Origin of the sequence: Aeoliella sp. (assembly GCF_965227375.1) — a bacterium.
GTDB lineage: Bacteria > Planctomycetota > Planctomycetia > Pirellulales > Lacipirellulaceae > Aeoliella.
Map to the genome: position 1 here is coordinate 1610218 of NZ_CBDDFX010000002.1, position 57671 is coordinate 1667888.

At 59.2% G+C, this 57671-nt stretch carries 29 protein-coding genes (2 of these 29 only partly in view); 8 read left to right on the forward strand and 21 right to left on the reverse strand.

Annotated features, from left to right (window positions below):
* Window positions 1-2108, reverse strand: the 5' portion of a protein-coding gene (locus ACQK2L_RS19520) for a PQQ-binding-like beta-propeller repeat protein (RefSeq protein ID WP_425398717.1). Its footprint begins 1879 nt before the window's first position; 2108 of the gene's 3987 nt are visible here — the first part of the coding sequence; its start codon is at window positions 2106-2108; the stop codon falls past the left edge of the window.
* Window positions 2109-2438: 330 nt separating this feature from the next.
* Here ACQK2L_RS19520 and ACQK2L_RS19525 point away from each other — a divergent pair, with 330 nt between their 5' ends.
* The 3 genes from ACQK2L_RS19525 to ACQK2L_RS19535 are packed head-to-tail and all read left to right on the forward strand — an operon-like array spanning window position 2439 to window position 5394.
* Entirely contained in the window at window positions 2439-3587 is a 1149-nt protein-coding gene (locus ACQK2L_RS19525) for a hypothetical protein (RefSeq protein WP_425398718.1), read from the forward strand.
* Window positions 3584-4729, forward strand: coding sequence for an ABC transporter permease (locus ACQK2L_RS19530; RefSeq protein ID WP_425398719.1), 1146 nt, complete (start codon window positions 3584-3586; stop codon window positions 4727-4729). The genes ACQK2L_RS19525 and ACQK2L_RS19530 overlap by 4 nt, the downstream gene beginning before the upstream one ends.
* A gap of 2 nt (window positions 4730-4731) precedes the next feature.
* A complete protein-coding gene (locus ACQK2L_RS19535) occupies window positions 4732-5394 on the forward strand; it encodes an ABC transporter ATP-binding protein (protein WP_425398720.1) in 663 nt (220 codons plus the stop codon).
* On the opposite strand, the gene ACQK2L_RS19540 is transcribed toward ACQK2L_RS19535, so the two are convergent.
* Window positions 5391-6149: a HesA/MoeB/ThiF family protein gene (locus ACQK2L_RS19540; RefSeq protein WP_425398721.1), complete on the reverse strand. Its 759-nt coding sequence runs from the start codon at window positions 6147-6149 to the stop codon at window positions 5391-5393. The genes ACQK2L_RS19535 and ACQK2L_RS19540 overlap by 4 nt on opposite strands.
* Before the next feature lie 8 nt (window positions 6150-6157).
* Window positions 6158-6550 (reverse strand): MoaD/ThiS family protein, encoded by a 393-nt coding sequence (locus ACQK2L_RS19545; protein ID WP_425398722.1) that lies wholly within the window; start codon window positions 6548-6550, stop codon window positions 6158-6160.
* Window positions 6551-6681: 131 nt separating this feature from the next.
* Between ACQK2L_RS19545 and modA the strand changes: the two genes are divergently transcribed.
* Complete coding sequence (gene modA / locus ACQK2L_RS19550; protein ID WP_425398723.1) at window positions 6682-8163, forward strand: molybdate ABC transporter substrate-binding protein; 1482 nt, start codon at window positions 6682-6684, stop codon at window positions 8161-8163.
* A 13-nt stretch (window positions 8164-8176) separates the two neighbouring features.
* Here the strand turns inward: modA and ACQK2L_RS19555 are convergent, their stop codons facing one another.
* The 9 genes from ACQK2L_RS19555 to ACQK2L_RS19595 all read right to left on the reverse strand — a co-directional run bounded on the left by ACQK2L_RS19555 (window position 8177) and on the right by ACQK2L_RS19595 (window position 26554).
* Entirely contained in the window at window positions 8177-10060 is a 1884-nt protein-coding gene (locus tag ACQK2L_RS19555) for a family 43 glycosylhydrolase (RefSeq protein ID WP_425398724.1), read from the reverse strand.
* Window positions 10061-10119: 59 nt separating this feature from the next.
* Window positions 10120-11622 (reverse strand): L-arabinose isomerase, encoded by a 1503-nt coding sequence (gene araA, locus ACQK2L_RS19560; RefSeq protein ID WP_425398725.1) that lies wholly within the window; start codon window positions 11620-11622, stop codon window positions 10120-10122.
* Window positions 11623-11693: 71 nt separating this feature from the next.
* On the reverse strand, window positions 11694-14084 hold the full coding sequence (locus ACQK2L_RS19565) for a beta-L-arabinofuranosidase domain-containing protein (protein ID WP_425398726.1): 2391 nt from the start codon (window positions 14082-14084) through the stop codon (window positions 11694-11696).
* Entirely contained in the window at window positions 14081-16138 is a 2058-nt protein-coding gene (locus ACQK2L_RS19570; RefSeq protein WP_425398727.1) for an alpha-L-arabinofuranosidase C-terminal domain-containing protein, read from the reverse strand. Before ACQK2L_RS19570 ends, ACQK2L_RS19565 begins: the two co-directional genes overlap by 4 nt.
* A gap of 23 nt (window positions 16139-16161) precedes the next feature.
* Entirely contained in the window at window positions 16162-18684 is a 2523-nt protein-coding gene (locus tag ACQK2L_RS19575) for a LamG-like jellyroll fold domain-containing protein (protein WP_425398728.1), read from the reverse strand.
* A 109-nt stretch (window positions 18685-18793) separates the two neighbouring features.
* Window positions 18794-19831 carry a substrate-binding domain-containing protein gene (locus tag ACQK2L_RS19580; RefSeq protein WP_425398729.1) on the reverse strand — a complete coding sequence of 346 codons (1038 nt, stop codon included), beginning with the start codon at window positions 19829-19831 and terminating at the stop codon, window positions 18794-18796.
* 56 nt (window positions 19832-19887) lie between these two features.
* Window positions 19888-20994: a DUF1559 domain-containing protein gene (locus ACQK2L_RS19585; RefSeq protein WP_425398730.1), complete on the reverse strand. Its 1107-nt coding sequence runs from the start codon at window positions 20992-20994 to the stop codon at window positions 19888-19890.
* A 132-nt stretch (window positions 20995-21126) separates the two neighbouring features.
* Complete coding sequence (locus ACQK2L_RS19590; protein WP_425398731.1) at window positions 21127-21558, reverse strand: hypothetical protein; 432 nt, start codon at window positions 21556-21558, stop codon at window positions 21127-21129.
* A 139-nt stretch (window positions 21559-21697) separates the two neighbouring features.
* Window positions 21698-26554 carry a beta strand repeat-containing protein gene (locus ACQK2L_RS19595; protein WP_425398732.1) on the reverse strand — a complete coding sequence of 1619 codons (4857 nt, stop codon included), beginning with the start codon at window positions 26552-26554 and terminating at the stop codon, window positions 21698-21700.
* Between the two features lie 710 nt (window positions 26555-27264).
* On the opposite strand from ACQK2L_RS19595, the gene ACQK2L_RS19600 reads away from it, so the two are divergent.
* A complete protein-coding gene (locus tag ACQK2L_RS19600) occupies window positions 27265-28428 on the forward strand; it encodes a substrate-binding domain-containing protein (protein WP_425398733.1) in 1164 nt (387 codons plus the stop codon).
* A 220-nt stretch (window positions 28429-28648) separates the two neighbouring features.
* Window positions 28649-30058 carry a PEP-CTERM sorting domain-containing protein gene (locus ACQK2L_RS19605; protein WP_425398734.1) on the forward strand — a complete coding sequence of 470 codons (1410 nt, stop codon included), beginning with the start codon at window positions 28649-28651 and terminating at the stop codon, window positions 30056-30058.
* 56 nt (window positions 30059-30114) lie between these two features.
* Here the strand turns inward: ACQK2L_RS19605 and ACQK2L_RS19610 are convergent, their stop codons facing one another.
* The 3 genes from ACQK2L_RS19610 to ACQK2L_RS19620 all read right to left on the reverse strand — a co-directional run bounded on the left by ACQK2L_RS19610 (window position 30115) and on the right by ACQK2L_RS19620 (window position 36177).
* Complete coding sequence (locus ACQK2L_RS19610; RefSeq protein ID WP_425398735.1) at window positions 30115-31182, reverse strand: arabinan endo-1,5-alpha-L-arabinosidase; 1068 nt, start codon at window positions 31180-31182, stop codon at window positions 30115-30117.
* Window positions 31179-33560, reverse strand: coding sequence for an alpha-L-arabinofuranosidase C-terminal domain-containing protein (locus ACQK2L_RS19615; RefSeq protein WP_425398736.1), 2382 nt, complete (start codon window positions 33558-33560; stop codon window positions 31179-31181). Before ACQK2L_RS19615 ends, ACQK2L_RS19610 begins: the two co-directional genes overlap by 4 nt.
* 121 nt (window positions 33561-33681) lie before the next feature.
* The gene (locus ACQK2L_RS19620) at window positions 33682-36177 is read right to left on the reverse strand and encodes an alpha-L-arabinofuranosidase C-terminal domain-containing protein (RefSeq protein WP_425398737.1); all 2496 of its coding nucleotides are present in this window, start codon (window positions 36175-36177) and stop codon (window positions 33682-33684) included.
* A 316-nt stretch (window positions 36178-36493) separates the two neighbouring features.
* Between ACQK2L_RS19620 and ACQK2L_RS19625 the strand changes: the two genes are divergently transcribed.
* On the forward strand, window positions 36494-40435 hold the full coding sequence (locus ACQK2L_RS19625; RefSeq protein ID WP_425398738.1) for a family 43 glycosylhydrolase: 3942 nt from the start codon (window positions 36494-36496) through the stop codon (window positions 40433-40435).
* Here ACQK2L_RS19625 and ACQK2L_RS19630 read toward each other — a convergent pair.
* The 6 genes from ACQK2L_RS19630 to ACQK2L_RS19655 all read right to left on the reverse strand — a co-directional run bounded on the left by ACQK2L_RS19630 (window position 40382) and on the right by ACQK2L_RS19655 (window position 53916).
* Complete coding sequence (locus ACQK2L_RS19630; protein WP_425398739.1) at window positions 40382-42121, reverse strand: PQQ-dependent sugar dehydrogenase; 1740 nt, start codon at window positions 42119-42121, stop codon at window positions 40382-40384. The genes ACQK2L_RS19625 and ACQK2L_RS19630 overlap by 54 nt on opposite strands.
* A gap of 808 nt (window positions 42122-42929) precedes the next feature.
* Entirely contained in the window at window positions 42930-43202 is a 273-nt protein-coding gene (locus ACQK2L_RS19635; protein WP_425398740.1) for a hypothetical protein, read from the reverse strand.
* A 92-nt stretch (window positions 43203-43294) separates the two neighbouring features.
* Window positions 43295-44470 (reverse strand): DUF1501 domain-containing protein, encoded by a 1176-nt coding sequence (locus ACQK2L_RS19640; RefSeq protein WP_425398741.1) that lies wholly within the window; start codon window positions 44468-44470, stop codon window positions 43295-43297.
* Window positions 44471-44486: 16 nt separating this feature from the next.
* A complete protein-coding gene (locus tag ACQK2L_RS19645) occupies window positions 44487-45860 on the reverse strand; it encodes a DUF1800 domain-containing protein (RefSeq protein WP_425398742.1) in 1374 nt (457 codons plus the stop codon).
* Window positions 45861-45974: 114 nt separating this feature from the next.
* Complete coding sequence (locus tag ACQK2L_RS19650; RefSeq protein ID WP_425398743.1) at window positions 45975-53531, reverse strand: M56 family metallopeptidase; 7557 nt, start codon at window positions 53529-53531, stop codon at window positions 45975-45977.
* Between the two features lie 10 nt (window positions 53532-53541).
* Window positions 53542-53916 (reverse strand): BlaI/MecI/CopY family transcriptional regulator, encoded by a 375-nt coding sequence (locus ACQK2L_RS19655; protein ID WP_425398744.1) that lies wholly within the window; start codon window positions 53914-53916, stop codon window positions 53542-53544.
* Between the two features lie 530 nt (window positions 53917-54446).
* Between ACQK2L_RS19655 and ACQK2L_RS19660 the strand changes: the two genes are divergently transcribed.
* On the forward strand, window positions 54447-57671 hold the 5' portion of the coding sequence (locus tag ACQK2L_RS19660; RefSeq protein WP_425398745.1) for an FG-GAP repeat protein. 2370 nt of this gene lie beyond the right edge of the window; 3225 of the gene's 5595 nt are visible here — the first part of the coding sequence; the start codon lies at window positions 54447-54449; its stop codon lies off the right edge, out of view.

Genomic DNA, 57671 nt, shown 5'->3' on the forward strand with positions numbered 1-57671 from the left:
TCGTCGAACAGTTCGACAACGCCCGGCGTAGGCTCGTTGGTTAGCCACTCCACGCGCGCCCGACCGGGCCCCACAAACCGTAGCCACGGGCCCACCGCCACGCGATAGCCATCGAGCTTGGGATCTTTGTCCTCTTCGTTGCTCGGCTCAATGGGAGGGGGGAAGACATCCACCCTGGAGAGGTAGTTGTCTTTTACTTCCTGTGCGTCCAGAGCCCTCGTGCTGACACGAACCTCGTGCAACGCGCCGTGCAAGGGGTAATACTCGTTCGAGTCGTGGTAAGCTGCGATTTCGTAGAATGTTTTCTCCGGGTAGCTGATGTCCCCCGACTGCTCGTTGCTGGTAGCAGACAACTGACCATCGACGTACAAACGCATTAGCTGGCCATCGTAAACTCCGGCGACGTGGTACCATCGGCCAGTAGTGAACGGCTTGTCTGCCGACATGTAGGTCAGGCCGCTCTTGCCGTCCTTTGCAGCGAGGCCTAGGCAGAAGTGGTCGTCTCGATAGCCTAGCAACCAGCCGAACTCTGTTGGACCGTTGTCGTGTATCACGCCGACGAAGCTGCCCCAGGCGGTGGGTTTGTCGACGCGGACCCAAGTCTCGATGGTGAACTCACGCTCGGGCACTTGGGCATCGTGGTAGTCGTCGGCAATTACAATGCTAGGGCCCTGCCCTTCGACCACCAGGGCCTCAATCTCTCCAAGCCGCTGGATCGGTAGCATAGCGTTGCCCTCTACGTTCTCGCCGCTAGCTAAGTCTCGTACGTTGCCGCCGTCGACGTGAGGTCGCTGAAATATCCAACGCCCGATCAATGCGTCGCCTTCCACCTCAGCAGGCGGGGATGGGGGGCTCTGCGTTTCTTCGGCTGGCGATTCGGAAGATGATGCCTTAGCGGGCTTGCCGGATGCTTGCCCGGGTTGGAAATTCAAGATCGTACCGATGTCGGTCGAGACGAAGAGCGATCCATCGCTGACCGCCAAGCCGTGGGCACGCCCGTCGATCGTTTCTTCCCAGCTGGGTTCGCCAGTCTGGATGTCCAGGGCGGTTACCTTGTCTACAGATCCAACTATCACCGCGTCCGGGGTGGCGATCATCGACAATCCGCCGGCGAGCGACGATTGCCACAACGGCTTGTTCTCTGCCTGCTGCAGCGCCACGACATTCCGCTTGGTTAGCAGGTAGGAAACACCATCCCTGACGACTACCGCCCGCGCCTGCTGGTGGGTGGCGAGTCGCTCGCGGGTCTTGGCGTTGCTGCGGGTGAGCCAGCCAGCCTTGTTGCCAGGTCCGTGCAGCACTTGCTCGCCGGCCACCACGGCGAACGCACCTCCTCCGCCTTCGAGCATGCCAAGTGGCTTGCCATCGCGGCGAGCGAACAGCATCGGAGCAACCCTGCCCTGTGGCGCAACGATCAATTCGCTGGATAGTGCCAACGGCCCTTCGAGCGTGGCTTGATCGAGCTGGCGAACGAATCGCCCGTCGCCGTTAGGCTTGCCGATTCGCACATCCACCGCGCACAGGTACGACTGTCTCCAAGGCAGCAGCGACGCGCCGAAGTAGGCGGTCGGGCCATCGACTACCACGCCGGTGCGAATGGGCCAGGCGGGAATGAAATTTCCGTTGTTCACGAAGAGCCGCTGCTGTTCCTGCGAACCCGACTCCGTGGGTGTAAATCGCCAGACAACCGTGCCGTCTTCAGCATTGAGGCAATAAGCATAGCCATCATCCGAGCCAAACAGCACGAGACCTTCGTGCAGAGTTGGCGCAATCCGCACCGGACCTTGCGTGTAGTACCGCCACAGCACGCCTCCATTGCTCGTGTCGAGGCATGTGACCGAGTTGTCGATGGTCGAGCCAAAGTAGCAGCGGCCGTCGGAGGCCACTACGTGCGGCGCGACGTCGTAGTTGCGCATAGAGTGCAGGTCGGCCAACGTGGCGTAGGCGTCCCATTTGGCGGGCCCGTACCACGCCGGCTGAGGTGTGCCGGTGTCGTACTCCCACGCGCGTTGCAGTCGCTCGACCTCGACGGGATCATCCGTGGCTGCGTTCCGCTCTGGATTGTAGCTTGCAGTGGGCCAATCCGCAGCGGCCGCGCTGCTCAGCATCAAGCAAAAAAAGAGGCTGCTCAGTAAGACCGAAGGTAGTAGCTGACGGCCGCGAGTCGCGAATCTACAATCGCACATTGCGAATGCCCCTATTTGCCTATGTGAAGAACTTGCGAAGTGAAGCACCTTGGCCGTTTTGTGGAGCCTACCACCGATTGCAGTGCGCGGCAACTTTCGGCGGGCAGCGTCTTAGGCGTACCCCACGGTTTCCGCAGTTCGCTTGGCGCAATGCGCAGATTGCATTAACGCGGAAGGTGATGGGTGGTGGACAGTTACCATGTGTTGAACCAATAATGGACTTTCGTTATCCCAGGGGCACGTCTGCACCATATGCCGCGCTTCGCCACATCTTTGCTGTGCCTTCTGCTGCTTGCCGCAAGTGCAAGTGATGCATGTCGCTACAATGTCCGCGACACAGCCTTCGTGGACAGCGGCGAGCCGGCTTACAAGTTGGAAGTTGTCTTGCCAGCTTCGGCAGGCAAAGACGCCAAAGCCTTTGTCGCCGCGCTCCGTGAGTTGGTTGCCGATTGGAACGTGGTCGTGGTCACCGCCGCGGACGAACGACCCGATGCATCCGGCGCACTTCTGTTGCTCACCGCGCCGGACGGTCGTCAATTGGAGTTGGGCGAGTTCCCTGCAGAAGGCAATTCCGCCAAGGGCGTGTTGTCTCAACTGCGCGACGAGAAGCTTGCCGATCAGCTGCGGCGAAACTTGATCACTAATCACAGCGTGGTCTTGCTGGTCGAGTCGGAAGACGATGCGGAGAACGCACGGCTTGGTGGGTTGGTCGACGAGGCCATCGAGAAGGTGATGCAAGGTAGCGCCCTCTGGCCTAAGGCCATTGATGGTCCACCGCTGAAAGTGGTCCTGCCGGCGGACAGCGTACCTGCGCACAAGACGCTATTGTGGTCGTTGAATCTATCGGGCGTCGAGGAAGTCTCGAGCGCACCCCAAGTGGTCGTCCTCTACGGGCGAGGAAGGTCGCTTGGCAAGCCGCTAAGCGTGGAGCAAGTGGCTGACGGCCGTTTAGAGCAATTGCTGGGCGTGGTGAGTCTCGATTGCGAGTGCGAGTATGACTTTGCGCCGCTGCAGGGGCCGTCGATCATCCACTCGTGGAACGAGCAAAGCGAACAGCTGGCGGCCAAGCACTTGGGATTCGATCCCGGGCATCCGCTGGTCACGTCGGAAGTGCGGTACATCCTGTCGCGCCGCGCCGACGCGTCCGAGCAACCAGCGGCAGATCCTGTCGTGGGCTACCGAGAGATTGCACTGCCGACGCTGCCTTCCCATGAGCCTGAGAACGGCTCAGCGCCGAGCGCTCCCGCCGAAACACATGCGCCCAATGAGACTCACGCAATCGATGCGGATCCCCCGCCAACCTCACCGCCACAGAACAACCTTCTGATCACCGCCGGCGTGGCGAGTTTGGTGGCGATGGCGGCTGGGTTGGTGCTCCTGCTGCTCAGGAGGCGGGGGTGAGCATCGTGCGATTGGTACTTCGCGAGATAGCCCATCGGCCGGGCAGCTTTCTGCTTGGCACGTTGTGGATCGCGCTGGCGGTGGCTGCTTGCATCACGTTGGCGTCGCTTCACGACGCGGCGTCGCGCGAAACTCGCCGAATTCAGCGCGATATCGGGTTCAACTTGCGGATCATTCCTGCTCAGGACGATGTCGACAACTTCTTGCTCACCGGCCAGCCGACCGGAACCATGCCCCAGGACGTCGCCAGTCGGCTGGCGAGCCAAGAGAGCGTGTCGTACAACCACCTCGTTGCGACACTGCACGGACAAGTGAAGGTCGACGGTAAGCCGGTGTTGGTCACCGGCATTGCCGAGACGCTTTTTCCCGAAGGCCACAAGAAACCGCCGATGGTGCCCACCATCGAGCCCGGTACGGCGCACGTGGGACGGCAGATTGCCCAGCGGCTGGGACTAGCAAAGGGCGATTCACTTTCGCTCGAAGGTGTCGAGTTTGAGGTCTCACGCGTCGCCCCGGCTACCGGCGGGCAGGAAGATCTACGCGTATGGTTGGCGCTGGCCGATGCCCAGCAGGTGCTCGGCAAGCCGGAGCAGATCAACGAGGTGCAAGCCATCGATTGCTTGTGTGTCGAGCCGAGCGAGGCCCCCCAGGAGCACATCGCCGAAGAGGTCGAACGCGTCGCGCCCGAGGCCCAGGTGGTGATGCTGCAGAAAATCGCGGCGGCCCGCGCGCGACAACGCCGAATGTCGGAAGACTTGGCGCGCGTCGGATCGCCGGTGGCGGTGATCGCTGGCATGGCGGGATTGGCCGTGCTGTCGTGGCTCAACGTGCGACTACGCCTGAGTGAAATTGCCCTGCTCAAAGTGCTGGGCAAGTCGCCCGCGTTTGTCGTCAGCCTCGTGCTCGGCAAGGCACTGGTGTGGGGTTTGTTGGGAGCAATCGTCGGAGCCGCGGTCGGCATTTGGTTGGGCGAATGGTGGGCCGCCCAGTTGTTTCCCAGCACCGGCGCCAAATTCACTACCGACTACGAACTTGTGTGGTGGATCGTGCTGGGCGCGCCGGTTGTTGCCTGCTTCGCAGCTTCGCTGGCCGCGGTGCTGGCCGCCACTCAAGATCCAGCACTCGTATTGCGGGAGGAGTAGCCGTGCTGGCCTGTCATGATCTTCAGAAGAGCTTTCCATTGCGCACCAGCCGGCTTGACGTGCTCAAAGGGGTAGATCTTTCGGTGTCACCGGGCGAGTGTGTCGTACTCAAAGGCGGCAGCGGCGCCGGAAAGACCACTTTACTGACATTGCTCGCCGGCATGATGCGCCCCGATGCAGGCGCGGTCGAGATGAATGGCAAGAACATCTCGCAACTCTCCGCTCGCCAGCGACGAGCTTGCTGGCAAGACGACATCGGTTTCGTGTTCCAGACGTTTCAGCTCGTGCCGTACCTAAGCGCGCTGGAGAACTTGCTAGTCGCCGCGGCCACACCCGCAGCACGAGAGCGCGCGGAAAGCTCGTTGGCCGACCTGTGTCTGCAACCACAGCTCCACAGCAAACCGGCCCAACTTAGCGCCGGCGAACAACAACGTGTGGCCTTTGCCCGGGCGATGGTGAATTCGCCCCGCCTGCTCCTGGCCGATGAGCCAACGGGTAATCTCGACGCCCACTCCGCGGACGTGGTGCTCGATCTGGTGCAGGAGTTCCGCAATGCGGGCAGAGCGGTGCTGCTGGTGAGTCACCACTCGCAAACCGATCGTGTGGCCGATCGAGTGCTACACCTGGTCGATGGTGTATTGAGCGAAAGCCCGGCTACAGTCTAGCGCTTTGGTCTACTAGCGCAGACCGGGCAATTTGGCCGCCTCTGGAGTTCGATGGTGCGAAACTGCATCGTGCGCAGATTGTAGACCAACAGCTTCGACGCCAGCGTATCGCCAAAACCGGCGAGGACCTTGATCGCCTCCATCGCAGCCAGGCAGCCGAGTGAGCCCGACACGGCGCCGAACACCGGGAACTCCCTCCGCCACCAGGCCGGCTTCTCCGGGTACAAGCATGCAAGGCAAGGCGTTTGACCTGGGAGCATGGTGGTCAGTTGTGCTTCCAGGTCGTACATGCCGCATTCGACGATCGGTTTGTTGAGTCGCATGGCGGCCGCGTTCATGGCGTACCGTTCTTCAAACAGCGGGGCGCAGTCGACTACCAGATCGACCGACCCCACCAAACGTTCCGCGTTCTGTTCGCTCAGGTTTTCGACAACCGCTTCGACTTCCACCAGCGGATTGAACTCCGCCAGACGCCGTTTTGCCGTGGCGACCCTTTGTTGGCCGGTACTGTCGGTGGTGAGGAGCAACTGCCGATTCAGGTCACTTGGCTTGGCGTTGCCGGCGTGAGCAAGCACCAGTCGTCCGACGCCGGCCGCCGCAAGTTGCATCGCCACCGGGCCACCAAGCCCGCCCACTCGCGATATAAGTATCGACGCGCCCTTGAGTCGAGCCTGGCCCGACTCGCCGAAGCCATCGACCCAAATCTGCCACTCGTAGCGTGCACGTTCTTCGTCGGTCAGTGGATGTTCGGACATAGGGCCGCCTAACCTCCGCTGATCGCCGAGAGAATGTGTACCTCGTCGCCATCGGATAGCGTCGTCGACGCGGGATCGATCGCTAGTTGGTCATTCACCGCCACCATGGTGCCGGAGGCGAGTTGACCATCTCGCAAAAGCGACACCGACCCATCTTCGAGTTGCCCAGCGACCAACAAAAGCAATCCCAGCAAGCTCGCGTTGTTGTCCAACTCAACGGAGGTCGCGCTGCGGCCCATCGCGTCGGCGAAGCGGTTTCCAAAGCTAACGGTGACAGTCATTGTGCAACTGGAGTGTGATATTTCAATCGGCCCATTCGGCTCAAACTTCGCATTGTAGCTCACGGAGTGCGAAAGCACACCCGCGGTGAGAATTGACGTGGTGCGCAGATTGATGGACATACAGAAAATACTTACTCTCACCCCTCGACGATTGTCCTGTATAATTGGCTGCTGTCAGCCCGCCAGATTCCCCGCCCGTCGACGCTTTGCATCCCATGCACCCATTGCTGAAGTTAGTTGGAGTTGCTGTGGTGGTCCTTTTTGGACTCTGCCTGCTCCTGCCGGGATCGCCGCTTGTTGAGCTTGCCACTGGGCCAGCCGCGAACGACGCACAGGAACTCACCATGTACTGCGCGGCCGGCGTGCGCGTCCCGGTCGAGCAAATCGCCGAGCAGTATCGCCAGCAGTACGGCGTCACCGTCAATATTCAGTACGGCGGCTCGAACACGTTGCTCAGCCAATTGGAGGTCGCCCGGCAAGGCGATCTGTTTCTCGCGGCCGACGAATCGTACCTTCAACTCGCCCAGCAGAAGTCGCTGGTCGATGAAATTCTCCCCCTGGCGCGAATGAAGCCCGTTGTGGCGGTTGCCAAAGGGAATCCGCGCGGCATCGAAACGCTCGAACAACTGTTGCCGCTACGAGTCGCTATCGGCAATCCCGACCAAACCGCCATCGGCCGCACGACCCGGGCGTTGCTGCAGCAGGCGGGCGAGTGGGACGCGTTCAACGCGACCGTACAACAGCGGGGCGTTTACAAACCGACGGTCGGCGACGTGGCGAACGACGTTTCTTTGGGCAGCGTCGATGCGGGCATCATCTGGGACGCGGTAGCGAACCAGCATTCAAATATCGACCAGGTGCAGTTGCCAGAGTTCGCCGCTGGCGAAGCGTTAATCGAAGTCGGCGTCCTTAGTTCCTCGCGCCACCCTACCGAAGCATTGCGATTCGCGAGATTTCTCGCCGCGAGCGACCGGGGCCAGCGAGTATTCGAGCGCGAAGGCTACTCCCCCGTCTCAAGTGACCCGTGGGACGAGCGTCCTCAGCTCACCGTGTACGCGGGGTCGGTGAATAAGCGAGTGTTAGACTCGGTACTCGAGTCGTTCGCCGAGCGAGAGGGAGTCGACGTCAACACGGTGTACAACGGGTGTGGAATTCTAAACGCCCAACTCGAGAGCATCGCTGCCGCCGACGATCTCTACCCCGACGCTTACGTGCCGTGCGATCGATACTATTTGCAGGAAGTCGCCGACCGATTCGAGGGCGAGCAGGATGTGTCGAGCACACCAATCGTGATTGTCGTGGCGAAGGGAAACCCCAAGAACATCTTTACCTTGACCGACTTGCACCGCGAAGGAGTGCGAGTAGCGTTGGGCCAGCCGGATCAATGCACTATTGGCGTGCTGAGTCGCAAGCTGCTGGAGTCGGAGCAGTTGTACGAGCAGGTGCTCGCGGACAATGTCGTGACGCAAACCACCTCGTCGGCGTTCTTGATCGCCCCGATCACTGTGGGAGCCGCGGATGCATCCTTGGCCTACGCCACCGACGCGATGAGCGAAACTTCGAAGCTCGATTGGATTCCCATCGATTCGCCACACGCCAAGGCGGTGCAGCAATTTGCCATCAGCCGGTCGACTCGACACAAGCAACTAGCCGAACGACTTCGACAGCATTTGCTCGACTCGAAGGAGATCTATCTGAAAGCCGGTTTCCGTTGGGAAGCCATTGCGGACTGACGGACGGCGGCGATTACTCCGCTTGGTAGGCCGCCTTCACACGCTCGTACTCCTCGGCCGACAGCGGCAACACGGAGCCGTGGCGGAACTTGAAGGGGAACGAAAAGTCGCCATCCTCTTGGAATTCGCCACTGGCAAGTTCCTGCGTGACATACGGCTGGTAGCCGCGCCCCCGAGCATAGTGGTCGAGAATCAGGCCCCACGTGGCTGGTTGGCCCTCCTTGGCTGGCTGAATTTGATAACAGGCCGGCCCTTCGTAACCGCGGAGCTTGGCCAGAGAGAACTCGGGAATATCCGTCCATGGCCCCTCCACCGCGGGCGCTTTCTCCAGCGTGATAGCTTTGTACTTTTCGTCTTTGCTGAATCGATAGTAAACATCCCCATCGCGGACGATTGTGGTATCGATCACAGTGGTCGGCTTCTCGATGTAGATGAACGGCTCACTGAAAGTCTTGAAGTCCTTGGTGCGGGCGGCCCAGATTCGGTGCTTGGCGTAATCGTCGCGGCGGGTTGTAGAGGCCCAAAATACCAAGTAGTCCTGGTTCTTGTGGTCGTAGATCGCCTCGGGCGCCCACGCACAGCCAGCATCATCGGGGGCGACTTCCACCAGACGCGGCTCGGACCAGTTCACCAGGTCGGTCGACTCCCAGACAACAATCGAGTGACTACCGCCCCGCACGGCGCGTCCCCAGTCGCCGTTGTGATGAATGGAGAGGTCGGTGGCGATCAGAAAGAAGCGTTCACCGTCGTGACCGCGAAGTACGTACGGATCACGAACCCCTTTCTCTCCAAGGTCGCTGACCAGTACTGGTTTGGAGTCATTGAGCGCCTGCCACTTCCGCCCGTCTTCGCTCGCGGCGAAGTACACCTGCTCGGTCATTGGGCTGCCTTCGCCACGGAATGTGACGAACAGAAAACCAGCCGCCTTGGCTGGCGCGTCGTCCAAAGCAACTGCGTCGACGGATTCGTACACGTCCACCGGTTGGATGGAGCCATCGTCGTTGTGACGCAGCGGCGACAGGCAGGTCTCGCGGTGGTATCCGTCGCCATCAGGGATACGGAAGCGGTGATACGCGATCACCCAATCGTCGCTGCCGGGTATTTGGCCAATGGAGTGATGACCCGCTGCGCGGACGTCACTCTTCTGATGGAGGATCGGGTTCTCGGCGGCCTTGGTGAATGGCCCGAGCGGCGAGTCCGACGTGCCGTAGGCCACCGAATAGCGCGGGTCGCGAGTGTCGAACTCCGACCAACTGAGGTAGTACCTTCCATTCCGCTTGTGAACGAAGGGACCCTCGTTGTAGCCAGGCGGCGTGATGTCGCGCACCTGGGCGGGATCGAAGGAAGTCATGTCGTCGTTCAGGCGTACCGCCTTACAGCGGCCCTGTCCCCAATAGAGATAGGCCGCACCGTCGTCGTCGACAAACACCATTGGGTCGATGCACTGCATACCGCGATAGTCGCGTGCTGCAACCAGAGGCTTGCCGAGTGGATCGCGGAACGGCCCCTCCGGCTGGTCGGCCACACCGACACCAATGTTCTTGTTGGCGCTGTAGTAGTAATAGTACTTGCCGTTGTTGGTTGCGATGGCCGGCGCCCAGGCGTGCAGGTCGGCCCACTCGAGGTCCTTGGGCAGATCGAGAATTACTCCCTCGTTCCGCCAGTGCACCAGATCGTCGGACGACCACGCTTGAAACGAAGTCGATCGCCAACCTTCGGTGCCATCAGTTGTCGGATAGAGGTAGCAGCGGTCGCCGAAGAATGCGATGTGAGGGTCCGCGTTCAGCCCGGGCAAAACTGCCTTGGGAGGCTGATCGGTAGCGTGCGTCTCGCCACGCGCGCATGCAGTTCCAAGTATCAGGATGGCCGCGGTGCAACAACAGATTCCAAATCGCATGGCATTTCGAGCAGTTGGGGGAAGTATCTGGCCTTAGTTGGGAGCATCGGCGGCGAAGACTACTCTTTACGCAAGTCACCCAACAACAGTTGGTTCTTCAGGTCGCGCAGCCTGGTTTCCGCGTCGATCACTACCAGCTCTACACCGGTCATTTCGGCAAAGTCCTCGAAGTGTTCGGTGGTGAGAGCCTGGCTGAAAACGGGGTGGTGCGACCCGCCCGCGTAGATCCAGGCGGCCGCGGCGGTTTTAAGGTCGGGCTTGGCCTCCCACAGTGCGCGGGCTACGGGCAGTTTGCCGAGCGGCTCGGGCGGCCGTACCACATCGACCTCATTGAGCACCATGCGGAAGCGATTGCCCAGGTCGACCACCGTGGCGTTCACGGCCGGCCCTTCGGGCGTGTCGAATACCAGACGCACGGGATCCTCCTTGCCGCCGATGCCGAGCGCATGAATTTCGCAACTCGGCCTTCCCGCGGCGATTGTCGGGCAGATCTCCAGCATGTGCGAACCGAGCACCTGCCCGCCATTGGGCGTCAGGTGATAGGTATAGTCCTCCATGAACGAAGTACCGCCGGGCAAACCGGCCGCCATCACCTTCGCCGCTCGCACCATCGCGGCCGCCTTCCAGTCGCCCTCGGCGCCGAAACCATAGCCATCGGCCATTAGTCGCTGCGAAGCGATTCCCGGCAGTTGCTTGATGTCGTGCAGGTTCTCGAACGTGTCGGTGTAGCCCACGAAGCCTTCCGACTCGAGAAACGCTCGCAGGCCCAGTTCGATGCGGGCGGCATCGCGGAGCGACTGCCGTCGCGCTCCTCCATGTGTCAGTACGTCGGCCATCACGTAGGCTTCGTCGTACTCAATGCACAACCGGTCGATGTCCGAGTAACTCACGGTCTCCATGAACTGAGTCACGTCGCCGAGGCCATAGCCGTTGACACTGAAGCCAAACGTCTCCTGCGCGGCAACCTTGTCGCCCTCGGTCACTGCGACCTCGCGCATGTTGTCGCCGATGCGAGCAAAGCGGGCTGTCTGCAGGTCGTGCTTGGCGGCCGCTGCGCGACTCCAGACACCGATTTGCTGGCGAACAGCCGCGTCCTCCCAGTGGCCCACAACCACCTTGCGAGCGAGTCGCAGGCGGCTGCACATGAAACCGAACTCACGACCACCGTGGGCCGATTGGTTCAGATTCATGAAGTCCATGTCGATCGTCGACCATGGCAGCGCGGCGTTGAACTGCGTGTGCAGGTGCAGCAGCGGCTTCTGCAAGACCTTCAATCCATTGATCCACATCTTGGCGGGCGAGAACGTGTGCATCCACGCCACCAGGCCGATGCAATTGCTCGACGCATTGGCTTCGAGCATCACTTGGCGGACCTCTTCGGGACGCGTGAGGATCGGCTTGAAGACGACCTTCACAGGTATCTGTGGATCGGCATCCAGCGCGGCAGCGACTTGGTTGGAGTGGTCGGCCACTTGCGCCAGGGCTACTTCGCCGTAGAGGTGCTGACTGCCAGTGATGAACCAGATTTCGAGTTCTTCGAGTTGGGGGAGAATGTTGGTCATAGTCGGTCGTACTTGTAAACAGTGGGTATCGGTAGGTACTCGTTGTGTTGGAATTGCTGCGGCTCGACCATCTATTCCACCAGTTTGAGCAGCCGGACATCGTAAATGCCACCTGCCATCGAGCCTTCTTTTGCGACGAACTTCAAGGTGAGCACGCCGTCTTTCGCTTTATCTAGCATTTCGTTGGGGATTGGATAGTCTACCTCCAAGAACCGCTCGGGCTGAGGGGCGTCGAGGCGGACCTCGGTGAGCAGCTGTCCGTTGATCAACAGGTCGAAGTGGCGTCGGTCGGAGCCGAAGTAGGCAATGCGGAGCGTCAGGTCCGACTTCTGGCGTGACTGCAAGTCGTAGCTGAACCAGCCTGTCGCGTGTCGGAATCGACGATCCTGCCAGACACCCGTTTCGGTGCGTTCGCCGCGGAAGTTGTGTTCAGTCTCCGGCTGTTGCTCGCCGGGCGTCACGTGGTCGACTGTCGCCCGATCGAGCGCCAGACGCGCGCGTTCGGCTGCTTTGATTTCCTCCCGCACCCGCTCGTACTCTGTAGGTGTAGCGCGACGCCAATAGATCATGTACCGCGCATCGTGTACGCGGAAGAACGGGACCAACTCGAGTTTGACGAACGAATCGGGCCGAATGGCGCTGGCCAGGGTATAGCTCAATGGCTTCCCATCGACGCTCTTGAGCAAGCCTGGTAGTTGATTTGGCTCGCTCACCAGCATGGGAGCTTCTTCGAGCGAGCGGAGCGGACCTTGAGCAACGTGGTCCATACGACCCTCGCCTGCGACGATCCCGGTCAAGTCGTCTTCGCTTGTCTTGGCAGCCAGCAAGATGGGGCCATGCACCAGCGCCACGTAATCGTCCAGGTAAGGTAATGGCTCGGCCACGGTTTGCATCGGCAGTTCGACCTCCAGCCGATCGCCGTCCTGCCAAGTCCGCGTGATGTCGACGTACGATCCAGGTTCGGATTGAGTGGGCCACTCTTGGCCATTGAGTGTCAGTCGAAACTCGCCAGCTCTCACCCACGACGGGTGCCGGACGCGGACCGACAACTCGGAGGGAGCCTCCATCGAAAAGGTGAGCGCGGTGCTGGATTCATCTGGAAAGCGGGTTTGTTGAGTGACTTGGATGCCCTTGTCTTTCCAGTCCAACTCCGAAGCGACGAACAGGTTGACGTACAGAGATTCGTCGTCGTGGGCGTAGATGAACTTGCCGTACTTGGTGTGGTTCTCCATGCCGGAGCCGACGCAGCACCAGAACGATTGCTCGGGCCGCGAGTAAACTCGGTAGTGCCGAGGGCGGGCGGGCGTGAAGTAGACGTAGCCGCCGTGCACCGGGTGGTGAGACGAAAGGATGTGGTTGTACAGCGCCCGCTCGTAGAAGTCGGCTAGTCGTGGCTCGGGGCTGGCTGCGAACAGTTGCTCGGTGAGTCGCAGCATGTTGTAGGTGTTGCAGGTCTCCGGGCCCTCGCGGTGCTGAATCCAATCGATCGACTGGCTGGGCGCGGGGAAGTGCTCGGAGATGCTGTTACCCCCGAAGGCGATGGTGCGCGTGCCGACCACCGTGTCCCAGAAGAACTGAGCGGCGCGATGGTATTGCTCGTCGTCCCCCAGCAAGGCGATCCGCTGAAAGCCGATGATCTTGGGCACCTGGGTGTTGGCGTGAATGCCGTTAAGGCGATCCTGCTCGTTGGCAAGCGGTTCCAGAATCTCCCGGTGCGAGAAACGCTTGGCGAGTTCGAGATACTTGTCGTCGCCGGTGATCTCGGCAACGTCGGCCAACACCTCGTTCATACCGCCATGCTCGCAGATGAGCATCCGTTGTACCTGCTGCTCGTTGAGCGAGCTGACGAGGTTCGCGCACCAGTCGGACAGGTCGATGAGAACCTGCTTTGCTTGCTCGTTGCCGGCGACCAGGTACGCGTCGCGCAGCCCAGCGAACGTCTTGTGCAGATTATAAAGTGGCACCCAGCGATCGTTGAGCGAAAAGCCGGCCGCGCGGATGTCGCCGGCAGCCACTTGTTGCCAAAGCTGGCGACTATTGGGAATACCGCCGACGTATCCATCGCCGCTTGCCTGCTGGCAACGAGCAAGTTCCTCGACCATGTAGTTGAGCCTCCGGCCGCACTCCTCGTCCCCCAGCGTGGCGTAGGCTCCCGCCAGCGCGCTGAGGTAGTGGCCCGCCGTGTGGCCATTCAGCCCGGTGCTTTCCCAGTTGGGATATCCCTTGGCCTTTGGCTCAAGTCCCGCCTCGATGAGGAACGGCGCAAGCAGTCGATCGGGATCGAACTGCAGCAGGTGGTCGCGATTGACCTGCGTGGCGCTCAGGAACGGACCGTCGAGAAGTCGAACGTCGTCCAGATCGAAGTATTGCAGTTGCTGCGCCTGCGCCGGTTGAAGCGACGCGAGCGAAGCTGTCAGCAACGTGAGCAGATAGAGCGAAATGTGTCGTAGTACGTGGATCATGCGCCTCCGCCGGAGCCTTTCACTTTCAAGCGAAGAACGGATACCGAGAAAGCGGGGGCCACATACTCTAGAGGTTGAGCGACTTTCATCGTCGATGCCTTGGGCACCATTGGAGTCTCTGCCTCACGCCCACGGGACATGGGGTCCATCGGATTCGAGTGAACCGGGTCCCCACTCAGCACGTGGACCGTGGCATCGGATTCGGCCGAATATCCCTCGGGTAGCTCGATCCGCGTAACTTCTGACTCTGGCGTAGTGTTCACCAGCTTGAGTACAAGGGTGTTCTCCTTGGAGTCGAACACCGCGGATGCAAATACACCAGTCGACGGATCGCCCGGCTCGCGGCCGGCGATACGAACGTCGAACTGCTGGTCGCCGGAGTGCAGGCTGAACAGTTGCTGGACGTAGTAGTTCACCGTGGGGTAAACCGAGTGCTTGTCGAAGTAGATCAGGTCGGGGTGCCACTGGGTGTGTCCACGGCGCGCCAGCAGCGGGGCGTAGGAAGCCAGTCGCACGATGTCGGCGTTGCGTTCCAGGTGAGTCAGGTAGGCGGCCTCGGCCAGCGCGCTGCGGAGCGTCGCTTGGCGACCGTGGTCGTGGGCCGCGTATTCGCCCAGGTAAACCTGGCTCTTGCTGCGGTCGTACTGGTCGTACCGCCGGGTGTTCTCGAGAAACCACTCGGGCGGCATGTAGTAGTGCTCGTCGACCATGTCGACGCCGAGCGTGTCGGCAATGCTCCAGCCCTGCTCGAAATCGGGTCCCGCTGGGGCGGGACCGACCGTCCCGATCACAGTGATCTCCGGGTGCTTGGCCTTGATCGCTTGGTGGATGATCTCAAATCGCTTCCGAAAGATGGGCGTGATGTGGTCTTCGTTGCCGACGCCCAGGTACTGCAAGTTGAATGGCTCCGGATGCCCCGCCGCGGCGCGTTTCGCGCCCCACTCGGAATCGGCGGGACCGTTTGCCCATTCGATCAAGTCCAGCACTTCTTGGACATAGTCGTCCATCTGGTCCAGCGGCAGTCCTTCCTGGCCCCGTCCGGCGGTAATGCCGGAGTTCTGGCAGCACACGGCTGCGGGTACCACCGGAACGGGCTTGGCGCCGATGTCTTCGCAGAACTGGAAGTACTCGAAGTAGCCGAGCCCCATCGTCTGGTGATATCGCCAGATGTTCGATTGAGCACGGCGTTGTTCAATGGGGCCGATCGTGTCTTTCCAACGGTACATATTGCCGAGCCCATTGCCGTGTACCAGGCATCCGCCGGGGAAACGCACGAACTTCGGTTGCAGCGCGGCAATCGTTTCGGCCAGGTCTCTTCGCAAGCCGTTTTTTCGATTGCGGAAGGTGTCTTGAGGGAACAGCGAAACAACATCGAGAGCCACCGCTCCTTGGGTGTTCGCCAGCAGCACCAGATTGGCGTTGCTCTCCCTCTTGTTGACGGTGATCACGCCGGTGGGATGCTGCCAGTCGCTGCCAGTGAAACGCAGCTGCGTTTCGCCCAGATTTTGACCGTCTCGTGTTTCGAGCCTCGCTGTGAGCGTAAACGCTTGGTCTTCGGGAATTGCTCTGCCGCCCCAACGGCGCTCGACATAGAGCTGTCGCACAAAAAGCGATACGTCGTACTTGGCGCCTTTTACAACCGCAATGCCGTCGAACCCCGAATTCCTTACACCGACTCCGTCCCCCACGTTGTCCACGTACACGACCGCGTATTGCGGATTGTTGGGATGCAAAGGTCGAGACGCATCAAGGCCAAGCGAACCCTTACCACCGCCTCGATTCACCATTTCCCAGTAGCTGAGCGGAGTCCATTCCAATCGATCCAGCGGAGAATACTCAAAGGAGCGATTCTGGATCAACTCAGCGTACAAACCGCCATCGGCCGCGTAGTTGATGTCTTCGAAGAACACGCCAACCAAATCCGGGCTGATCGCTGTCGCCGGGCCTGTGATTTGGATGGCTAGCGGTTCCTGCGCCTGGGAGCTAGTAGCGAGGGATGCAACCAGCACAATGGCCGTAAGCAGTGCAAGCAGGTTGGAAGGGGTGTTACGCATATTCAAAGGTGGGTAAACGGGCATTAGCAGATCAGTGGACGCAGGCGGCCAAAACTGTGCAGCAACGCCAGACAGCCTGGTCCGGTCAGCAGCCATGCAGTCTTCGGCTCCGGGACCATGGAACTCGTTTTTAATGCGGAGGTCGATGTGCTCGCGCCGAAGTTGCTTTTCCAGTTCAAGTAGTCATCGGAGTTGACGACGCCGCCGGCCGCGTAGCTTCCTGCGGCGAACACCGTTGCGCGATCTGCTCCCAATTTGTTTCTCCACACGACATAGTCGGCGAGGTTTACCAGCCCATCGCCGTTGAAGTCGCCAGAGTTCACTCCAAGAAGGCTTTGTACTTGTTCGGGGGCCAGAGCGTAGTCGTATATCTGGAAATCGGAGATGGACCCCTGGAAGAGCGGGTCCGGCCATTGGCTCTTGCCTATATAATTGTTAGCGGGGCTGATGTCGGACGGGTTGAGCAAGATTTGTCCTGCGACTCTGGGGGCTCCGTTCACGTACAGGATGCCGGTGTTCCCTCCGAGGGTGAGTGTCAGGTGCACCCATTCGCCCACCGGAAGTGGATCGGTTTCTAGGACCTGTTCACCGCCGTTGCTGGTTTCGGTGATGGCGAAGCGGAGGGTGTTCTCGGCGCTCGAAGGTGTCAAGAACATGTACGAGTCGGTATCGTTGCCAAAGTCGAAGATCCGCTGCCAAGCGTCACCGCCGTCCCACTTCACCCATGTGGCAACGGTGATGTCGGAACTCTGGGCGATTGTGCTTGGGAGCTGCACGAAATCGTCGCCGTTCAATTGGATAGCAGTATTCGGCGTGCCGTGGGGACCTGGGCCGTAGGTGGGAGTACCAGAAACGACGCCGTGGTTCGTCCCGGCCGAGTCATTTACATCTCCCTGCATGGGATAGTCGGCGGTTGGGCCGTGAGTTGGATTGGCCAACACGAACTGCCACTTCTGTTGAGATCCTCCGTTGTGTTCCCACTGAATGATATTGTCGCTGCCCAGGTCGGCGTCCAAGTACTTATTGCTGTGTGCGTTTCGAATGTAGAACGAGCCGTTTCCTGCTTCGTCGACATACCACTGCTGGCCGGCGTTGTCGGCGGTTCCCCACTGGCGCACATCTGCGCCATTGGTGAGTGAGAGATTAGCAACCTCTGCTGTGCGCCCGCTATTGGCGTTGTGCAGGTGGTAGTATCCATTGCGAGTGCGAGTGATTTGCCACAGTTGGTTGAGGCCACCATTGTCTGTTGCAGTGCGAATCGGTGCGCCGTTGCCGGTGCCGCCCCCAAAAACCTCCATCACCTCGCCGGATTCGGTGCTGACGATCTTCCAGCGGTATCCATCCAGTGCAGGGGCTCCCGAGTTGTCGAAGTCGATGTCGGCGTAGGCGCCTTCGCTGGACCACGACCCAAAATTCTGAAAGTCGTTGTCGGAATCCGACGCTACTTCATCCGGTTTCGTTTGCAGCATGAATTCGCGAACAGGAATGCCGTTAAACCAAACGCTTTGGTCGCTGACGAAACGGTACGAGCTCGGAGAGCCGGTGTAATCTCGTTCCAGCCCTCCGGCAAACGCGTAGAGATTGCCGTCCGGTGCGCGGTACACCGCGCCGGCGGATTGATTCGCGAGATCCTCCGCGTAGCCAAGGCGATCGCCATCGGACGCTCTAATCAACGTGCCACGGCCACGCAGCACGTCGGCCCAAACCATTCCCATCTCCATCCCGCGTTCGGCGCCGGAAAGGATCTCGCCCATGCTGTGGATTTCGGGATTGATGAACGGTTTGCCATCGTTGTTTACGTGGTCGATAAAATTAGTCCAGCTTGTGAGGGAACCAGCCAACAAGTGCGAGGAGCCGGCGGAAGCTTCTGGAACCTGGTCGTACCACCACTGGGCGTTATCGCTATTGAGCGTGCTGGGAGCCAGCAGCAGGGTGTTTTGAAACTCCGAGTAATTCTTCAGTTGGCCAATGATGCTATTCAGGTCCGTGGGGTTCGCCTGCACGAAATTGAAGTCGGGCTCGTTGAACGGCTCGATGGCGTAGATTGGCGACGAGGTGAATCCTGGCCGGGTGTGGATGTACTCTTGCGTGGCTTTTATCACACGGACATAGTTGGCCACGTTGATTCCCGAACCAGAGACGTAGTCCGAATGGATCGAGTCGGGATCACTTCCTCCAATCCCGAAGGTGAGCGGTATATTCGATCCCGCCATGGCTGCGAGTGAAAGATGCGAGTTGATCTTCGCCTTGGCTTCATTCGTAAGGTCGAAGCTGTTTCGGCCGCTGCTTATCAGTGGTTCATCGACGTAAACCAGTACTCGCACCGCATCGACGTTCTGCTGACCAATGTGTTCAATACTTTGACGCACATTATCGAAATGCGGCCAGGCCGTGTCGACGCCCCAGGTTGGCACCGACTTGCTCTGGCCGGCGTCGGAGGGACTGAAGTAAATGGTGTTCACTCCATGGGCGACTAATGGCAGGTTGCTGCAAATGCAGACCGCCAGAATCGATATACCAACTTTCGTTCGCCGCAGTTGCCGCATGCTGCGTAGTGCTTTCAGGGAATCTCAGCGCCCGCAGGGAGAACGCGTCGAATCGATGGGGAGACGGGGGACCGCTGGACTCCGGAGTTGGAGGCGGAGGTCCCGAGGATTACTGATTTGGGCTTTCCGCGGCTTCTCCCAGTAGTTCGCGGTATTGCTTGCGGAATTCAGGCACGTCGTCGCCGCGAAGTGCCCTCGTGCTGATGTGCACGGTGCTCCGAGTTCCCATCAATGGAAGTTGATTGCCCGTCCGCTGACTATTGTGCGCCAGCCATCGCACGGCTTCGTATCCATAGTGATATGGATCCTGTGCGACGGTGGCGTAGATGTGTCCTTGCTCGACACCTTCCAAGGTTGCGTCTTCGGTGTCGAATGCTACGATCTTGACCTTTCCGATCGCGTTTTGTTTGTCGAGCACCGCCATGATCTGTTCGGCGTGGTACGAGTTGACGCCTACGACGCAGGCCAGATCGGAATGCTGCTCGACTGTTTGGGTCAATTGTTCAGAGCATCGTCCGAGGTCGCCCTCATCGGCCAGCACGGCGACGACTTCGTACACTGCGTCGGAGTTCTCCCCTGCCGAAGCGCCGCTTGCGAGCCCTTCTTCCAAGGCTTGCTTGCGTTCAAGAACGTTATTCTTCGTAAGATTGGCGACCAGTACAGCCACTTTGCCGCCATCGGGTTTGGCTTCTTTCACCAAGCGAGCGCACAGCGATCCAGCGGCGTAGTTGCTTGCGCCGACGTAGCACAAGCGGCTTGAGAGCGGAGCATCCGAGTCGATCGTGACAACGACCGTGTCGGTCGCCAGTTCGTTGATAAACCGCGTTTGCTGCACGGCGTCCAAAGGACTGACTGCGATGCCATCTACGTTCGACGCCTCCAGCTTGGACAGCAAATGTGTCTGGCCCTCGACATCTTCGTCTTGCTCCAGCATCATTACTTCCAGGTCGGCTCCGTCTGTTTTGGCTGCCGCCTGGGCTCCATTGGCGATCAGTTGCCAATACGGACTGCTCCCTCCGGTCATCAAGATCAGTTGTGGGCGGGGGTTGGCATCGGGAACGCTATAAACCTCCGAACGGTACCAGCCGACCGCCACGGCCGCTGCAAGCAGCGCGAGAATCACCAACATTCGATTCTTGCTGGCCATTTCCGCTTCCCCTTATTACGCATCTTGACGTTCGCGAGGGCCACACTGGGGCCGCACTATTCGCTGTACACCTCTTCGCCGGCGGCTGAGGTCATGGCATTCCACACTCGATGCTCGATTCCGTCAACCACGAAGTCGATGGAACCATCGCATCGCGATACATTAACCCCACCAGGGTGGTTGCTGCGAGCGGAGACGTGCTGTTGTTTGTGACCATTGCTATCGGTTGTGGCGTCAGCAGGCACGGAGTAACCCCCACCACCGCGTCCTCCACCGCTGGAAGGAACGGACACAGGGGGATCGGGTCTTCCACTCGCGTTGACTGGGATTTCTCGCTCCAGCCACCCGGATTCGACGTTGCTCCACCATTCGCCCTGGCGAGCTAGTCCATCGGGTAGATCGCTATTCGGGACGTGGAAACCAGTAAACACCTGGCCGCCAAGTGCGGTTTGGGCGTCGGAGTAGGGTCCTCCCCAGCCGGGGGTCGTAGGCACTACCACCACCTCTGCCATCATCAGTGTGTTCGACGTGCCGTCGATGATCTTTGACAACTTGCCAACCTTGCGTGGAATGAACGGCGCTCCCAAGTAGTCAATACAGGTAGGAAAGGCGCCGGGGCAGTTTCCCACATAATGCTGGCCATAGACGGTGTTGCCCGCGTTGACTACATAATTGCTTCTTACGCGCGCCCAAGTGGCGATACCCCACTCGTTTTCCTGTAAGCCAATATCCGTGGGACAAGAGTGAATAGGAATCTTGGCCTTGCGTACGGCTACATTGCTTGCGTGGCTGAGCGATGCTTCCGGGTTGCCGAGATCCTCCACCGCATCCTGCTCGATATACGGCATCAGCGGAATGTACCACCCGTGGTCGTCGTACCAACCCCCGCCCGTTGGGGGGCCCAGACCTGGACCGTAAATGCGGCCAACATCGGCTGCCGTCCAGGCCAGGGCCATGGGCGGAAGGCCCCCTTTGGCGCTCTCGTAGTTGAGCATAGCCACGGCCAATTGCCGTAGATTGTTGGTGCAACTGGTCCGCCGCGCTGCCTCGCGGGCCGCCTGCACGGCGGGCAACAACAGCGCTACCAGGATGCCAATGATGGCAATGACCACCAGTAACTCCACCAAGGTGAAACCGCGGCTGCGAATGACAGTTCTTTTCATGGCTAAGCGCCCTCAGTTTTCCCGACTCCCTGGGGGTAACGGCCACAGGAAATCAAGCGACAAGTAATGTCTGTCAGGTTAAACGAGTTGCCGTAATACCCTCCGTGGGCATCGGGCTTAGTTTGTCTTGGGCTACAAGTCGAAATTCTGGTTGGTGTTATCTCCGGTAACCTGCAGGGGAAGACCCGTTGAGTACTTTGCTGGAACCAAGTTGATAACGTCGCTGTATTGCTCGCCAGTTCGCGCACTCGTCTTGGTGGGGCCATTGCGGGTAATGGAGAATGTCACCGTAATTGCTCCCTGCGGCGTATCTGGCGAATCGTATTGGCCGTTGGCGATGGGGACCGAGACCTTGGCCTCTTTGCCTTCCGCAGAACTGTTGACAAACATGATGAAAGCTTCTGCGTCGCTGGGGATCGGTTTTCCACCTAGCGTCACCTTACCAGCCAGATGGGCGGTCGGAACGGAAGAGCCACTACAGCCAACAGCGGTAACAAGCAATGCGATTGCCCACATGCCGCGGATGCCACGTCTTGCAGGGGTGATCAACGCTCGTCCGCACATCGAGTTGGATGCTCCGATCTTTGTAACACGATTTTGCAGGATTGTTGAAGGGGACGGTGTCACGCTCACTTGGTAACAACCGCCCCCTTCAAGCTGCCCAACGCATCAATATCTTGAAGGTCCGTGACCTTTCGTTTCTCTACTTCACACGGCGGCGGATGGCCAATGCACCGCAACCGCAGATTGCCGTCAACAAAACGATCGAACTCGGTTCGGGCACGTTGGCCGAGCCAACGGCATTGGCAGCCGCGGCCACTGCGCCGAAGTTCGACTTCCACAGATCGTAGTCCCCGGAGTCGACCAATCCGGAGTTGTTGCCACTGCCTGCTGACAACGCGGTTTCGGGCGCTCCGAGGTTGTTTCGCCAGATGGTGTAATCGGCAAGGTTTACCACTCCGTCGCCATTGAAGTCGCCTTGCAAGCCGAGGGCGGAAATGCTCAGGGTTCCGTCGACCAGCAGGTTCGAAGTGTCCCAGGAGAGACTTCCACTAAGTGCCGGCAGTAGGAAGTCCATTTCGTCGAACGAGCCGGTGGCACTGGCGAAGTCGAACAGGTTCCACGTGTCGCCGTCGGCAAGCGATGCAGCAGAAATGCTGGCGTCGAGCAGTACTTCGAGGATGAAGCCATCGGCAACGTCGAGGTTCCCTTCGATATCCAGCAGGTCGTTGATGCCGCTACTGCCGATGTCGAACGAAATGGTCGAACCTGCTTCGAGCGATACGTCTCCGAGCACTTTCATGCTCTCGCCGCGAAGTACCGAGCTGCTCGCCCAAGGAGATACGGTCGGGTCGGTGGTCTGAATGCCATCGGCAAACCAGATGTTGTCGATCAGGAACTCACTGCCAGTACGGCCGCCGGCCATGAAGGCCATCGCGTTGAGGATTTCACCTGGGCCTGGGCCGCCATCGGGTCCCCAAGCGGCGTTTTCCGCAAATAGAATTCGCTCGCCGTTGACTTCAACGTAGGCGTCGAAGCTTGGGGCGGTGGGATCGTTGTCGACTTCCACCCAGATGTTAAACCATTCATTGGGGGCGATGGCCTGCCACCAAGGTGCGGTGCCGTCATTCGCAGCGACGAACGGTGTAGTGGGAGCGTTGTCGACGATAACGCGAACACTGTAGTCCGCGTTGGCAGCCGTGCCATCAACGTTCGACACGTTGTGAGTGAGGCCCATCATGAAGTCGTAGAAGCCAAAACCTCCGGTATCGCCAACCGTGTCATAGGGTTGGACCTGCCAGAAGTAGGTCTTGGTTTCGCCCACGCCCACAGAAGCGTCGGTGTTCCGGATGTCGCGTTTGGTTCCACTCCAAGCGGAGCCACCAATGACCTGCAGCGACTGCGTTTGGTCGGACGCGATGATGTTCGCATTAGCGGGTGTGGTGCCCTCGGCTGCCCAAGTTCCATTGGTAGCCGCAGTGGTGCCACCCGTAGTGTAGCTATCGAAGTTGTCAACCAGACCGGCACTGTCGCCTGTGCGGAGCGAATCGCCGCCGACACGAATGGTTCCGCCAGACTGAGCCGTAACACTGTCTGTGAACGTTCCTGTTCCAGCCAGGGTGCCGGTATTGGCGGCGACGACGGTTCCACCAACGCTGTTGGAGAAGCTGGCCGTGGCTCCACCGTTTACGGTAACACTGGTGGCGTTGATCTCGCTACCGCTGAACTCGTAGCTTTCGCCGCCATTGATCGTCATCGTATTGGGGGCGACGTTCGAAGTGATGTTCACCGTGGTGGAACTGGCACCACTGCCAAAGGTGACGTTATCGAGGTCGAGGAAATTGCTGCTGGCGCCGCCAACGGAGTTCTGTCCAAAGTTAGCCGTGCCTGCGACGCTCCAGTTGTTGTCAGGTGTGCCCTTCCAGAACAGGTTGAGTGCTGAACCAGAAACGTTCAGGTTCACCTGATTGGTCGTGGTAGTGACGCTGATCGATTGGCGAATATTCAGCACATTGCCCTGAGCATCCACCGCTTGCACCGTGCCCGAGAAACTCGGCGCTCCGCCATTGTGGTTCATCAAGCGGTAGGTGCCGGCTTCCAGCGAACCTTCAATTGCGTGGATGTTAAATGTGGCGGCGGAAGAACCTGTCAGTTGGCCTGAGATTTCAATCAGATCGTTCTCGGTGCCGCCCACAATGTCCTTGTCGTTGCCAAGCTCGAAGTTGTAAGAGCCAGCGCCGGCCTCAGTGAAGAGGGTTACCGCCGTGTTCAACGTCAAGGTGCCGACGCTGTCGCCAGGAGTGACGACATTGTTGTCACCGATGCCCAGGTCGGCACCGACGACTGTACCTGCTCCACTGAGCGTTTGGTTGGGCCAGAGGTCGTAATAACCACCATTGTCGAAGTCGCTGACATCGAGGGTAGCACCCTCGTTGATTTGAATAGAAGCATTCTGCAGTCGGCCCGTTACGTTATCGACGGCTGCCAGGACCAGCAGGGTTCCTCCTTCGATAACGGTGTTGCCTTGCCAGAAGTCTCGCGGCTCCGCCGTGCCGGGGCCAACGGTCAGTGTGCCGCTGCCGCGCTTGAACACGTGCACATTGCCAGTCGTGCTGTCGCCGGTGATGATTCCGTCGCCATCGACCACGGCATCCGAAATAGCACCCGTCACGTTGAAGTTGCCATCACCCGAGAAGACGAAGTTGCGAGGGCTGTTGTCGGGCGCGGAGATCGTTCCAGCGAGGGTGAGCGTGCCGGAAGTCGATTCGAGGTTATATTGCGTGCCGCCGGCGACGCCCATGACGTTGCCGGTCCAGGTATTGCTGCCGTCGCTCGAAAGGCCAACCGCGTCGGCGGCATCGCCTTCGCGGGCGGAGAATTCGAGCAACTCGTCGGCGACGGTAATGTTGCCAGTCAGGACGAGCTTGCCATCGTTCGCGTTGCCACCGATCACCGTCCGCGTGGCGGCAGTGCCGTCGCCGGCGCCCAGTGCGGAAGCGTTGTTGATGGTGGTCGTGCCGCCATTAACGAAGGTCGCGCCGGTGTAAGTATTGGCGTTCGAGATTACGGCCGTCGAGCCAGTGTTGATCGAAACGGAACCTTCGCCGCTGATGACGCCGGTGAAGGCGACATTCGCACCGTCGTTGACCTCAACCACGCTAGAAGCGTCGATCGAGACGTTGCCGTCGATGGTTAGGGTTGTGTTGGGATCCAGGCCGCTAGCAACGCCGGTGGGATTGCCGTCGGCGTCGCCGAAGAAGGCGTTATTGGAGCCCCAGAATCTCACCTGGGCACTGTTGGTGGCCGTGATGCTATTGCCTGCTGGAATTGCCCCGTTGTTGATGATGGCGAGGTTAGTGCCATCGACAGAGAGGCCGCCGGAGAAGGAATTGACTCCGTCGAGGACCAACTCGCCGCTGCCGGAAGTGTTCAAGCCGTTGGTCCCGGCGAGCTCAGCGCGGACCCAATGGCGTCCCGCTACCGCGTTGATGCCGGCGGAGCCAGTGAGCGTAAGTGCCTCGGGGCCTGCCAGGATGTAGTCGTTGCCATTGTTGAAAGTAACCCGGTCGACCGACGCGGCGCTGTCGAGCGTAACGGTCGCTGGAGCATTGTCCGCTGTCAGCACGCCACCGAAGATCGCATTGTCGGTCGGCACGACGTTGTCCTGCCAGTTGCTGTCCAAATTGTAGCTGCCGCCGCCATTGATGCCCCACTGATTCAGCACGATCGCCGCGGTCGTAAGGCGAATGTCGCCTGCGGTGGTGTAGTCGATGAAGTACTCGTTGTTGTTGCCGTCCATGCCTACCGAGTCGCCTTGGAACAGGCCGGTGAACTCGCCGGCGCTGGTCACGCCGTCGATGAGCAGCATGTCCGTGTGGGCACCGGTGTAGCCCGACAGATCGACGGTCAGGAAGTCGCCATCCGGCGAGCTGAGGTTCACATTGCCTCCAACGCTAACAGTAGTAAATCCTGAAGCGTCGGCAGTGAAACCGATGGTGCCGATCGCGTCGCTGTCGGCGTTAGAGTTCAGCAGGCCAAGCTTCAGGTCGCCAGAGACGTTTACACTGGAGCTGCTGCCAATGACGTTCAGCGTGCCGTTGCCGTTTTCGGCGATCAGCATGTTGGTGGTGGTGTCACCATCACCAGTGTTGATCGTGCCGCCCGTAAGGTTGAGCGTGCCGTTCGATCCGGCGAATGCACCAATCACAAGGAAGCTATCGACATTGTCGATCGCGGCGTTGATCGTGCCGCCGCTCATGTCGAGCGTGGCGTTGCTGGCGCCGTCGCGGCCGACGACAAACCAAGCGTTGGAGTTGATCTCGCCTCCGGTCAACTGAGCGGCTGCGGTACCCCAGCCACCGACGAAGAATTCGTTGCCGGTGTTGATCGTGCCGCCACTCATGTTAAAGAAGCTGTTGCCGCCATGGCCGCTGAACTGGTCGCCACCAACCTCAAAGTTGCCCATCACGTCCACGGTGCCATTGTCGATGTTGAAGGTCGACGTGGGGCCGCCACCGGTGGAGCCAACTTCGATCTCGCCAGCGGCGATCGTGCCCGAAGTGTTGACATTGAGAGTCGACGTGGTATTGGCGTCCCAACCGAGGTTTACCTTGCCGTTTTGTGTCGAACCGCCCACATTCAGGCTGCCGGAGCCCATGGCGTAGCCCGTAAAAGTGCCACCAGTTCCACTGGTGTCGGCCAAGTTGTAGATAGCGGTTGCGGGTCCCGAGCCGTCGTTAAAGCCCATGCGAACCCAGTTGCCTTCGCCTGTGGACATGAGACCGGATGTTTGATCAAGGCGACCAGAAGTGTTAGCGCCGGTGCCGATGTCGAGATCCCAACCGAGTGTGATATCCGAGGTCATGACTGGAATGTTCGACGTGATGTCGTTGATGATCATCGCCCCGTTATCGGCGCTTGGAAGCCCATTGTTCCAGTTGCCAACGTCGGTCATGTCCGAGCTGTTGGTACCCAACCAGGTTGTATCCGCCTGTGTAGGAGTCGCTATAAACGCGATCAGAAGAACGGAACAAAACACATAAGCGAGCCGGGCAGTCATCACTTTTTCTCCAACAAGTCAAAGTTGCCTGAGGAGTTCTTCGACGATCGAGACCTACGAAAAGTCAAGCTGGCAGCGTATAGGTCGAGCACCAACAGGTGCCTCGGAATTAACCAATCGCCACTTTGCCGCCTTGGCGTTGTTGACTCGTGGTCAACCGAGAAGATCGAAAAAGAACCGTCTGGGGTTTGCGTCAGTTTGTAATCGGTCGTGCTAGATAAGGCCGCCGCACGTCCGCGTTTCGATCCATTTTAGTCATCGAAATAAATCTTGGCTCCCGCCGATTCGGGAATAAACATTGCCATTTTTAGAAAACGCGTTACTTTGTGAACTCGAGAGTGTTAAGTCGCCACTTGCGACTGATTGCGTCGCGCTTATCCGAAGCGTCGTCTCGGGAACGCGCGATATACAACCTCTATGAGGCATTCTTAGTACTTGCTCAAGCGACCAACACTGCGTCAGCACTAGGACACGCTGTAGTTGTTGCTGTGGAATTCCGCAGCATCATTCTGTTAGAAAAATGGCGAGTGAGTACGGGAGATTCCAGCACGACAGGAGTAATCGCACGCGTGTGGCTAGAATACCGAAGCCTCGTAGGTGTTTTCTACAGCTGACATGAGCTGGCCCGACAATAGCCCGATTTGTGAACACCTATTGTCATTTTTGGAATGCCTTCGTCCGTGGAGTGATAACGTAGCAAGGTTTTCAGTATGAGCTTATTACACCGGGTGGCATTGCTATTGGACGGGGCGCGTGGATGGGACTCCGGCGTGATGCGCGGCATTGCAAACTACGCGAATCGTCACCGTCCATGGCAGGTCTTAAGGCCAGCAATCACCTACTACCAACGGTTTTCCGGGTTAGCCGAGGTTTCCGTCCAGTCGTTGCTCAAGCATCGCCCCGATGGCGTGATCATGCACGAATCGGAGATGACGAGACACCTGATGCGGTCCGGCGTGCCGACGATCGTAGTGCCAACTGGCACTTTAAAACCCGATGGTTTTTACATTTCTTGCGATAACCAGGGTGTTGGAGCAATGGCCGCCGAGCACTTGATGGGACAAGGGCTGGGGCATTTCGGCTTCGTCGGATTTGCCGATGTTCGTTGGTCCGATCTTCGCCTGGAGGCCTTCCGAAGTAGCCTTGCCGAGCGAGGCCATGAAGTGCATGTCCACCTTGTTCCACTCGCTCCCAGCGATGCAGAACAACCTCGGCTGCATCGATCGCTTACGCGTTGGTTGCGCGAGTTGCCCAAGCCGACGGGTGTGTTCGTGGGCAATGACGATTTAGCGCGGGCCGTGGCGGAGCTTTGCCAGTTGAACGACATCAACATCCCCGACGACTTAGCACTGATGGGTGTTGATAACGATGAGCTGATCTGCGAGCTGAGCGATCCGCCGCTGAGTAGCATTCCGTTCGCTACCGAGAGGGCAGGCTACGACGCGGCGGAGATGCTGGATTTGTTGATGGAAGGGCATGCTCCAGAGACCCGCTGCATCGAAGCGGCCGCACTGCCCGCGGTAGTGCGGAGGTCGACGGATCGACTGGCAATCGAGGACCCAGATGTCCTCAAAGCACTGCAATTCATACGCGACAACGCGTCGCGGATCATCCAGGTAGGCGATGTGGTGAAGGCAACGGCTCTGTCGCAACGCACGCTCCACAATCGGTTCAAAGCCGCGCTTGGCCATTCGTTGGTCAAGGAGATCAACCGCCAACGTGCGCAGTACATCGCCGGACTTTTGATCGACACCAATCAGACGATTAGCCGCATCGCGTGGAAACTGGGCTACCGTGACGATGCCCACCTAGTGCGCTTCTTCCGTCGTGAGATGGGGGAATCGCCTGGCGCCTATCGGCGCAGGCTCACCTGAGGTGGCGGTTTACCGCTTTCCAAAATTGGCAGGACAAATTCAAGATCTGGCTGGTGATGAATCGGCAGATTCTAACTAGACTGCGTAAATAGGCGGTAACTCATCACGGGCGGCGTAGTGCATTCTCACCGTCCAAGCTTGGGACTGCTCGCAGCGTGAGTCCTTTTCTCAACGCACGACCTGACTTTGCACCTCTGTTTGTTCTCCGAGGATTTGTCTCATGAATTCTAGACGCTTTTTGATTCTTGCGGCGTTTCTCGCCGCGACTGTTTGCGTGTCAAGCACGCAAGCAGACACGACTTGGTTGGGTACCAACAGTTCGGACATGACCGACGTTGCCAACTGGAACAACGGTTTGCCAGGCCCGGGCAACGGTGCCATGATCATCAACGACGTCACGTCGAACATTCCGGTCATGGTCGCCGACATCACACTAGGTTGGGATCTCGACATTGGCGCTGGCTCTAACACCGCGGGTCGCCTCGACCAACTCTCTGGCCTCATGTCCACCGGAGAGGGCAACTGGGTTCGCATGGGTTTCAACAATGGCTCGGGCCCTGCTTCGGCCATCTACAACCTGGCCGACACCACCGGCAGCGGCGGCACCTTTACGGGCTACGCCATGGGCTCGGGTAGCCTGAACGTTGGTGGTTCGACACAAAACGGCAAGTTGAACCTTGGCTGGGATGGCGGCACCACCTCCACGATAAACGTTAACACGGCGGGAACCATTTCCGCCGGCGAAATCGAAGTCGGTTCTACCGGTGGGGGCCCCACGTCGACCTTCAACATCGACAACGGTACCGTGAATGTGCTGGGTAACTTTGAGGTTGGTGGCGACCAGTTCAGCGGCCAAGGCGGCAACAGCTTCTTCAACATGAGTGGCGGCACCATCAACACCGGCAACGAGTTCTTCGTCGGTGGCTGGGGCACCATTGCTGCTCAAATGACCGGTGGCGAGATTAACTCCAACGCTTGGTTTGTTGTTGGACGCGACGGCGCTAGCAACGCCACGCTCGACATGAGCGGCGGCACAATCAACGCCGCGATCGACAATGGCAATAGCTTCCTCGTCATCGGCGCGTTCGGTGGTTCCAACGGCACACTCAACGTGTCTGGTGGTACGATCAACACTGGTGATGGTGACACCACCACTAACATGCTGATCGCCGAAGGCGGTACCGGCACGTTGAACGTCATTGGTACCGCTCCCATTGTGAACATCTCCGGCGACCTCAAGCTTGGCCTGTTCAACGACAACAACGATAGCGGCGGCGTGGGAACCATCGGGTTCACCGCCGATGCTTCTGGTGTTGCTGCGGTCAGCGTCGGCAACGACATCAACCTCAGTTCGCCGGACGGGGACTTCCTGACCGTCGATCTGTCGGGCTATTCCGGCGCCCATGTGGATATGCTGTTGATCGATGGCAGCACCCGTCAGGGTGTGTTCACCGGTCTGAGCCAGGGCACGCAGGTGGGAGTCGATGGGAATAACAACCCTTACTACATCGACTACCTCGGTTCCAAAGGCGACGTCTGGCTGCGAACCACCCAGAACGTTCCCGAACCGAGCACCTTGGCGCTGGTGGGCTTGAGCGGCTTGGCATTGCTGGCCTGCCGCCGGAAGTAACCTGCTTCCCGGTTGAGTAGCTCTAATACGAACGAGCCCGCTTCGGCGGGCTCGTTCTATTTCTCCTTGGTCGTATCCGACTCGACTGCCTCGGCCGTTCGTTGTGGCCATCGTGGTGGGACGTCCTTGGGATCGGACAAGCGAACGTCGGTTGCTGAAGGCCAATCGTCATCCGACCATTGCCACGACGCGGTGGCCAGGTTGGATCGCCCGCGGTTCTCCCCGTCGTAGAAATGGAAGGCGAACTGCTTCAGTTGGTCGCCAATCGGAGCGACGTGCCCGGGGCCGATTCGACGTCCCTCCGTATCGAGCACAAGTGTGCCACCACCTTCCAGCAGGCGGCCCTCCTCTCGATCGATGTAAGGGCCTTGGATGTCCTCGCTGCGGCCCACCAGGATGCGATACGTGCTCTCCACGCCGCGGCAGCACGTTCCATGATTGACGAACAGATAGTAGTACTCTCCGCGGCGTACGAGCGTTGCCGCTTCGATGCTCTCGGCGTAGGCCAGTTGTACAGGCTCGGCGGCGTCCTGCAGCGCTCCTCCAGTCTTGGCATCGAGTTCGACCAGGTAGATTCCATTCCAGTACGAGCCGAAGACCATCCATAAACGGCCGTCTGAATCGAGCAGAACCGACGGATCGATGGCGTTGTACGGGGCACCTTCGGAACTGCTCACCACCATGCCAGCGTCGCGCCAGGCGTAGTTCGGATCCTGTGGATCGAGCGTTTCGTTCACGGCCAGACCGATTGCCGAGGTCTGCTTGCCGAACCGCGAAGCCGAATAGTACAGCAGGTACTTGCCGTTGAGCTCGATCAAGTCGGGCGCCCAATAGTGCCCCCGAAAGCCCGGCACGTGCTCGTAGATCCATTGGGGCGTCTCGCTGCGCTCGAACACACGTGAGTCGGTGCGCCAGTCTCGTAGATCGGTGGAGCTTCTGGACGAGATACCCCGCCCCGTGAAGAACAAATAGTAACGTCCGTCGTGCTCGACGATGCTGGAGGGATCATGCGCATTGGACGTCCCTCGGATCAGGGCGTTGTCGTCAGCGGTTGCCACTCCGCACGCCAGAACGGTGATCCATAGTGCAAGGCCGGATCGCTCCAGCAGCGTGTGGTTGTTCATCGCGAGCCTTTCGCGCGGAGAATGGTAAACGAGCAGGCTGGGAATTCGAAGTCAACTGCGCCGTCGTGGACCTGTGCGGGTTTCTCTTCCGGCGCCACCTTCTCGGGCGAGGCAAACGAGTTCACGTCCAGCGGCGAGTCGGAAGTTAGTGTAACCGCCCGCGCGTCGCCAGTGAACTCGCCACCTGTCAAGTTAATCACGCCCCGCCGAGCCTCATCGCCTGCGTTGGCGATTGCCACCACGTACTCACCCGACGCCTCGTCCCACCCCGAAGCTGCGAATATCGCGGGGGTTGGTTTCAACTCTGCTCGCTGTAGCTCCATGTCATCCAGGTAGCAAACAACCGCGGCAGGTTTCACTTCGATGCGTACGTCGTACCAGCGGCCGGTCTCGATTTTCCCAGGGATGCGTTGCAGCGGGATTGTGGGCGACTCAAGACCATGTTCAGTGTTTCCCCAACCACCTAAGTTCCACCAGCTGGTGACGCGCGGGTCGCGCGACGCGAAGCTCACCAGGAAGCCCTCACGTCCCTCCAGTTTGCGAGCTTTCAACTCCAGCGTGTAATCCGTCCAATCTTCGTCGCCGGCAAAGGCGCGGACATTCTCGGCTTCTGAGGTCTGTTGCAGCATTCCGTCGGCCACCGACCACTCGCCGCCGAATCGGTCCCAACCGTCGAGCGTGCCGTCCCACTGGTAGAGCACTTCGTCGCCGCGAGTGACGCGGATGTCTTTGAATTCGGCCTGCGTCAGCCAGGTGCCCACGCCCACCCGACCGCGGAACTTCGGTGGCGGAACCTGCGATGCGTCCACCTTGGTGGGCAGCGAAACGTCGGGCACGTGCTGGCCGTACATCGCTTGCACGTGGTACGACGGGGTGCCGTAGCTTTGCGTGTTGTTGAACCAAATCAGGTCCGGCGCCCACTGCACGTTGCCCTCGCGGGCGAATAGCGGCGCGTAGCTGGACATGGTCACCACGTCGGCGTTTCGCCACAAGCCGGTCATGAACGCGGCCTCGGACACCGCTGCCCGCAGCGTACTGGCACGATTCGGCTCGTGGGCGGCAAACTCGCCAGCAAAGACTTTCGGGCCCTGGGGATCGTATCTATCGTAACGTTCTGAGTTCGCCAAGAACCACTGCGGCGAGCGGTAATAGTGCTCGTCGACAATGTCGGCTGGTACGTCGTTGTCGAACCGCCGCCACGCGTACTGGTAGAACACGTCGTTCGCCTGAGGACCGGAGGTGCTGATGATTTGCAGTTCCGGGTACTTGGCTGCCAGCGCATGGTGGAACACGAGGTACCGCTCGAAGTAGCCCTCCATCCACTGTTCGTTGCCCACGCCCAGGTACTTCAGGTTGAACGGTTCGGGATGTCCCATCTCGGCCCGCAAGCGGCCCCACTTGCTGTCGACCGGGCCGTTGGCGAACTCCACCAGGTCGAGCGCGTCTTGCACCCAGGGACCCAACTCGTCGAGCGGTGCTGGTGCGCCACGGCGTGCCTGGCAAGCCATGCCGCAGTTGACGATCGGCACGGCCTCGGCGCCGATATCCTCGCAGAACTGGAAAAACTCGAAGAACCCCAGGCCGTAAGTCTGGTTGTAGTGTGGATTCTCGCGATTCGACCACAGGTTGTAATTCTGTTTTCGCTGCCAGATAGGCCCGACCGTGTCCTTCCATTGATAGGCGTTATCCAGCGTGCGACCCTCGACAATGCAACCGCCCGGGAAGCGAACGAACGTCGGCTTCAAGTCGGCGAGCTTCTGGGCCAGGTCTTTTCGCAAGCCATTGCGGCGGCCGCGAAACGTATCGACGGGGAACAGCGACACCATGTCGACGTCGTACGTACCCGGGCGATCAAACACCACCTCGAGTTGTCCACCGCGAAGCTCGCTATTGGGTGTGAGTTGGCCTTCGAGTTGTTCCCACTGGCCTGTCGCCGTGCCCAACTCGGCCTTGGCAACCTCCTGCCCATTGGCGCCGCGGAGGACCATCCAAACCTTGCCACCCGACTCGCCCCGCACATGTAGTGAGCCGCGGTACTTCCCTCCCTGCTCGAGGTCAAAACCATCGAAGCCGCTGTTCGCAATGCCAGTGTCAGCCGTTTCGACCACCACCTGGCAGTAGGTCGGGTTGTTCGAGTGCAGTGGCTCCTCGGTGGCGATTTCGGTCGAAACGCCCTCGCCCATTGGCTTCCAGGCGTACCGATGATCACGGTGTTCGAACGATCGATTCTGTACCAGCTCGGCGTACAAACCGCCGTCGGCCGCGTAGTTGATGTCTTCGAAGAATACGCCATGCATGACGGGGCTAAAGCGAATGCCCTCGGCATCTCCGTCGATCGTCACCTGAAACGGCTCGGCTGCCAGGACGCTCAGGGGCACGCAGAGAAGTAGCTGCCAAGTTACGAGGCAAATTGGGCGTCGAAGGCTCGTGTTGGCCATTGTTGAACTCGCTATTTGGGGAAATGGTGGCGCACCCTGGGCGGGAAAATCGCCACGGTGTTTACTTGCTTCCTACCCGGATCACCGTCAGTGAATTGGCGGGGAACTCGTACTCGAAGTTGTTGCCCGAGGCTTCCATTTCCGATTCTTGTGGGCGGATCGTTTGCGGCGATTCGATGGTGTTGAACTTTTCGGGCGAACCGGTCAGCGTGATCACGCGGCACCGCTTTTTGCCGTCTTCCAGCCCGTCGAGAACTAGCTCAACGGTGGCAGGCTCCCCCGTGGGGTTCACCACTTTGACGATCGTCTCGCCCGATTCCTGCATCAGTGTGGCCGAGGCGTACAGGTGATCGGTCGCGGGGGCCGGCACGGATGCTTCGTGTACCAGTCTGCCGTCTAGATAGCAGCGAACCTGCGTGCCTTCCAGTTCAACGCGAACGTCGTGCCACTGGTCGGCGTCGAGTGAGCCTTGCACCTGATCCACCACGTTGGGCGTATCGCTGTGCGAGGCCATGTGGGCCATCAAAGTGTGGTCCGAGTTGCCACCTCCCCCGATGATCCACTCCATATGCGATCCGCTCGGGCTGCAGCGAGAGAGGATGCGGATGCCGCCGCGCCGAGCGTGCTTTCGCACCTTCAGTCGAATCGTGCAGTCGCCCCATCTGGTGTCGCCGATTAAGGCCCTCGAGTTGCCACGAGCTGCTTGCTGGCGGATCGTCCCATCGCCTAGCGACCACTCGCCACCTTCGATCGCCAGCTTAGTGACGTCGTCCAAGTTGGCTGCATCGAAGAGCAGCTGGTCGCCGCTGGTAACCGTCAAGTCGCGAAACTCGGCCGCGGTGCCAAAAGTGCCAATGCCGATCTGTCCGCCGGGCTGGCGGGCGGGCCGGGAGTCGTCGATCTCGACCGGCAGCACCACGTCGCCCCGATGCAAGCTGAACATCTGCTGGACGTAGTAGTTCGGCGTCGCGTAGCTCGAAAGGTTGTCGAACCAGATCAAGTCGGGCGTCCACTGCCAAGCGTCCACGTGCGCCATCAGCGGTGCGTAGGCACTCATCACCACCACGTCGCTGTTCCGCTCGATGCCGGTCAGGAACGCCGCCTCGGCGATCGCGCACCGCAGCGTGTTGCGGTTGTTTGGCGAGGCGATGGCCACCGACTGTGCAGCGTACTCGCCCATGAACACCTGGGGCCCCGAGCGATCGTAGTTGTCGTACCGTGTCGCTTCGCGAAGGAACCAGTCAGGCATGGCGTAGCAGTGTTCGTCGACAATCGGCACGTTCAACTGCTTGAGGATCGGCCACGCGAAGTCGAAGTGCTTGCCCGAGGGGAACGGGCCAGAGGTGGAAATCAACTCGATCTCCGGATGGGCTTGCTGCAGGACCGCAGCGAACCGTTCGTACCGCTCGAAGTAATCGGGGCCCCATTGTTCGTTGCCCACGCCCAATAGCTTCATGCCAAAGGGCTCGGGGTGACCCATCGCCGCCCGAATCGCTCCCCACCTGCTATCGGCCGGGCCGTTGGCGAACTCGATCAGGTCCAAAGCGTCCTGGATATAGGGATCCAGTTCGTCCATGGGGACCAATTCACCGGTGTTGAACTGGCACGCCATGCCGCAGTTCAGGATTGGCAATGGCTCGGCGCCCAGGTCCTCGGCCAACTGAAAATACTCGTAAAAACCAATGTCAAACGACTGGTAGTAGTCGGGTGTCAGGCGATGGCGGAACTCGGTGTTCCAGCGATTCACCAGCGGCCGCCGTTCGCTCCGTGGCCCAATGGTCGACTTCCACTGGTAGCGATACCTCAGCTCGCTTCCCTCGACGATGCAGCCCCCGGGAAAGCGGAAAAAGGCTGGTTTCAGGTCGGCCAGCTTTTGCACCAGGTCCTTCCGCAGCCCGTGCGGACGACCTTTCCAGGTGTCGTGCGGGCAGAGCGAAACCAGGTCGACATCGAGCGGGCCCTCGGAGTTCATAAGCACGTCCAAATGGGCCTTCGCGTCGGTCGCCGTGGGCGAGAGGTCCGCAGTTACGGGCCTCCAGGCCGAGCCTTCGACCGTCGTGCTAAACTCGGCCAGCGTTTCGCCACCCTGCGATACCAAACGCACCGTCACCGGAACTTCACGTCCCGCCGTGGTGCGGGCGAGCATGCTGAATGCGTACTTCTCGCCGTCGCGCACGCCCATGCCACGGAACCCTTCGTTGCTCACCCCAGCTTCGCCGGGTGTTTGGCCTTCGATGCGAAGGAACGTCGGGTTGCCAGCACTCGCTGGAGCGTCTCGCCCTGCGGAGAGCTTCGCCTCGCCGATCGCGCTCCAGCCAAGCTGGTAAGGTGGGAACTCAAAAGAGCCGTTCTTCACCAGCTCGGCGTTCAGCCCGCCGTCGGCGCCAAAGTTGATGTCCTCCAGGAACACTCCGATCAGGCGGTCGCTCACTTCATGCCCCGGCTGGCCGCAGTCGACGCGAAGCGTCGCGTCGGTGGCATGGCTGAAGTTGGCGGTCGTAGCAACCGCGAGCAGGAGTAGGAAGCGGTAAGTCGCATGCAGTTGCAGAGTGTTCACGGCAGATCGAGCAAAAAGAGGAAGAGGCAATGAGAAAGACGAAGTTGAGAATACAACCACGGCCAACTTGGATCGTACTACGAGCGATGATGTGTCTCAAGCGTTTGCAACACAATCCATCAGTTTAAACGTTGCGGTGTTCCGTTGAGTGTTCGTGATGTCTTTGTCTCAATGCAAGGCGTGGCCGCTGCCGCATCGAATTGACCTCCTGTTGGAATGCATTTACTATACAAATAGGAACTTTGAGCGGGGTCTTCGTTCGCACTCTCCCCTTCCCCGCCACGGATTGCTGATCTGCTGACGGGATCTTTGCTCGATGCTGGCTAGTGCGTATCAACGACGGACGCTCTGCTACTCGCACGTGGTAGCAGTTGTTGCCATTATGTTGGTGCAGTCAGCAGCAACGCAGGCACAGCTCAGCGGCGAACTCGGTGCCCACGACCCGTCCACGGTTGTCTACGACAATGGGCGGTACTACTACTTCTCGACCGGCGACTTACTAGCGGCACGTTCCTCGTCCGACTTGACCAACTGGACCGCCGAGCCCGCTGCGTTCGACCAACTCCCTTCCTGGATTCCAGGCGCGGTGCCCGGCTACGAAGGCCAGTCGCTGTGGGCACCCGATGTCATCAAGCTCGATGGCGAGTACCACCTCTACTATTCCGCCTCGGTGTGGGGCACCAAGCTGTCGGGCATGGGTCTCGCCACGAGTCCTACGCTCGACCCGGACTCGCCGAACTACGGCTGGACCGACCATGGCATCGTCTACGGATCGAATCACGGCACACCGTACAACGCCATCGACCCGTCGATAATGCTCGACGAGAGCACCGGCAAGCTCTGGATGACGTGGGGATCGTTCAACAACGGTATCTACGTTAAGGAGATGGACCCTACTACCGGCCTGCCGCTCGACTCGTCGCCGGGTACCAACGTAGCCGCCCCGGGACCTACGCCGGAGATCGAGGGAGCGGCGATGATGGAGCGCGACGGCTACTACTATCTGTTCACCAACTGGGGCGGGTGTTGCAGCGGCTCGAGTAGCACGTACAACATTCGCGTCGGCCGAAGTACGAGCCCCACTGGCCCGTTCCTCGACGCCGACGGGGTGAACATGCTCAATGGCGGCGGCACGTTGTTCCTGCATGACGATGGTCGCAAAGTCGGTCCTGGCCACTTCAGCTTCGTGGAAGTAGATGGCCAGCCGATGTTCAGCTACCACTATTACGATGCCGACTTGCCATGGGCCGGCGGTCAAACCGGCTTCGCGACCTTTGGTCTTCGCGATCTTCACTGGACCAGCGACGATTGGCCCAGCCTTGTTGAGGTCAATCCGCACTGGACCGGCGAGACCGACAGCCAATGGGCACAGGCGACCAACTGGACCTACGACGCCGTGCCCAACGGGGTGGGGCACATCGCGAACTTTGCCTCGCAGTCTGCGGGACAGTATAGCGTCGCGCTCGGCAGCAACCGCGTCGTCGGCACCGTGAACTTCCGCGGCATCGGCAGCTACACCATTGGCAGCGCGGCGGGACCAATGCTCATCGTCAATGATGTGGCCGCCGAGACGGCCACTCTGAACGTTGCGGAAGGCTCGCACACCATCGCGGCTCCGATCAACGCGATTGAAAACTTGGAAGTGAATGTCACCCCTTCCGGCAGCACGCTTACGCTAGGCGATCAACTCTCGGCGCCTCGGTTGAGCAAATACGGCGACGGAAATCTCCTGCTGGCCGGAGCCAACTCCACGGTAATCGGCAACGTGTTCGTTCGCCGTGGCACGCTGTGGGTCACCGGTTCGCTCACCGCTAGTTCGTATACCAGTGTGGGGCAGATTCTGGGCGAAACCGCCGCGATGCGACTGTCGGACTCAGGCAGCTTTCACGCCAACGCCGACCTTAACATCGGCGACACTGGCGACAATTCCACGCCAGCCGCCGGGGCACTCTATATCGAGGACAACGCGAGCGTTGTGGTGGGCACGGGCGGCGGTTTCTATGTGGGATCGGGATATTTCCAGAACTCGCAGGCCGAAGGAGAAGTGTTCCAGGCCGGCGGCACGCTCACAGTCAATCGCCCGCAAGATGGATCGTTCATTGTCGGCGGGCGCGGCTCGGCCAACGCCACTGGCGTGTACAACCTTAGCGGAGGACAGGTCAACGCTAACACCAACGTGTTTATCGGCGGGCGGGGTTCCGGCACCGTGAACCAGTCAGGCGGTTCGTTCAACGCTGGCGAGTTCCTCGCAATCGGCCGTTACACGGGATCCACCGGCGCGTGGACAATCACTGGCGGAACGCTTAATCAATCCAACTCCAACACCTGGTTGATCGTTGGAGAACAGGGAACCGCGACGCTCACTGTCGACGGGGATGCACTCGTCGATGCGAACGGAACCACACGAGTTGGCTATCAATCGTCGAGTTCTGGCAGGATCGACCTCAACGGCGGCACTTTCCTCGCGCGATCCATCATTGGCGGGGACGGCGACTCCACTATCAACTTCAACGGCGGCGTGCTTCAGGCTCGCGTGAGCACTGGTGTGCTGCTGCAGAATCTCACAGCCGCGTACGTCAACTTGGGCGGCGCGAAGATCGATACGCAAGCCCACAACGTAACGCTCTCGCAACCGCTGCTGTGGAACCCGGCACTCGGCGCATCGCGAGATGGAGGGCTCACCAAGCTCGGTAGCGGAGTTCTCACCCTCACCTCGGCGAGCAGTACTTACAACGGCAACACGAACATCTCGTCGGGCACGCTTCGGCTGACCGGTACGGCGTCGATCGCCAGTTCGCCGACCATCGAAGTCCATCCCGGTGCCACGTTCGATGTGTCGGGGCTGGCGAGCACCTTTCAACTGGCCGACGGTCAAACGCTCAACAATCGGAGCAGCACGACAGTGATCGGCGACGCAATCGCGACCGGTGGCTCCACGGTCAGCGGCGATGGCCAGTTCAGCCACAATGTAACCATGCAGAGCGGCTCGACGCTGATCATCGGCGGAGTGACCGCGAGCACTACACCGACCTTGTCGGTGACCAATGGCGACTTCGAGACCGGCAGCAATCCACCCGGTGATGCGAACGTCGATCTGTGGTACGACGTCGACACGTTTGCCGGCGCTTCCGACTTCTGGAACACCGCACAGCACGAGCATGGACTCAGCCCTACGCCGGACACGGGAGTGCTGTTGGGAGATGGGAATGGTGAGATCGGCGGACCAATCGGCGCCGGCGGCCGCTGGATCTACCAAGGCCTAGGCGCAAAAAGCAGCACCAGCAGCTACTCGATATCGCTCGACTACGGTGGGGACAACAACGCCGTCGCGGGACGCGCGGTTGCGGTGCGGCTGGAGGTCTACCAGGGGGCGTTTCCTGGCGCCGCAGACGATAACGACATCGCCGACGAAGGTCTGGCCTTGATCACCGCTATCGATTCACCCGCGACAAGCCTGTTTGGCGAGGGGAACTATGCATCATTCACCAGCGCACTCGATCTATCTTCCGCCAACGACACCGATCCCCTGTGGCTGCGCGTCTCCAACCTGCCCGGCACAGGTTCTGATCCCGGTTCTTGGGTGGTAGTCGACAACATCATGATCGAAGAGAGCTTTGCAGTTCAGCAGTACGAGACGATGACTGTCGCAGGCAACGTTACTCTAGAAGCAGGCTCCCTGGCGTCGTTCGACATTGCCGAAAGCGGGGTGAACGACGCACTACTGGTTGGGGGCGATCTGCAAGTTTCCGATGGCTTTGTGCTGCAGGTCGTTCTCGACTCGACTCTGCCGAGCGGATCGTTGAACGCCGGCGACTCCTGGGATTTGTTCGACTTTGCAGATGCTTCGGGAGCGTTCGATCCCGCCGATTTCATCCTGCCAACGCTTCGCGGCGGTTTGCTGTGGGATACGTCGCGCTTGTTGCTAGATGGCACGATCGCCGTGGCTTTGCCCGGCCTGCCCGGTGACTTTAATGGCGATGGAGTGGTCAATCTGGCCGACTACACCGTGTGGCGCAACAACCTGGGTGCTCCCGACAGCGTGCTTCCACCAGGGAGCACTACCGATGGATCGGGCTTCATCGATGCAAATGACTACGTGACCTGGAAGGAGAACTTCGGCGCAACGGCAAACTCCCCAGCGGCCGGGCAGACCAACGTGCCCGAGCCATCGACGGTGTTGCTGCTATCGCTTGGTTCTGCTGTCCTATGGGCTTTCGTCGCTGCGTCCCGTCCGTCGGCGGGTGCGGATGCAACCTAGTCCGAGCGATACCGCGATGAGCAATTGAAAGAGCGTGGCTGCCTCCGGCACCTGTGTGATCGCGCCTGGCACCGGAAGCGAGTCGCCAAAGTTTGCTTTCCAGGTGTTGTACTGATCGGCGCCGATCACGCCGCCGTCGGTGTCGTTCGGCAACGTACCGGCCGGCGCGCCGATGTTGTTTCTCCAAACGGTGTAGTCTGCTGCGTTCACGACTCCATCGTCGTTGTAGTCGCCCGATAGTACGAAGTCGAGTCGATAGATGTGGCCTCCCAGTCCCGCACCGTCGTAGCCATGGTCGACGATGAGCAAGTTGCCGAATTCGTCCTCAGCAAAGCTGACAATGCTAACGTAGTTTCCATCCTCCGGAGCGAAGGCATCGGTCAGCAGTACAAGTGAGTCTCCGGGATTGTTGGGATCGAACGATCCGATGTCGTTAATGTCGAAGCCCCAAATGTTGCCGGATAGCGAATCGGCGAAGATGTACATGCCGTAGAATTCTTCGACTGGTCCCCGATACACAAGTCCCGCGGCGACTGAGTCTCCTTGGTAGTCGTCGTTGCCATGCAGGTAGGCGATAAGTGGATCCACGTTGTCACTTGGCGGGCGGCCTCCTACGTTGGGGCCGGTGGGTGTGGCGCCAAACCCTTCGCGCAGTCGCCAGCCAAAGTTTCGATCGTCCGAAGGGCTGATGTCCCCCGGCAGGTAATTAATCTCCTCCCAAGTGGCCTGCCCCACGTCGCCGATGTACAAGTCGCCCGTCGCGCTATCGAAGCCCGCCCTCCAGGGATTGCGAAGGCCATACGCCCAAATCTCATCCGCTCCGTCCGTGCCGACAAATGGATTGTCCGCGGGGATGGCGTAGTTGCGATCAGCGTCGGCAACGAAATCGTCGTTGTCGATATCAATCCGCAAGACCGACCCTAACAAGTGGTTCTTGTCTTGCGAGTAGTCGTATGGGTCGTGTTGGTTGCCCCCGTCGCCAAGCGTTACGTAGAGGTAATTGTCGCCTTCGGCCACTTCCTGCGGGTTAAAACCCATCCAACAGCCGTTATGGTTGAATGCTGGCTGATCGATTTCGAAGATGGTTTGACTGAACGTGGCGCCCGCTGCGATGTTATTCGGGTCGGCCGTGTATTCGCGAACGGCCAGTTTGAATGGCGGCGTCCGCGGGTCGCGCGGCTCAAGGCTCGGCGCAGGCCCGGGGTAATTCACCGCCACGCTAACATAGAACTTGCCGTTGGTGGCAAAGTCGGGGTGGAAGGCGGTGGAGAATAGTCCCACCTCTGGCGCACCAGGTACAGGGTCAAGCAGATTCGTGTCGCCGATGGTCAAGAACGGATTGTTGAAGTCCACCGAGCCGGTATTGCGGTCGAGCAGCACAATCCGACCATCGGCCTTGGTGATGTCGTCGCCGTCGAAGCCATCGGAGTCCAGGCCACCGAGTTGCGACACGAAGTAGTAGTCGCTATTACCCGGCGCCACGTCGACGTCGATGGGTAAGTGCAGCGCTGTATTCACTAAGTGTGGCTGCGAACCAGGGTTGAAGTCGGGCGTCAGCCGGGTAATCTTATGCCCCGCGTACGCATTGGAAGTCCAACCCAGCAGCGCTGCCAGCAAGCCGGTCAGCACATACGCAACTGACGGGCGTTGCGTTGGGCGGAAAAGTAAGTCGCTCGAAGTCTTCATTATGTTGTGCCTCTTCCGAAGTTCACTGTTCTCGGGCAGCGCCCTGCCCTGGCGTGGAGGGCGATTGTATCACGATCCCGGACCGCACTTGCGGAGCAGAGCAATTGCCTTGCACTTGGGCTATCTAGAACCGCAGTTCTTCGCCGTCGCATTGTAAAGCCAGAGTCCGGCCGATGAGTCAGGCAAATGCTATTGTGCGGGAAAAGGCATTTCGCCTGCAACAAACAAGGGACGAAGAGCTGTGCTGCCTCGAAGGAACCCGTTCGCAGTTCTTTACGAACTTGTCGGCAGCAATGAATATGAGTGCTGAAGCACGATTGTCCCGCGCGCTGTTACTAGGCGATCTAGTAGACGCCGAAGGGTGTCGCGTGAATCGGTCGTTTGATCCCTGAACTCCCTCACTCGCGCCCGCGCGAGCTGCCTCAGTCGACGTGCCAACTAATCTCTGTTCACACCTTCTACTCCCACTGGAAAAGCCCCTCGAAATCGAGAGGCTTTTCCAGTGACCCCGGCGGGACTCGAACCGACCAACGGATTAAAAGTCCTAAAGAAGCGTGAGAACGAGGAGCGAACAGATTCAAAAGAGCCTGAAAACAAGGAGGCCGTGCGCTCTGGCGTATACGATCGATGCGGGATTTGGGTAACAGTTTAGGTAACACTTCAGCCCGGTCAGGCACTCCCAGAGAGAGAAGCTCAACAAGCGGCTCTTCTTGGAGCGACTTGAATTCCATCTTGTCGAACATTAAACCACCGTGCTTCGGTCGGCCAAAGTAATGAGGTGGGCACTTTGAGTGGACCAGCAAGTCGCCTAGCAATCGATTTCGTAGCGAAGTGTCTCGCCAAAGTCCCATCCGCACTTTTTGTAGAAACGGAGATCGTATTCCATTAACTCTTGTACCGTCTTAAAATCGGGAATCGAGTGGCCGCACACTGGGTACAGTTCCAGTATCGCGTTGTAGTAGTCCAGTCCAACAATTCCGATCTTAACCTTATCGTGCTTCACGTCGAATCCATTGACACGTCCGTAGCCATCTCGATGTGTTACAAGTTCAAAATCAAGTTCCATAAGGGAAGAATCCATAAAATAAACCTTCTTATCCCACAGTTCAGGCTGCTGAATTCTAGTTCGACTTGGCGACCTATACGGCTGCCGGACAGTGCGATCTCGTCTCCTTAAACTTCGCGCAGAAGAGGAATCTTGTCGTGGTGGCCAGCCAATACCCGATCGGGGTTGATGTCGAGCCAATCAGACAGCAAAGTTGCATAGATTTGGCGGAAATCGAACTGAGCCTTCAGGTCGCCGTCGTCCAAACTAGACAGATCCGGCGCGGCGCCGAATAGGCCTGCCTGTACAGCTGAGCCCGCCAGAAACACTGGCCCCGCAGTGCCGTGGTCGGTGCCTTTCGAATCATTTTCTTTCACTCGACGCCCGAACTCGCTGAACGCCATGAGCACTACGCGATCGCCGAGCCCTTCCTGTTTTAGGTCGTCCATGAAGGCGGCCACCGCATCGGAGAATTCGCGGAGCAGCCGTGCATGAGTGTAGAGCTGAGCCGAGTGCGTGTCGTATCCACTTTGGGTGGCATAGTAGATTCGTGTCGGCGAACCGCTCTTCAGCAACTGAGACACCAACTTGAGCCGAGAGGCCAATTGGGTGTTGGGATAGCTGGCTTCACCCGCGCTACTGCCAACCGACTGCTGCTGGAATCTGGCTGCTGATTGATAAGCGGTGGCGATCTCCTGCGAAACGTATTGATGCAGGGCGTCGCCGCCAAGTGGCGTCGCTGATACGGTACTCGGAGCCTCCAGGATTAGGTCATCTGCCTCCGCCAGCGCGATCGCCTGCGATTTGCGTCCCCACAATGCGACAGGTGTTTCGCCGTTCCCGACATAGTAGGTCGATTCGCTGTTTCGATCGGCCGCGCGGCCCAGCCAGCCGTAAGCGTCGTGGTCTGCTTCGTCAAAACTGCCAGTTTGCCAGATCTTCATGCTACGGAAGTGCGAGCGACTTGGGTTGGGATATCCCACTCCTTGGATGATTGCCACGCGACCGTCGTCGAACAACTCTTTGGCGCGCTTCATGCTGGCGTGCAAACCGACCTGGTCGTCGAGCTTGTGAAGACTATCCGCCTCCAGGCGCAGACTGCTGCGCGCTTGGCCATATCCGTCGTCAGCGTACGGCACCACGGTGTTGATACCGTCGTTCCCACCATCGAGTTGCAGTACCACCAGTACTTTGGCGTCGCGCTCGGACGTGGCGGCCTGGGCTGTGCGCCCGAGTACACAGGGAAGAACTGGCGCCAGCGACAATAGCGAGCTAGTTCGCAGGAAGCTCCTTCGAGAATACATGCGTCACTCTCCTTGGCTAGTTCAGATACGACTCAGGTCGGGTAATCAATAGCGTTAGAACTTCGTTGATGGCTTTCTCGGGCTGGCGGTTCGTCACTTGGTCCACCAAGTCGTGCACGACATGCTCAGGTGCTTTGCCCCACAAGAGTTCAGTAAGCCAGGCTGTTTGACTTTCGAGGATCGTTGTTGCTCCGTTTAGCTCAGCGAGTGTTTCGATGTCCGGCCGCTGCGAAGGCCGCCACAAGTCACCGCTAGCAAGTGCATGGGCGAAGTTAGCCCTCGCGATGATCGCCCGCGAACTGAGCCACGTTCGCCCTTCATTCCATCCGCCCACGTTCGGAGGATAGAACAGATCTTGCCCCATGCGGCTTGACCACTCTGCCAGTAGCAAGGTACTCGGCGGTGGATCTCGCAATTCCAGCGCGCGGAGACTTCCTACGATGTGCTCCACAGGGCCTGCCACCCTGCACCGCAGATTCGATGTCGCAAAAAACAGTTCCGAGCGGAGGATTCGTTCAACGGCCCACTCAATGCTCAAGTTTTTTCCGCGAAGACCTGCCGACAGCTTTGCCAGGTCCTCCTCCGTGGCCACCCCTTCTCCCAGAAGCATGCCGCATAGCCGCCATGCGAGTCGATTCGCAGTCGCAGGTTGGTCGAGCAGTACTTCGATCAGGTCGTCGCCCGTCATGGGCTCTCTCTTACTCAGTACACGGATATCTCCAGCGTCGTGGCGCGCTTCGCGAGTTTCGAACTTACCCGACTCTACGGTCCAGCCCGTAAGTGCCCGAGCGCCCTCGCGGACATCCTGCTCAGAGTAGTTTCCCTCGCCCAGTGTGAACAGTTCCATCAACTCCCGGGCGAGGTTCTCATTAGGATGACCTTTGCGGTTGGAGTCGGCATCGAGCCACACCAGCATGGCGGGGTGTTTGACCACCGCGTGGAGCAACTCGCCGAATGGGGCGAACGCATGCGTGCGCAGCAGTTCGTTTTGATCCCGCATAAAAACGAGGTTCTGTACCTTCCGATTGCTGGTAGCAAAGTGGTTGTGCCACAGAAGCGCTAACCGCTCACGTAGCGGATCGGGCGACATCACCATCCGGTAGAGCCACCACGCCTTCAACCGCCCCGCGCTGCCCGACGCCATGGCGGCGTCACCAATAGTGTCGGCCAGTGAGACGAACTGGCTGTTCGACCCTTTGGGGTCTGGGTTAAGTAGTCGATCGATCGCAGCCTGAGGGCCGTCAGACAAGTCGCGCTGGAGCACATCCCACGGCGCTGCAAAACTGGCGCGCCGGTGGAGGTGTACCACTCGCTCGAGATTCCAGGGCATTTCACCACTCGGCTTGTAGGGCGCCCAGTTACTCGTCGCCGCTATGGGTGCAGTTGGCATTCCGGTCACCTGAGATCGGGGCTGGAGCGGTCGTCACCTGTGTACAGTCAAGTCTTGTGCTAAAACGCTTGGAAAACACGTCGCCATAGTCGCAACGCGCGGTTGCTTCTCGCACTAGTCCTGGGATTCGAGGACGAACTCGCCCAGGTCAAGTGTTTCGCCAGGTTTGACTTCGAAGTCGGTGTATTTGGATAATCTGGCACCGCCGACAATGAGTTTCTTCTCAGCGATGAGCCGATACGTCGCACCTGGAATGAGCGCCGGATAGGACAAGATGCCATCTTTGTCAGCTTTCGCTGAATTGGAGTAGTTCACTCGGTCGATGTTCGCGACGAAATCGGAGTCGGCAAGCACTTCTCCCATGCGTGCTGCCTCGTAGTCGTATGTCTGCTTTCCAGGACTTGCTACGATCCGCAGTATGGGTCTGACGCCCTCCAGCGGCTTACCCTCAGGATCGACAAATCGGGCAGTCGCCACTCCGCATGGTTTCAAGATCACGGTTGGATTGACGTCGCTCGCATCGAGAGTGACGGTAGCACCCAGCTTAAGTTTCGGCTGGAGAAAGCTGACCTGCATCTGCTCGTCTCCCACGAGACCGCTCAGATCGGCTTTGCCGCCTAATACCGGTTTGCGATCGCCGCGCCAGTTCAGAGAATAGGGATGCACACGCAGTGGATTGATGACAACCACATCGTCAACCGGTTGCTCGTTCTCATCCGCCAAGTTGACCGTGATCACGCTACTGGGGGTCAACTCCATCGACACGTTCAGCGGGTCGGAGCCGACCACTGGATTCAGTTCGTAAAAACCATGAGCCCGGATTTGATTGCCACCTTCTTTCCCCGCACTCATTTTGCGTGAACTAATCGACTCGACAATGTAGCGTTGCGTCGCGGCGTGTACTACCAAGCGGCCCGGACCTGGCAGGACGACAATCTCAAAGAGCCCTGCTTCGTCGGTTAGTTGTATATTCTGCCAACCGGTCAGGATGTCGTCCGCGGTATGGGGATTGTTGTTGCTCTCCGGCATATACTGAATCGATGCCCCTTCGATCGGTTCGCCAGTCTCGGAGTTTGTAACCGAACCACGCACCAGCACACCGCGAGTTAGGCTCAGATCGACTTGCCGCTTGGTATCGCCATCGCGCCAGTGGATGGCGTCCTCAAACGGAGTCTTGCGGACCAAATACGGAACGCCTGGCGGTGGGTATGCGCTTATTCCGAAACGAATTCCGGGATTAGGGCTGATCGAGTATCGTCCTTTATCATCAGCTTCGCCGGCTACGGTTATCATCGAGCCCAACTCTTGCTGGCTGGCCCAAATCGTGACGCGAGCATGAGGGGCGGGTTCACCGGTATCAGCGTAGGTGATTTGGCCCTCAAACAACTGAGCGGGGGCAAGTGGCAAAGTCAACTCTTCGCCGACTTTCCCGTTTCGGGTCAACGATCGGTAAGTGCCGTCGCGTGGTCCACGTTGCTCGGGCTGGCCGGTATTCAGGGCGATGCCCTGCGGCGCGATTCGTTTGTCGCCTTCGGTTTCTAGGTAGACGCCATACCCCACCGGCACTCCACGCACGACAAAACGGCCGTCGGCGTCGGACTCTAGCTCCGGAAGCCACGCGCGAGGCGTGTTAGTTGCACCGAACCCGACGCGGTTTTCGCCATACCGAGAGTCGGTCGTTTCGACGACGGATTGAACGCGCAAGACCACGTCCGCTAGCGGTTGTCCTTCCAGATCGAGAAGCTGACCTCGTATCGGCTGTTCAGCGGCCAATGTCAGAGTTACTTCGTTCTGGGGCTCGTCAGGGTTGAGTTGTTCCCAAGCGATTCCGTAGCCATCTTTGCGAGCGACAAGATATGCGGTGTAGTGGGTGTCGGAGCTGACTCCGGAGAACTCGAGATGATACTCTCCTTTTTCATTTGTGATGGACTCGACCACTTCTGCTTCTGGCCCGTCGTGCGTGCCTCCGGGCGACACGGACTTGCTTCTTGCGATCATCGCAATGTGGACTCCCGCCGCGGGTTTTCCGTCAGGCAACGTAACAGTGCCATTGATGATTCGTTGAGGCGAATCTGCATCGGACTGTGCCTCAGCTTCCTTTTGTTCCTCTTTAAGTTGGTTGACTAATTCCTGTTCATCGATAAGACGCACGTTTCCCAGGTCTTTGGATTCGCCCGGCTCTACTTGAATCACCACCTCAAGCGGGCCGGAGATAGTGGGAGGCGAGGTTATCGTAGCACCCTTTCGTGCCTGCACTCGGTACTCAACACCCGGCACAAGCCCGCGAAACTCGAAGTTTCCTTCTTCGTCCGTTTCGTACTGGCCGGAACCCCAGCTCGGCAAGTTGCGCGGTAGGGGTGGCGTGTGCGGACGGTTCATCATTTCCGAAATGTTTCGCATCGGAGGAGACCACGGTATCAATCGACAATTCGCTAGAGGAGCCCCGTCCTCATCGACCAGTCGACCACGTACATGACCGGCAGCCTGCAGTTGGACAACCAGTTCATCCGGCTGCTCTCCCTCCAGCAGTACGTAGGCGGCTAGGCTATGGTCGAGATTGGCAACATACAAATGGCGAGGCTTGTCGGGTGAGTAACCCAGTAGTGTGAACTTACCGCTGTCTGGGCTTTCCCAACTGGAGAACGCTGCATTTCGACCAGAAAAGTCGTAGTTGGTCACAGCTTTGCCATCGGGATCGACGACTCGGCCAACCAATTGGTCGTCGTCGCCGAGCTCAAACTGAAGCTGCGGGGCAGCTTCTGCAGCCACCGGATCAATCTGGGCGACCAGATGGTAGTTCTGTGGCATCAAGTACGAGGGTCGGGTTTTAACCATGTCTTTGCCGAGAGGTTCATTGGTACCATCTGGCTTGATGATGGCTTTTGAACGCGGATAGTCTTGGTGATTGTGTGCTTGGAACGCGAGAAAGCCAGGGCCAGGTAGAACTGCGATCTTGAAACGACCTTCGGCGTCGGCTTGTAGCCGATCGCGTTCATCCACGCCAAGGTTGCGTGCGGTGTCGTACGCCGGATTGTGTTCCGCGACGTAGTAGGACAACCGCCCCGAAACGCCTTCTCCAGATTGCCTGTCGGTGATCTGGCCCGCGAGCCATACACCTCGCACCAAATCGAAATCGATCTCGACGGATTCTTCGTCAGCCGTTGTCTCGGATTGCTTGCTTTGCGAGAAATAGGGCACATCGCCCTCAGGCGCGATTGCAGCGATGCGGTTGTCGCTGCCGATGGGCATACCCTCGAGGCGGTAGCGACCTTGCTCATCCGTGACCGCGCGAACGAAGTCCTGCCCCCAGCCGCTGATCATCTCGCCGTTGCGTTTTTGACTCTTGACGGTTACGCCGCCAATGGTCTCACCGGTTTGCGAGTCGCGCACAACACCCGTTATTGGTGTGGAGGGGCCGGCTACGACGGTGAACTCGGCAGGATAGTAGGTGTAGGTCCCCAAGTCCGGCGACCGCCGCTCCCGTGGTAGCTCGATCGACTCGCCCAACTCGGTTCTGGCGAATAGCTTGGCGGACTCAATACCGGGTCCTTCCATCAGCAACTCGGTGATGCGTCCAGGGCCGATGCCAGTGAGTTCGAACCGACCATTCGCATCCGTGACCGCCGGTGTAACCAGTGATCGCACCTGCGGTCCGTTTATCGCCCTCGGCGTTTGCATGCGGGCAGTATAGTAATCGGCCTTCGGCTCGGCTGCTGCGACGCGCCACGCGGACAAGTCGTCTTGCTCGCACGCCCACACTTCCTTCAACGTAAACCGCACACCCTCCACTGGTTGACCGTTGATATTCATCACCCGACCGCGAATGGGCTGCGAGTCCTCTACCAGTTTGATTGGCTCGCCGACACGTTTAAGTCGCTTTCGAAGCTGTGCTTGCCGGTCGGCGGGAGCTTTTTCGATCAAGTCTCGAAAACGATCTATCCAAACGTCGTCGGTCGAATGAAAACCAGCGATGGACCAACCGAAGCCGTAGCCTTCTTTCACAGCAACTAGACTGGCGGTTTGAAATTCATTCGGCCGCGACAACGGCCCAAACTCGTCGGCGCCGATCGTGAAGCGAAACGCTCCCTTCTCGTCGCACACGGCCACTGGCTTCCAGGTGGGCTCAAGAAGCCCAGTGGCCTGCGGCACATGGAACACCATGTAGAGGCGCGCCCCTGACGCCGCGTCTCCAGATGGCTCCACAACCGCGCCGGCGAACTCGGATACCTTGGGCGAGTTGTCCACAGCGTCTGTATCCGTGTTGGACCCGCCTGGTTTGGTGCGTACCGGCTCGGGGCGTTCGTCGGAGGTAATGTCGATCGTGCCGAGGTCGATCGTCTCGTCGGAGGATACCGTATCAATTTCGAACGTCTTCCCGAAGGCGTGTAGCTCGTACCTTGCTCCCGGAACGATGCGGTCCAGCTCGAACCTTCCATCGGAGTCGACTTCGTCTGACTGCACCCAAATTCGATTGGTGCGCCAACCACCTCCACTCTCAGGCTCGGGAACCTCGGATTTGGGGATGTAAGCCGACACAAAACTCCTGGCAGCGATATCCCGCACGGGCTCTCCCATTTCTACCAATTGCCCGATGATTCTCGCACATGGCTCCAATCGGACCTTCGGCTCCGGAGTTGAATCGAGCACTTTTGCTAAGCCCATCTTCTTCTCTTTGTGCAAGAACACGATCATCCGCTGACCATCGTGCTTCAGCCCCCAAACCTCCACGCTGCTGGAGTCCGATGGATCGACGTTCGAGAGGTGTGAAGATGGGTTCAAAGCCGACAGAGGATACGCACCGCCCACGATGGCGCCGCTGATCGGGCGGTTTTGGGCGTCGACCAAGTCTAGTTGCGTTAGGTCAAGTGGCTCTACTGCGACTTCTACGCGAGTTTCGACTTGGTCGATCGGGACATTGACCTCCTGGACAGTATTTGAAAGTTCGGGGCCGTAAAGGTGATAGACCATCATCCGGTCATCACTGCGAAGATCGGCAATCTTATCCGCACCGTGACCGATCGCGTACTCCTGGGAACGCAGGGCGATGGCTGCCAGGATGCCACGCCCAGGGATGGCCGGAACTCGAAAGTTGCCATTCGAGTCGGTCGCGTAGCGATCGTCATAACCCATCGAGTGGACACCGGGTCGGAAGTTGGCATACTCACCCGCCGCTTGGTTGTCCAAGAAGGGGAAGTAGCTCACCAGCCCTTCCAGCGGTTCGCCAGTAGTTGCATCCACGAGGCGTCCAACCACCCAACTCGCACGCTTCAGTTCGATATCGCACACGGCACCTTCACCGGGCTCCGCTTTTGGCACCTCGACTTCGGTGCGAAAATAGGGGTTCTCTGAGTTTGGAACGACATACAGAGTGATGGGTCGAGAGTCGCGGTCCGGCGCTGGCAGCCCCTCCAACTGATACCGCCCTTGCTCATCCGTGGTCGTGACGACGAAGCCGGCAGTATCCAGCAACGAGTTGCCGAACTGTTTCACCGTTATCGTCTGCCCAGCGAGAGGCTGACGTGTGTCCGCGTCTCGCAGGATGCCTCGGATCGTCTGACTCGTCGCAACCGGGTGATGGAACTTGGCACCATAATAGGACGAGGTCGAGAACCTCGGATCGTTTTGAGGCACCGGCACCGACTCCATTTCATGAGTCACCACATGGAGACGATCGGTCGCAATTCCTTTTCCTTGGATCTCCAGCGTAACGAGTCGATTGGGTCCTAGTGACGGAAGGCGAAACTTACCTTCGGCATTCGTCGATACGTTCGGTACTACCGACAAACCTCCTAGCCTTAGGCGGGGTCCCGAGGGGAATTGAGCGATTCGGTCACGCTCAGAGCTGTCCATGTTGGTAAAACTGTTCTCGGCAACATACTGAGGATTATCTTGTGCTTCATCGAGCCAGGCGTGAAAGTCCTCAGGGTTGCGCGACAGTTGGATGGATCGGACCAAAACAGTCACACCTTCAATCGGTTGCCCCTCAAGCGAGACAATTTGTCCCTCAATCGCCGGTCCAGTGGTGGCGAGTTGCAGTTCAATCGGATCGCCAGGTTTGACGCTTGCCTGATGCTCGAAGGCTGGAGCAAACCCAGGTGCCGCGGCGTAGAACTGGTAATGTTGCGAAGCCAACTGAGCCGTTGTGAGTTTGCGGTTCAGTTTTGGCAGTGTAAATTCAAACTTGCCAGAGATATCCGTAACGAACGAGTCGGCAACTTCCTGAAACGAAGTGTCTCCGATTGCAAGCCTTTCGACCCGTATTGCGCAGACTCTGGCGTTCTCGACGGGATGTCCCTGTTGATCTAGTACGACCCCACCAAAAACTGTGGTTTCGCTGTGGTCACTTGGCGCTTCATCCGAGTTGGGGTCGTCGGCCATGTCGGCTGAAGTGTCCCTCGCTTCCGTCGCATTCGGGCTCAACCCGACCAGTCCCGCCGCAGTTACACCGACGACGCCACTCACAATCACGAACACTAGTAGCAAGTTGCTTACTCTGGTGGAAAGCGTCCGCGACGTATCCATAATGCGCGAGACACGCCGAGCAAGCATTGATCGAAGGGAGACGATTCCCACGCCGGCCTTTGCTAGTGGTGAGGTTGAAAGCTCGGCAATGTCGACCAGTCGATGGGCATACTGCTGTCGGTCGCCACCATAGTGGACGACGAAGTCGTCGCATACCTCCTCCGCGGCGACCTCCATCCGGCGGGAAAGCACCCACAGCAGTGGCTGAAAGAAGAACAGCGCAGTTCCCACACGACGCAGCAGGTTCCAATGGCAGTCGAGACGCGACAGGTGCGCGAGTTCGTGGAGCAGAATGTCCCGCAGGCTCAACTCTCCTTCCTCTTCTGGCAAGAGCACCGCTGGCCGGGTGATCCCTGCCAAGCAGGGACTTGGCAGAAAGGGACTGCGAAGCAATGTCGGCGGCCGGACGCGAAGCAAAGTCGACAGCTCTTCGCATGTGCGAATGGACTTTCGGTCGGCGGGAGTGGCCGAACTCCGCAGTTTGGAGAGGTGCCACCATGAACTGCCAAGTCGTGCAACCAGTGCCACGGCGACTATTACCCAAACGCTGAGCGCTGCCGCGGCCACGATGCCGGCGACATGAAACGAGATGACCCGTCGGGTTCCGAGCGATGGGTTTGGCTCGGGCGTCGCCATTTCAGCAGTGGAATCGGGCACTACTGGCGGCAGCGTGTCTACCGGTTGAATGGTGGCTACGTCGCTGGATAAGCTGCTCTCGAACCGTTCTTTGGCGATCGGCGGGCCGACCACGAGCGTATCATCTGTAGAGACTCTCTTCCCTGTTTGCTCGGCCTCAAGTACGGGTTCAACTTGGACCAATTCCGGCTGGACGACAGGCGGTGTTTGCTTCACTTCTGGCTGGACTACTATCGCGACTTCTTGGTAGCTCCACCCCGCCGGCAGCTTGACTGACCAACCTGGTATGCCTGCAAGTGACATGGCCAACGTCGCCAGGGGACAGGCGAGCACCGCCACCAGCGTTGTGCGGTACACAATCGACTGAGCGGCCGAACCACGGTCTCTTAACAGCCGACTTACCAACAGTCCCGCTGCAATTAGTAGCGTGGACTGCAGCAGCCAATTCACGGCAAACTGCGCCAAGTTGGTGGCTTGGTCGAACATGGCGATCTGCGCATCTAGCCAAGTCATGATATCCTCGCTATTTTTTGCCACGACGGTCGATTAGCTTGCGAATGTCGTCGATTTCCTTCCGCGAGACGCTCTTTTCCTTGAGCAGATGAGCAACGAGTGTGGCTGCATCGCCTCCAAACACCCGTTGCAACAGGTCGCTCGTCGCCCGCTGCTTGAATTTCTCCTCGTCAACCAAAGGGCGGAAGACGAATGTGCGGCCCTCGACTGCGTGGGTGATCGAACCTTTTTCTTCCAAACCACGCAGCAGCGTTTGCACCGTGCTGTGGGCGATGTCATCGCTTTCATTCAATGCGTCGGTGATTTCGCGAGCAGTCGCTTTGCCTAACTGCCACAACACTTGCATGATGAGCAGTTGAACCCGACCAAGTTGGGTAGACGACATGGCAGATTGCCTTCCTGAGTGACGTCACGGATCGTTTAGTGAACTAAATTTAACGTGGTAGACGAAGCCTGTCAACAGTTGCTGAATAAAAATGCGAGCAAGAACGGAAACGGCCGGCGTCCACGCCCGAGTAGACGTGTTCGACGTCGTTGGGCAGTATCAAGAGTGGACGCGAGATGGTCGCTTCCGAAGAGCCTAATTCATGCTTCCGTATTGCCCTGCGGTAACGCAGATCGGCCCGGTGGTCAGCAATCGCGTCGCCAGAATTACCCCCGGCCAGGCGTCCCCATCGACAGAGTCGCCCCCTCCGGGGAATGGTTGCAGGGTAGCTGGAGTGCCTCTACCTTGAGACTTAGGACAGTGGCCAGCCGCTTCGTTCGAGTTCCTGATGCTTCTGTAGGTAGAGCCTGGCCGACGATGCTTCACCCAATACCACTCGATTTCCGCAATGCGGCGCGAGCGCCGCATGACATGACACTTAGCAGCGTCATCAGAGTTGGCGGTGTTCTTTTCACCAACAGAGGTATGCCATGGCCTCCTCGAAGTGTGCCACGCGCTGTCGATATCGCCGCTTGCGACGCCTTTGTCGGGGCTTCGAGCGGCTCGAAGATCGTTGGGTGCTGAACATCGCCTACGGCGACTTCGATGGCGACGGCTTCCAGGACATGGCCGTCGGCATCCCCGGCGAGGGCGTTCCTAGCGTTGGTCCTATTAGCCAAGACGTTATTCGCGCCGGGTCGGTCCAAATCATATACGGTAGCCCCTTAGCCGACCCAACGGTGGACGACCAGTTTCTGCAGCAACGGAGCGGCCTCAACGACCGAGACCGGCACGTTATCGACGACTATGCGGAAAGGGACGATCAATTTGGCACTGCCTTGGCCGTGGGCAACTTCAATGGCGACGTGAACCCCGACACCGGGTTGCCCATCGATGACCTAGCCATCGGCGTACCGGGCGAAGACATTCAAGGCGTCGTCAACGCCGGGGCGGTCAATATTGTCTATGGCTCGGTCGATGGGATTACGCTCGAAGACAATCTCATCTTAACGCAAGACACCGTCGGCATGGCCGAACAGGCCGAGGACAACGATCGCTTTGGCTCAGTCCTTTCGTCTGGCGACTACAACGGCGATGGCCTCGCCGATCTGGCCATCGGCGTCCCGAACGAGGACCTCCGCAGTTCCGCTAACTCCATCGAAGCGGTCAACAACGCGGGTCTGGTGCATGTGGTCTATGGACAGCAGGTTGTGGGACTGGCGGTCGCAGGGAACAAGACATTCGATCAGAAACTTCTGATGGGATCGTCCCAACTCGACAATTTCGACAACTTTGGAGCTGCCCTGGCCTCGGCCGATTACAACGGTGATGGCTTCGACGATCTGGCGATCGGCGTACCAGGCGAAGACCCCGAGGTGCCGGACGAGGAAAACGGCGGAACGAAGAAGATTCAAGATGCAGGTGCCATCAATTTGGTTTGGGGCGCCGCCGGCTTGGGGTTGGATGCAAACGCCAATCGCTACTACGACAAAAGCATGCCTGGCGTGCTCGGGGCTGCCCAGCCATTCGCCAACTTCGGTGCGACGCTGGCCGCTGGCAATTTCGATGGCGATCCGTACTTCGATCTCGCCATTGGCGTCGTCAACGAGGACAGGTTCACCCAAATCAACGCCGGTGCGGTGAACGTTCTCTACGGAAACTTCGGCGACACCGGATTCAATCTCATTCGCACCCAGCACTGGGACGAGGGGATGGTGCAGATTCAAGGTGACGCCGAGTCTGAAGATCACTTTGGTGGCGCCCTGGCAACCGGCGACTTCAATGGCGATGGTCTCCACGACCTGGCCATCGGCGTGCCTGGCGAAGACTTCAACGGCAGCGGCTCGACCATCATCGGAAATGCTGGTGGCGTTTACGTCTTTTTCGCGTCGAGCACCGGTACCGGCATCGTGACCACCAATCAGAAAAAACTGGCTCAGTTCATGACTGACCTGGAAGACGACATCGAGAACAACGACTACTTCGGCGGGCAGTTGGCTGCGGGCGACATTACGGGCGATGGAGTCGCTGATTTGGCCATCGGCGTGCCTGGCGAGGACATGCATGGCGCCGTGCATGTGGTCCCCGGACTTCAGGACAGCTTCCTGTTCCAGACGGCGTGGGACAAGCTGTGGAGCCAGGATTCCATCGGCGTTTCCGACTCCGGTGAGGTCGGCGACTTGTTTGGCGGGCCGTTGTCGTCTTGGGTTGGCCCGCAGTACGTCACGTCCGCGATTGTTCCCGAAGAGGCACTGTCGCTTCACAGCAAACCCGGAGCCGCGCACACGCTCTTCCTCGATTTCTCTGGCGGGTTTTCCCCGCACAATCGGTGGGACATCGACGATCAGGATTTCGAAACACCCGTATTCGACTTCGATGGAAACGACACCTACTTCGGCCGATTCGAGCTCGACGTCATCGAGCACGTTTGGGCGATCGTAGCCGAAGACTTTGCTCCCTTCGACATCGACGTGACAACCGACGAAGGTGCCTTCATCCCCGGCCAGCATTTCCGGGTGTTGATCGGAGGCGATGGCACCGAGCGCGGCGTCATCGATCCCGAAGGATCGACCACATTGGGGTGGGCGGGAAACCAACCTTTCGGTGGCGATAACTACCTGCACGCCGACCGTCAGAGCGACGTCTATGCCTTCTCCGAAGATTTTAACCCGGTGGGTCGTATCGCCGTCAGGTTAGCGGCCACCGTTACGCACGAGGCGGGACATGCGTTCGGCCTGAAGCACAAGAACGAGGTCGACTCAGACGGTGAGAATCTCGACACAAACGGCGACGGGATGGTCGACGTCGGGGACGGCTGCAGTGGTCCCGACGCCTATGGAAAAGGGCCCGACGAGTGGTCACCGATCATGGGCAACGACTCCAGCGGCCGAACTATTTGGACAGAGGACGGCGAGGTTGTCTCTCCCAATCGGTTCATCAATGTGCTACTTGCCTGTAGTCCGGGCGGTCAACCCGATGGCACCATCAACACGCTGGTGAGCGGCATGGGACTGGATGCCGACGACCATGGCGACACGGCCCCCAACGAAACTTCGCTGGGCGTCTTGTCCACCAGCCTGCTCGGAACCGGCATCATATCGCGACTCATCGACGTCGATCTATTCACGTTCGAAGTAGCCACCGCAGGCGTCGTGAGCGTCGACCTGCTCGCGACCGACACCACGCCCAATCTAGATGCCAAACTTCGCCTCACCGATGGCAGCACCACCATCGTCTCAGCGACGGTCGGCAACCCCAATGAGTCGGTCGATTGGTACCTGGAACCTGGCGTCTACACCATTGAGGTCAGCAGCGAATCCATAATGGCAGGCGACTTGGGGCAGTACACGGTGCGTATCTCGGTTCCCGATAGTCATCTGGTCGTCCGCGGCACATTGGACGACGACGATATCACCATCCGACAAAGTTCCAGTGACCTCACACAGCTCGAGATAGATGTAAACGGCAACGTTACTACCCATCCGCTGGCCGCCATCAGGACCATCACGGTCTACGGTCGCGAAGGGGAAGACACCATCGCCATCCAAGACCTGCCCGACCAATTCTCGCTGGGCAGTGGCATGGTGACCACCGAAATGACAATCGACGTTCGGGGGGGAAGCCAAAACGACAGCATCGTCCTCGCCAGGGTTGCCGCTGGTGTCACCGTCAATGTCGACGGAGGGATCGACGATGACACCCTGCACTTCGGCTCA

Bases quoted from the DNA above. Each gene is read 5' to 3' on its own strand.
- ACQK2L_RS19525 (WP_425398718.1), top strand. From the start codon at position 2,439: ATGCCGCGCTTCGCCACATCTTTGCTGTGCCTTCTGCTGCTTGCCGCA.
- ACQK2L_RS19540 (WP_425398721.1), bottom strand. From the start codon at position 6,149: ATGTCCGAACATCCACTGACCGACGAAGAACGTGCACGCTACGAGTGG.
- ACQK2L_RS19545 (WP_425398722.1), bottom strand. From the start codon at position 6,550: ATGTCCATCAATCTGCGCACCACGTCAATTCTCACCGCGGGTGTGCTT.
- ACQK2L_RS19555 (WP_425398724.1), bottom strand. From the start codon at position 10,060: ATGCGATTTGGAATCTGTTGTTGCACCGCGGCCATCCTGATACTTGGA.
- araA (WP_425398725.1), bottom strand. From the start codon at position 11,622: ATGACCAACATTCTCCCCCAACTCGAAGAACTCGAAATCTGGTTCATC.
- ACQK2L_RS19565 (WP_425398726.1), bottom strand. From the start codon at position 14,084: ATGATCCACGTACTACGACACATTTCGCTCTATCTGCTCACGTTGCTG.
- ACQK2L_RS19570 (WP_425398727.1), bottom strand. From the start codon at position 16,138: ATGCGTAACACCCCTTCCAACCTGCTTGCACTGCTTACGGCCATTGTG.
- ACQK2L_RS19575 (WP_425398728.1), bottom strand. From the start codon at position 18,684: ATGCGGCAACTGCGGCGAACGAAAGTTGGTATATCGATTCTGGCGGTC.
- ACQK2L_RS19580 (WP_425398729.1), bottom strand. From the start codon at position 19,831: ATGGCCAGCAAGAATCGAATGTTGGTGATTCTCGCGCTGCTTGCAGCG.
- ACQK2L_RS19585 (WP_425398730.1), bottom strand. From the start codon at position 20,994: ATGAAAAGAACTGTCATTCGCAGCCGCGGTTTCACCTTGGTGGAGTTA.
- ACQK2L_RS19590 (WP_425398731.1), bottom strand. From the start codon at position 21,558: ATGTGCGGACGAGCGTTGATCACCCCTGCAAGACGTGGCATCCGCGGC.
- ACQK2L_RS19595 (WP_425398732.1), bottom strand. From the start codon at position 26,554: ATGACTGCCCGGCTCGCTTATGTGTTTTGTTCCGTTCTTCTGATCGCG.
- ACQK2L_RS19600 (WP_425398733.1), top strand. From the start codon at position 27,265: ATGAGCTTATTACACCGGGTGGCATTGCTATTGGACGGGGCGCGTGGA.
- ACQK2L_RS19605 (WP_425398734.1), top strand. From the start codon at position 28,649: ATGAATTCTAGACGCTTTTTGATTCTTGCGGCGTTTCTCGCCGCGACT.
- ACQK2L_RS19610 (WP_425398735.1), bottom strand. From the start codon at position 31,182: ATGAACAACCACACGCTGCTGGAGCGATCCGGCCTTGCACTATGGATC.
- ACQK2L_RS19625 (WP_425398738.1), top strand. From the start codon at position 36,494: ATGCTGGCTAGTGCGTATCAACGACGGACGCTCTGCTACTCGCACGTG.
- ACQK2L_RS19630 (WP_425398739.1), bottom strand. From the start codon at position 42,121: ATGAAGACTTCGAGCGACTTACTTTTCCGCCCAACGCAACGCCCGTCA.
- ACQK2L_RS19635 (WP_425398740.1), bottom strand. From the start codon at position 43,202: ATGGATTCTTCCCTTATGGAACTTGATTTTGAACTTGTAACACATCGA.
- ACQK2L_RS19640 (WP_425398741.1), bottom strand. From the start codon at position 44,470: ATGTATTCTCGAAGGAGCTTCCTGCGAACTAGCTCGCTATTGTCGCTG.
- ACQK2L_RS19645 (WP_425398742.1), bottom strand. From the start codon at position 45,860: ATGCCAACTGCACCCATAGCGGCGACGAGTAACTGGGCGCCCTACAAG.
- ACQK2L_RS19650 (WP_425398743.1), bottom strand. From the start codon at position 53,531: ATGACTTGGCTAGATGCGCAGATCGCCATGTTCGACCAAGCCACCAAC.
- ACQK2L_RS19655 (WP_425398744.1), bottom strand. From the start codon at position 53,916: ATGTCGTCTACCCAACTTGGTCGGGTTCAACTGCTCATCATGCAAGTG.